The 56669-nt window shown below is 70.1% G+C and carries 51 protein-coding genes (1 of these 51 running past the window's edge); 22 read left to right on the top strand and 29 right to left on the bottom strand.

The window, feature by feature from the left end; all coding sequences use genetic code 11:
• Window positions 1-31: 31 nt before the first annotated feature.
• The 3 genes from ACFSVL_RS41790 to ACFSVL_RS41780 all read right to left on the bottom strand — a co-directional run bounded on the left by ACFSVL_RS41790 (window position 32) and on the right by ACFSVL_RS41780 (window position 2896).
• Entirely contained in the window at window positions 32-1204 is a 1173-nt protein-coding gene (locus ACFSVL_RS41790) for an acetoin utilization protein AcuC (protein ID WP_378312899.1), read from the bottom strand.
• Between the two features lie 57 nt (window positions 1205-1261).
• Window positions 1262-1984 carry a DJ-1/PfpI family protein gene (locus tag ACFSVL_RS41785; RefSeq protein WP_378312897.1) on the bottom strand — a complete coding sequence of 241 codons (723 nt, stop codon included), beginning with the start codon at window positions 1982-1984 and terminating at the stop codon, window positions 1262-1264.
• Window positions 1985-2056: 72 nt separating this feature from the next.
• Window positions 2057-2896: a sulfurtransferase gene (locus ACFSVL_RS41780; RefSeq protein WP_378312895.1), complete on the bottom strand. Its 840-nt coding sequence runs from the start codon at window positions 2894-2896 to the stop codon at window positions 2057-2059.
• Between the two features lie 109 nt (window positions 2897-3005).
• On the opposite strand from ACFSVL_RS41780, the gene ACFSVL_RS41775 reads away from it, so the two are divergent.
• From ACFSVL_RS41775 to galE, 3 genes are all read left to right on the top strand, one after another.
• Window positions 3006-3728, top strand: coding sequence for a metal-dependent transcriptional regulator (locus tag ACFSVL_RS41775; RefSeq protein WP_378312893.1), 723 nt, complete (start codon window positions 3006-3008; stop codon window positions 3726-3728).
• Window positions 3725-4909, top strand: coding sequence for a galactokinase (gene galK / locus ACFSVL_RS41770; RefSeq protein WP_378312891.1), 1185 nt, complete (start codon window positions 3725-3727; stop codon window positions 4907-4909). The genes ACFSVL_RS41775 and galK overlap by 4 nt, the downstream gene beginning before the upstream one ends.
• A 90-nt stretch (window positions 4910-4999) precedes the next feature.
• Complete coding sequence (galE, locus tag ACFSVL_RS41765; protein WP_378312889.1) at window positions 5000-5980, top strand: UDP-glucose 4-epimerase GalE; 981 nt, start codon at window positions 5000-5002, stop codon at window positions 5978-5980.
• Window positions 5981-6067: 87 nt separating this feature from the next.
• Here the strand turns inward: galE and ACFSVL_RS41760 are convergent, their stop codons facing one another.
• Window positions 6068-7177, bottom strand: coding sequence for a DUF4192 domain-containing protein (locus ACFSVL_RS41760; protein ID WP_378312887.1), 1110 nt, complete (start codon window positions 7175-7177; stop codon window positions 6068-6070).
• A gap of 204 nt (window positions 7178-7381) precedes the next feature.
• Entirely contained in the window at window positions 7382-8233 is an 852-nt protein-coding gene (locus ACFSVL_RS41755) for a M23 family metallopeptidase (RefSeq protein WP_378312885.1), read from the bottom strand.
• 90 nt (window positions 8234-8323) lie between these two features.
• Between ACFSVL_RS41755 and ACFSVL_RS41750 the strand changes: the two genes are divergently transcribed.
• Entirely contained in the window at window positions 8324-9469 is a 1146-nt protein-coding gene (locus ACFSVL_RS41750) for a sensor histidine kinase (protein ID WP_378312883.1), read from the top strand.
• Window positions 9466-10107, top strand: coding sequence for a response regulator (locus ACFSVL_RS41745; protein WP_378313204.1), 642 nt, complete (start codon window positions 9466-9468; stop codon window positions 10105-10107). Before ACFSVL_RS41750 ends, ACFSVL_RS41745 begins: the two co-directional genes overlap by 4 nt.
• Here ACFSVL_RS41745 and ACFSVL_RS41740 read toward each other — a convergent pair.
• Window positions 10083-11798: a Xaa-Pro dipeptidyl-peptidase gene (locus ACFSVL_RS41740; protein WP_378312881.1), complete on the bottom strand. Its 1716-nt coding sequence runs from the start codon at window positions 11796-11798 to the stop codon at window positions 10083-10085. The two genes, ACFSVL_RS41745 and ACFSVL_RS41740, sit on opposite strands and share 25 nt — an antisense overlap.
• A 142-nt stretch (window positions 11799-11940) precedes the next feature.
• On the opposite strand from ACFSVL_RS41740, the gene ACFSVL_RS41735 reads away from it, so the two are divergent.
• A complete protein-coding gene (locus ACFSVL_RS41735) occupies window positions 11941-13455 on the top strand; it encodes a DUF4139 domain-containing protein (protein WP_378312880.1) in 1515 nt (504 codons plus the stop codon).
• A 7-nt stretch (window positions 13456-13462) separates the two neighbouring features.
• Here ACFSVL_RS41735 and ACFSVL_RS41730 read toward each other — a convergent pair whose 3' ends face one another.
• Both ACFSVL_RS41730 and pdxR read right to left on the bottom strand, forming a co-directional pair.
• Entirely contained in the window at window positions 13463-13894 is a 432-nt protein-coding gene (locus ACFSVL_RS41730; RefSeq protein ID WP_378312878.1) for a CBS domain-containing protein, read from the bottom strand.
• Between the two features lie 98 nt (window positions 13895-13992).
• A complete protein-coding gene (gene pdxR / locus ACFSVL_RS41725; RefSeq protein ID WP_378312877.1) occupies window positions 13993-15411 on the bottom strand; it encodes a MocR-like pyridoxine biosynthesis transcription factor PdxR in 1419 nt (472 codons plus the stop codon).
• An 81-nt stretch (window positions 15412-15492) separates the two neighbouring features.
• Here pdxR and ACFSVL_RS41720 point away from each other — a divergent pair, with 81 nt between their 5' ends.
• Window positions 15493-16071: a TIGR03086 family metal-binding protein gene (locus ACFSVL_RS41720; protein WP_378312875.1), complete on the top strand. Its 579-nt coding sequence runs from the start codon at window positions 15493-15495 to the stop codon at window positions 16069-16071.
• On the opposite strand, the gene ACFSVL_RS41715 is transcribed toward ACFSVL_RS41720, so the two are convergent.
• A complete protein-coding gene (locus ACFSVL_RS41715) occupies window positions 16064-16972 on the bottom strand; it encodes a neutral zinc metallopeptidase (RefSeq protein ID WP_378312873.1) in 909 nt (302 codons plus the stop codon). The two genes, ACFSVL_RS41720 and ACFSVL_RS41715, sit on opposite strands and share 8 nt — an antisense overlap.
• A gap of 98 nt (window positions 16973-17070) precedes the next feature.
• On the opposite strand from ACFSVL_RS41715, the gene ACFSVL_RS41710 reads away from it, so the two are divergent.
• Window positions 17071-19089: a prolyl oligopeptidase family serine peptidase gene (locus ACFSVL_RS41710; RefSeq protein WP_378313202.1), complete on the top strand. Its 2019-nt coding sequence runs from the start codon at window positions 17071-17073 to the stop codon at window positions 19087-19089.
• A 625-nt stretch (window positions 19090-19714) separates the two neighbouring features.
• On the opposite strand, the gene ACFSVL_RS41705 is transcribed toward ACFSVL_RS41710, so the two are convergent.
• Window positions 19715-20521 carry a S1 family peptidase gene (locus ACFSVL_RS41705; RefSeq protein ID WP_378312871.1) on the bottom strand — a complete coding sequence of 269 codons (807 nt, stop codon included), beginning with the start codon at window positions 20519-20521 and terminating at the stop codon, window positions 19715-19717.
• Between the two features lie 133 nt (window positions 20522-20654).
• Between ACFSVL_RS41705 and ACFSVL_RS41700 the strand changes: the two genes are divergently transcribed.
• The 3 genes from ACFSVL_RS41700 to ACFSVL_RS41690 are packed head-to-tail and all read left to right on the top strand — an operon-like array spanning window position 20655 to window position 22139.
• On the top strand, window positions 20655-21212 hold the full coding sequence (locus tag ACFSVL_RS41700; RefSeq protein ID WP_378312869.1) for a TetR/AcrR family transcriptional regulator: 558 nt from the start codon (window positions 20655-20657) through the stop codon (window positions 21210-21212).
• Window positions 21213-21217: 5 nt separating this feature from the next.
• Window positions 21218-21745 (top strand): DUF4865 family protein, encoded by a 528-nt coding sequence (locus tag ACFSVL_RS41695; protein ID WP_378312867.1) that lies wholly within the window; start codon window positions 21218-21220, stop codon window positions 21743-21745.
• A 10-nt stretch (window positions 21746-21755) separates the two neighbouring features.
• Entirely contained in the window at window positions 21756-22139 is a 384-nt protein-coding gene (locus ACFSVL_RS41690) for a tautomerase family protein (protein ID WP_378312865.1), read from the top strand.
• A gap of 55 nt (window positions 22140-22194) precedes the next feature.
• Here ACFSVL_RS41690 and ACFSVL_RS41685 read toward each other — a convergent pair whose 3' ends face one another.
• From ACFSVL_RS41685 to ACFSVL_RS41675, 3 genes are all read right to left on the bottom strand, one after another.
• On the bottom strand, window positions 22195-25011 hold the full coding sequence (locus ACFSVL_RS41685) for a vitamin B12-dependent ribonucleotide reductase (RefSeq protein WP_378312863.1): 2817 nt from the start codon (window positions 25009-25011) through the stop codon (window positions 22195-22197).
• Between the two features lie 38 nt (window positions 25012-25049).
• The gene (nrdR, locus tag ACFSVL_RS41680) at window positions 25050-25541 is read right to left on the bottom strand and encodes a transcriptional regulator NrdR (protein ID WP_037809784.1); all 492 of its coding nucleotides are present in this window, start codon (window positions 25539-25541) and stop codon (window positions 25050-25052) included.
• Between the two features lie 307 nt (window positions 25542-25848).
• A complete protein-coding gene (locus tag ACFSVL_RS41675; RefSeq protein WP_378312861.1) occupies window positions 25849-26520 on the bottom strand; it encodes a LysM peptidoglycan-binding domain-containing protein in 672 nt (223 codons plus the stop codon).
• 906 nt (window positions 26521-27426) lie between these two features.
• Here ACFSVL_RS41675 and lexA point away from each other — a divergent pair.
• Window positions 27427-28086 carry a transcriptional repressor LexA gene (gene lexA, locus ACFSVL_RS41670; protein WP_067593639.1) on the top strand — a complete coding sequence of 220 codons (660 nt, stop codon included), beginning with the start codon at window positions 27427-27429 and terminating at the stop codon, window positions 28084-28086.
• A gap of 305 nt (window positions 28087-28391) precedes the next feature.
• On the opposite strand, the gene ACFSVL_RS41665 is transcribed toward lexA, so the two are convergent.
• The 3 genes from ACFSVL_RS41665 to ACFSVL_RS41655 are packed head-to-tail and all read right to left on the bottom strand — an operon-like array spanning window position 28392 to window position 31448.
• The gene (locus ACFSVL_RS41665) at window positions 28392-29399 is read right to left on the bottom strand and encodes a hypothetical protein (RefSeq protein ID WP_378312859.1); all 1008 of its coding nucleotides are present in this window, start codon (window positions 29397-29399) and stop codon (window positions 28392-28394) included.
• Window positions 29400-29452: 53 nt separating this feature from the next.
• On the bottom strand, window positions 29453-30898 hold the full coding sequence (hflX, locus tag ACFSVL_RS41660; RefSeq protein ID WP_378312857.1) for a GTPase HflX: 1446 nt from the start codon (window positions 30896-30898) through the stop codon (window positions 29453-29455).
• 43 nt (window positions 30899-30941) lie between these two features.
• Window positions 30942-31448 (bottom strand): ArsR/SmtB family transcription factor, encoded by a 507-nt coding sequence (locus ACFSVL_RS41655; protein ID WP_378312855.1) that lies wholly within the window; start codon window positions 31446-31448, stop codon window positions 30942-30944.
• Window positions 31449-31507: 59 nt separating this feature from the next.
• Here ACFSVL_RS41655 and ACFSVL_RS41650 point away from each other — a divergent pair, with 59 nt between their 5' ends.
• Together ACFSVL_RS41650 and valS are read left to right on the top strand one after the other, a co-directional pair.
• Complete coding sequence (locus ACFSVL_RS41650; protein WP_378312853.1) at window positions 31508-32761, top strand: MFS transporter; 1254 nt, start codon at window positions 31508-31510, stop codon at window positions 32759-32761.
• A gap of 9 nt (window positions 32762-32770) precedes the next feature.
• Entirely contained in the window at window positions 32771-35272 is a 2502-nt protein-coding gene (gene valS, locus ACFSVL_RS41645; protein WP_378312851.1) for a valine--tRNA ligase, read from the top strand.
• Here valS and dapF read toward each other — a convergent pair whose 3' ends face one another.
• Both dapF and miaA read right to left on the bottom strand, forming a co-directional pair.
• On the bottom strand, window positions 35273-36100 hold the full coding sequence (gene dapF, locus ACFSVL_RS41640; protein ID WP_378312849.1) for a diaminopimelate epimerase: 828 nt from the start codon (window positions 36098-36100) through the stop codon (window positions 35273-35275). It abuts the gene before it with no gap.
• Between the two features lie 9 nt (window positions 36101-36109).
• The gene (miaA, locus tag ACFSVL_RS41635) at window positions 36110-37030 is read right to left on the bottom strand and encodes a tRNA (adenosine(37)-N6)-dimethylallyltransferase MiaA (protein WP_378312847.1); all 921 of its coding nucleotides are present in this window, start codon (window positions 37028-37030) and stop codon (window positions 36110-36112) included.
• A gap of 225 nt (window positions 37031-37255) precedes the next feature.
• Between miaA and ACFSVL_RS41630 the strand changes: the two genes are divergently transcribed.
• Window positions 37256-38569 carry a DUF349 domain-containing protein gene (locus ACFSVL_RS41630; RefSeq protein ID WP_378312845.1) on the top strand — a complete coding sequence of 438 codons (1314 nt, stop codon included), beginning with the start codon at window positions 37256-37258 and terminating at the stop codon, window positions 38567-38569.
• A 125-nt stretch (window positions 38570-38694) separates the two neighbouring features.
• On the opposite strand, the gene ACFSVL_RS41625 is transcribed toward ACFSVL_RS41630, so the two are convergent.
• Together ACFSVL_RS41625 and miaB are read right to left on the bottom strand one after the other, a co-directional pair.
• Window positions 38695-39168: an Rv2732c family membrane protein gene (locus ACFSVL_RS41625; protein ID WP_378312843.1), complete on the bottom strand. Its 474-nt coding sequence runs from the start codon at window positions 39166-39168 to the stop codon at window positions 38695-38697.
• A complete protein-coding gene (gene miaB / locus ACFSVL_RS41620) occupies window positions 39165-40646 on the bottom strand; it encodes a tRNA (N6-isopentenyl adenosine(37)-C2)-methylthiotransferase MiaB (protein ID WP_378312841.1) in 1482 nt (493 codons plus the stop codon). The genes ACFSVL_RS41625 and miaB overlap by 4 nt, the downstream gene beginning before the upstream one ends.
• Window positions 40647-40880: 234 nt before the next feature.
• On the opposite strand from miaB, the gene ACFSVL_RS41615 reads away from it, so the two are divergent.
• Both ACFSVL_RS41615 and ACFSVL_RS41610 read left to right on the top strand, forming a co-directional pair.
• Window positions 40881-41582, top strand: coding sequence for a heparin lyase I family protein (locus tag ACFSVL_RS41615; RefSeq protein WP_378312840.1), 702 nt, complete (start codon window positions 40881-40883; stop codon window positions 41580-41582).
• A 19-nt stretch (window positions 41583-41601) separates the two neighbouring features.
• Window positions 41602-42519, top strand: coding sequence for a TAXI family TRAP transporter solute-binding subunit (locus tag ACFSVL_RS41610; RefSeq protein WP_378312838.1), 918 nt, complete (start codon window positions 41602-41604; stop codon window positions 42517-42519).
• Here ACFSVL_RS41610 and ACFSVL_RS41605 read toward each other — a convergent pair.
• Both ACFSVL_RS41605 and ACFSVL_RS41600 read right to left on the bottom strand, forming a co-directional pair.
• Window positions 42516-43904 (bottom strand): sensor histidine kinase, encoded by a 1389-nt coding sequence (locus ACFSVL_RS41605; RefSeq protein ID WP_378312837.1) that lies wholly within the window; start codon window positions 43902-43904, stop codon window positions 42516-42518. The two genes, ACFSVL_RS41610 and ACFSVL_RS41605, sit on opposite strands and share 4 nt — an antisense overlap.
• A 3-nt stretch (window positions 43905-43907) precedes the next feature.
• A complete protein-coding gene (locus ACFSVL_RS41600; protein WP_378312835.1) occupies window positions 43908-44576 on the bottom strand; it encodes a response regulator transcription factor in 669 nt (222 codons plus the stop codon).
• A 280-nt stretch (window positions 44577-44856) separates the two neighbouring features.
• Between ACFSVL_RS41600 and ACFSVL_RS41595 the strand changes: the two genes are divergently transcribed.
• From ACFSVL_RS41595 to ACFSVL_RS41580, 4 genes are all read left to right on the top strand, one after another.
• Complete coding sequence (locus tag ACFSVL_RS41595) at window positions 44857-45585, top strand: amino acid ABC transporter ATP-binding protein (RefSeq protein ID WP_378313200.1); 729 nt, start codon at window positions 44857-44859, stop codon at window positions 45583-45585.
• Window positions 45586-45687: 102 nt separating this feature from the next.
• The gene (locus tag ACFSVL_RS41590) at window positions 45688-46590 is read left to right on the top strand and encodes a glutamate ABC transporter substrate-binding protein (RefSeq protein ID WP_378312833.1); all 903 of its coding nucleotides are present in this window, start codon (window positions 45688-45690) and stop codon (window positions 46588-46590) included.
• An 84-nt stretch (window positions 46591-46674) separates the two neighbouring features.
• Window positions 46675-47322, top strand: a complete 648-nt coding sequence (locus ACFSVL_RS41585; RefSeq protein ID WP_378312831.1) for an amino acid ABC transporter permease — start codon at window positions 46675-46677, stop codon at window positions 47320-47322.
• Entirely contained in the window at window positions 47319-48203 is an 885-nt protein-coding gene (locus tag ACFSVL_RS41580) for an amino acid ABC transporter permease (protein WP_378312829.1), read from the top strand. The genes ACFSVL_RS41585 and ACFSVL_RS41580 overlap by 4 nt, the downstream gene beginning before the upstream one ends.
• Window positions 48204-48264: 61 nt before the next feature.
• Here the strand turns inward: ACFSVL_RS41580 and ACFSVL_RS41575 are convergent, their stop codons facing one another.
• The 7 genes from ACFSVL_RS41575 to ACFSVL_RS41545 form a co-directional block, all read right to left on the bottom strand.
• Complete coding sequence (locus ACFSVL_RS41575; protein ID WP_378312827.1) at window positions 48265-48612, bottom strand: VOC family protein; 348 nt, start codon at window positions 48610-48612, stop codon at window positions 48265-48267.
• Between the two features lie 683 nt (window positions 48613-49295).
• Window positions 49296-50048, bottom strand: coding sequence for a succinate dehydrogenase/fumarate reductase iron-sulfur subunit (locus ACFSVL_RS41570; RefSeq protein WP_182890833.1), 753 nt, complete (start codon window positions 50046-50048; stop codon window positions 49296-49298).
• A complete protein-coding gene (locus ACFSVL_RS41565) occupies window positions 50045-51961 on the bottom strand; it encodes a fumarate reductase/succinate dehydrogenase flavoprotein subunit (RefSeq protein WP_378312825.1) in 1917 nt (638 codons plus the stop codon). The genes ACFSVL_RS41570 and ACFSVL_RS41565 overlap by 4 nt, the downstream gene beginning before the upstream one ends.
• A gap of 58 nt (window positions 51962-52019) precedes the next feature.
• Entirely contained in the window at window positions 52020-52850 is an 831-nt protein-coding gene (locus ACFSVL_RS41560; RefSeq protein ID WP_378312824.1) for a hypothetical protein, read from the bottom strand.
• The gene (locus ACFSVL_RS41555; RefSeq protein WP_378312822.1) at window positions 52847-53134 is read right to left on the bottom strand and encodes a hypothetical protein; all 288 of its coding nucleotides are present in this window, start codon (window positions 53132-53134) and stop codon (window positions 52847-52849) included. Before ACFSVL_RS41555 ends, ACFSVL_RS41560 begins: the two co-directional genes overlap by 4 nt.
• 357 nt (window positions 53135-53491) lie before the next feature.
• Complete coding sequence (locus ACFSVL_RS41550; protein ID WP_378312820.1) at window positions 53492-54769, bottom strand: MFS transporter; 1278 nt, start codon at window positions 54767-54769, stop codon at window positions 53492-53494.
• A gap of 147 nt (window positions 54770-54916) precedes the next feature.
• A complete protein-coding gene (locus ACFSVL_RS41545) occupies window positions 54917-55813 on the bottom strand; it encodes a helix-turn-helix domain-containing protein (protein WP_378312818.1) in 897 nt (298 codons plus the stop codon).
• Window positions 55814-56099: 286 nt separating this feature from the next.
• Between ACFSVL_RS41545 and edd the strand changes: the two genes are divergently transcribed.
• Window positions 56100-56669, top strand: partial view of a phosphogluconate dehydratase gene (gene edd / locus ACFSVL_RS41540; protein WP_378312816.1) — the beginning only. It continues 1371 nt past the right edge of the window; only the first 570 of its 1941 coding nucleotides appear in the window; the start codon lies at window positions 56100-56102; its stop codon lies off the right edge, out of view.

Raw genomic sequence — 56669 nt, 5'->3', positions numbered from 1 at the left:
GAACCGGGATGGCGAGGTTGGTCGGGCATGGTCAGTCCCTCGGATCGTCCGGGTCGAGGCCGTGCAGCGGGAAGACCGCGCGGCGGGTGTCGCGGATCGCGATGTCCACCGGGTCGTCGGCGCCGTCGCCCCAGGGTTTGAAGGCGGTGTCCTTGCCGTCGGTCATCGCGGCGGGGAGGTCGGCGGACGGGGCGGCTCGCTGGACCGTCGAGACCCAGCCGGGCGGCAGCGGCGTCTCCGGCGGGACGTCGCGGTCCAGGACCGTCGCCATCAGGTGCGTCCACGAGCGCGGCACCACGCGGATCAGCTGGTATCCCCCGCCGCCGACGGCGAGCCAGCGGCCGTCCGCGCAGCGTTCGGCGAGGTCGCGCAGCGTGGAGTAGATGGTGCGGTGGCCGTCCACGGACAGGGACAGGTCGGCCATCGGGTCTTCCTCGTGCGAGTCGACCCCGCATTGGGTGACGAGCAGCTGCGGCCGGAATTCCTTCAGCACAGCCGGAACCACCGCGTCGAACGCCCGCAGCCATCCCGGGTCCCGCGTGTGCGGCGGCAGCGGGACGTTCACCGCTGTGCCCGCCGCGTCGCCCTTTCCGACTTCGGCGGAGTAGCCGGTGCCAGGCCAGAGCGTGAACGGGTGCTGGTGCATCGAGACGGTGAGGACACGCGGGTCGTTGTAGAAAGCGGCCTGGACGCCGTCGCCGTGGTGCACGTCGGTGTCGACGTACGCGATGCGGTCGAAGCCGTGGTCGAGCAGCCACGAGATGGCGACCGCGCAGTCGTTGTAGACGCAGAAGCCCGACGCGTGGTCGCGCATCGCGTGGTGCAGCCCGCCCGCGATGTTGACCGCGCGCCGGACCTCGCCGTCGGCGATCTTGCGCGCGGCGAGCAGCGTCGAGCCGACGACCAGCGCGGTCGCGTCGTGCATTCCAGGGAAGACCGGGTTGTCGTCCGTCCCGAGCCCGTGCCCGACGTCCCATCCGACGAGCGGAGCTTCCCGCACCGCCGCCAGGTACTCGGGCGCGTGCACGCGCAGCAGTTCCTCGTCGCCCGCCGCCGTGGGCACGAGCAGCTCGACCCCCTCGAGGACGCCCAGCTCGGTCGCCAGCCGCACGGTGAGGTCGAGCCGGACGGGGTTGAACGGATGTTCCCCGCCCAGGTCGTACTTCAGCAGCGACGGATCCCAGACAACGGCGGGCGACGACATGTCCCGCACTGTACTTCCCCGCCGCGCCCCGAGCCGGGTTCCGCGACGGGGCCGGACTCAGCCGCGAGTCCAGACGACGCCGCGCGCTTCGTACTCGAGCATCTCCTCCAGCCCGGCCGCCGCGTCGGCGCCGAGTTCCCGTTTCACCAGCCACAGAGCCAGGTCCAGGCCGCTCGTGATGCCGCCCGAGGTGACCACGTCGCCGTCGTCGACCACGCGGGCTTTCTTCACTACTCCGCCCTGTTCGACGAGCGTCTTGACGGCGCCGTGGTGCGTCGTGCACGGACGCCCGCGCACCAGCCCGGCAGCGCCGAGCAGAAGCGTGCCAGTGCAGAGCGACGCCAGAGTCAGCCCTTTGCGCCGCGCGCCGGCGAGTGCGTCCGGCAGCACCCCGCGGTCGATCTCCGTCCAGATACCCGGCCCTTGCCGCTTCGCATAACCGCCTCCCGGCACGACGATGATGTCGGCGTCCTGCGGGGACCAGCCGCGTTCGACTTCCACCTTCGTCCCGTATGCCGCGCGCACGACACCCGGTCCGTCCACGCGCACGTACGAAACGTCCGTGCCGCGCTTCGCGTGCATGCCCGCCGCGGAGAACACCTCGTACGGACCGGCGAAGTCCTGCTCCTCCACACCGTCGAACAACACGACCTGCACCCGCAACGGCCGCCGCCCCGCCGCAGCGCCGGGCTCAGCCGATGCCTCGGCCGGCACCGCGGATGACGCCGCCATCGCCGCACCAGCCGCCGCCGACCCGCGCAGGAATGTCCTTCGCTCCATGAACGCCGCCTCTCGCCCGGAAAAACCTTCCGGACGAGAAGTCGGCGAACAGCGCGGAAAGTTCCGGCGAAGTCAGCCGCGTCCGGGCCCCGTGGCCGCCGGACGCTCCGGATCGCGCGACCAATGCGACCACGACCCGGCATACAGCGCGGCCGGCTCCGTCCGTCCCGCGACCTCGAGCGCGAGCACCACCGACGAAGCCGTGACGCCCGAACCGCAGTAGGCGCCCGCCGGAACCCCGTCGGCCAAGCCCAGCGACGCGAACCGCTCGGCCAGCTCGGACGGCGACCGCCAGCGCCCGTCCGCGCCGACGTGCTCGGCCGACGGCGCGCTGACCGCACCCGGGATGTGCCCGGCCCGCGGATCGACCGGCTCGGTCTCGCCGGTGTAGCGGACGTGCGCCCGCGCGTCGAACAGCACGCCTTCGCGGGCGAGCGCCGCCGCATCGTCCGCCGACAGGACGGGCATGCCGCCCGGCCTGACCTCGATGTCGCCCGGCTCCGGCGACGGCACGTCGGCCGTCACTTCCCGCCCCTCGGCCAGCCACGCTGCGTAACCGCCGTCGAGCACCGCCACCTCCGAATGGCCCACCCACCGCAGCAGCCACCAGGCGCGCGCGGCGACCGAACCGTCCGCGTCGTCGTAGACGACGACCGGATGCCCGGCCCGGACCCCGGCTTTCCGCAGCTCACGCTGCAGGACTGCGGGGTCTGGCAGCGGATGGCGGCCGCCCTCGCCGGGCGGCGCGGCCAGCGCGGTGTCGAGGTCGACGAACACCGCTCCGGGCAGGTGTCCCTCCTGGTAGGACTCCGCGGCGGGCGGTCCGCCGAGCCGCCAGCGGACGTCCAGCACGACAGGACGCTCGCGAGCGGGGAACGCGGCGAGCTGGGCGGGCGAGAGCAACGCATCCATGGGCCCATCCTGCAGGTCCGGCGGCTGTTCGCGCATCAGGGCAGGACTTTTCGCCGCGGCCGGGTCGTTACGCCGAGGCGGGCCGTCGCTGTCGGGGCCAACGACTACGATGAGCTACGCGGACGAAGGGGACAGCGTGAACGATCTCATCGACACCACCGAGATGTACCTGCGTACCATCTACGAGCTCGAAGAGGAAGGGGTCGTCCCGTTGCGGGCCCGGATCGCGGAGCGCCTGCAGCAGAGCGGGCCCACCGTGAGCCAGACCGTGGCCAGGATGGAGCGCGACGGGCTGGTCGTCGTCGCGGACGACCGGCATCTGCAGCTCACCGACCACGGCCACGACCTCGCCGTCGCGGTCATGCGCAAGCACCGGCTCGCCGAGCGCCTCCTCGTCGACGTGATCGGCCTCGAGTGGGAGCACGTGCACAACGAGGCGTGCCGCTGGGAGCACGTGATGAGCGAGGCCGTCGAGCGCAAGCTGGTGAAGCTGCTCGACCACCCGACCACGTCGCCGTACGGCAACCCGATCCCCGGCCTCGACAAGCTCGGCGACGGAGACCCCGCGCCGCGCGCCGAGGACGGCCTGGTGCGCCTCGACGAGTTCGCCCGCACGGGCGGCGGCGAGGTGGAGATCCGCCGCATCGCCGAGCACGTGCAGCTCGACGAGTCGCTGCTCACCGAGCTGCGCACGGTCGGGATCGTTCCCGGCGGGTTCGTCACGGTCGGCAAGGCGTCCGGGGGCAGCGCCACCGTCGAGGTCAAGGGCACCGAAAGCACGGCGCAGGTGTCCACCGCGGCGCTGCACGCCGTGCTGGCGCTCGCCAAGTGACGCCGGCGACCGGCGCGGCCCGCGCGTTCCGGGAGGTCCACGGGCGGGCCCCGGCAGGGGTGTGGTCCGCGCCGGGCCGGGTGAACCTGATCGGCGAGCACACCGACTACAACGACGGTTTCGTGCTGCCCTTCGCGCTCCCGCACCGGCTGGCCGCGGCCGCGTCCCCGCGCCGGGACGGCAAGCTCCAGGTCGCCACGCTCGGCGACGACGGGCAGCTGCAGCACTCCGGCCCGCACGACATCGCCGCGCTCGAACCGGGTTCGGTGACGGGCTGGGCCGCGTATCCCGCCGGGGTGGCGTGGGTGCTGCGCGACCAGGGTTTCGCCGACGGCGCCGACCTGGTCGTGGCAGGCGACGTGCCGTCCGGGGCCGGGCTCTCCTCCTCGCACGCGCTGGAATGCGCGGTGTCGCTGGCCTTGCTCGGCGTCGCCGGGGTCGAACTCGACGACGGCGGCGCGGGGACTCCGGAGCGCCCGGAGATCGCGCGCTGGGTGCAGCGGTCGGAAAACGACTACGTCGGGGCCCCCACCGGGCTGCTCGACCAGACGGCGTCGCTGTGCTGCGAAGACTCGCGGGTGCTGTTCCTCGACGTCCGCTCGGGCGAGATGGAGCAGGTGCCGTTCCCGCTCGCCGAGGCCGGCCTCCGGGTGCTGATCATGGACACCCGCACCAAGCACTCCCACGCCGACGGCGGCTACGGCGCGCGGCGGCGCGGCACCGAGCGCGCCGCGGAACTGCTCGGCGTGAAGGCGCTGCGCGACGTGTCCCTCGACGGGCTGGACGAGGCCCTCGCGCGGCTGCCCGAGGATCTGGTTCCGCTGGTGCGCCACGTGGTCACCGAGAACCAGCGGGTGCTCGACGTGGTCGCGTTGCTGCGCGAGAAGAAGCTCGCCGAGATCGGGCCGCACCTCGACGCCTCGCACGTCAGCATGCGCGACGACTACCGGATTTCGACGCCCGAACTCGACCTCGCGGTCGGCTCGGCCCGGTCGGCAGGCGCACTGGGCGCGCGGATGACCGGCGGCGGGTTCGGCGGCTCGGCGATCGCGCTGGTCCGCGACGAGGATCTGGACGGAGTCCGCGCCGCGGTCGAAACCGCCTGCGAGCAGGCCGGGTTCCGCCGCCCGCGGATGTTCACGGCGGTGCCGTCGCGCGGCGCGGGCCGCGACGAGGCCTGATTTCCGGAGCAACCCCCGGAGGGCCCGTCGCGTCGTCTTGAGGGGAGACTGTGCCGCAGAGTCGCCACCCCTCAGCAGAAAGGCCTTGACGTGACGGACCAGCAAAGCCCCCTGAAACTTGTCGTGACGGGCGGCGCGGGGTACGTGGGCAGCGTGTGCGCCGCCCGCCTCATCGAAGCGGGTCACCAGGTCACCGTGGTGGACGACCTGTCGACCGGGCACGCGGACGCGGTGCACCCGCAGGCGCGCTTCGTCGAGGGCGACGCCGCCGAGGTCGCCGCCGACCTGCTCGGCGAAGGGTTCGACGGCGTGCTGCACTTCGCCGCGAAATCGCTGGTGGGCGAATCGATGGCCGACCCGGCGAAGTACTGGGAAGGCAACGTGGTCACCTCGCTGCGGCTGCTGGAGGCGATGAAGCAGCACGGCACGCCACGCCTGGTGTTCTCCTCCACCGCGGCGACCTACGGCGAGCCCGACGTGTCGCCGATCCCGGAAACGGCCCCGACGCAGCCGACCAACACCTACGGCGCGTCGAAGCTCGCCATCGACCACGCGATCACCAGCTTCGCCCGCGCCCACGGCCTGGCCGCGGTCAGCCTGCGGTACTTCAACGTCGCCGGCGCCTACGGCGCGTTCGGCGAACGGCACACCACTGAAACCCATCTCATCCCTCTCGTCCTCCAGGTCGCCACCGGCGACCGCGAACACATCTCCATCTACGGCGACGACTACCCGACGCCCGACCACACGGCCGTCCGCGACTACATCCACGTGGTCGACCTCGCCGACGCCCATCTCCTCGCGCTGCGCCACGCCGTCGCCGGCGAGCACCGCATCTACAACCTCGGCAGCGGCACCGGGTTCTCGGTGCTGGAGGTCGTGGAAGCCTGCCGCCGGGTCACCGGGCACGCGATCCCCGCCGTGGTGGCCCCCCGCCGCGCCGGCGACCCGTCGGTGCTGGTGGCCTCGAGCGACAAGGCCAACGGCGAACTGGGCTGGACGCCCAAGCTGACCGACCTCGACGGGATCGTGTCGGACGCTTGGCAGTTCACCCAGTCGCGTCGTTCCTGAGGGGCTTCCGGCCCGACGCAGCCCGGCCTCGTGAGTGGCTATGCCGGTTAGAACCGGGATTGCCACTCACGACGGCCCCAGCGTCGGTCAGCTCGGCGGCTCCGGTCTTCGGCCACGTCCCTGCCCCGGCTCAGCAGCGCTCCCCGGTTCCGGCGGCGGGTCGAGCCCGAGGTCCACAGCCGTGCCGAAGTCCGCCAGGCCGGTCAGTTTCGCCGGGTCCGTGCCGATGTTCCACACGGCCTGCAGCAGTTGCGCCACCAAGTGCTCAGGATCGGCTTCGACGGCGTTCGCCAAGGCCATCCCGGCGAGCGCGCCTTCCCCGCGCATCAAAGCGGCGTAGCCGAGCAGGATGCCAGCCTCGGCCCGATGCGGCGGGGGCAGTTCGCGGACCAGGGTCAGCCATAGCTCCTCGGCCTCGCGGGTCAGCGACGTCTGCGGTGGGACGGCCAGGGCCAGACAGGCGTCGCGGACGGCGGTGAAGGTCAGCGCGTGCGCGAGTCGGACGGCTTGGTCGTCGTCGGGTGGGCCCGCGCCTCGGCGGTGGCGGAGGAAGGCGTCGCGGAGTTCGGTGACGGCGGCGTCCAGGACATCGCTCTGCGACATATCCGGGCCACGCAGCGGTTCCGGGTCCGAGGCCAGCAGTTCGGCCCGGCGGGTGATCGCTTCCGGGGACCGGGGTTTCAGTACCGCAGCCAGCTCTTCGCGGCTGCGGAAGACTACGAAACCCGCCTCGGTGGTCGCGGCGGCGAGGACGGTTTCCTGCGGATCCGGGAGCACGCCTTGGCAATCCGGGTCCAGGTAGCACGACCATCGGGCGCCAGGGGCGACCTCGGGTGTCCACAAGGCATGGAACAGGCGGAGTTTGTGCTCGGATAGCGCACGGGTCAGCTCGTCGATGAGTTCTGCGTGCGGTGGGCCGTGTTCGTCCGCTGAGCCGCCGACGATGACGGCGGTGACGCCGCTGTGGTCCAGGGCCGCGAAACGCGGGATCAGCGAATCCACTTGCGCCGCTTGGATTTCCCGGGGCGGGAGGTCGGCCCGCACGGTGAGGCCGAGCGTGGTGCCGGGGACGCGGTGGCCCAGCAGCACCAGGGAATCGTCAGGGCGGAAAGCGAGCAGGTACGGGAGCGAGGCGATGAGGTCGGCCGGATTGCTGAGGGTGGCCCGGGTGATGCCGGGCGGCGTCGAGGTGGTCACGCCTCCACTGTGCGCCGCCGATGCGCGAATCGGGACCAGCACGGCAAATCTGTGGACGGCGACAGGCCGTTGTGGACAACCACGGTGCCGGAAGCGCTAACAAGAAAGAATTGTCGGGGGTGTGTGCATCAACGCCGCACAAGGACTGTCCACAGTGGAACAGAGCTGCCGGGGCCGGTCGAAAATCCGGCCCCGGCAACTGGTTCAGCCGCAGTGTTCGAACGGGCTCTCGTATGCCGAGGAGCCGACCGAACCGCCCCACTTGACGCACGTCGAACCGGCGTTCTTCTTCACCGGGCCGGCGTAGTAGGTGAAGTTCCCCGAATCCGTCGCCCTGGTCGAACCCTTCACCTCCAGGAACGCCGACGCCGCGCTGGCGGTCCCGAGCGAGGTCGCCTTCAGGGTCGTCACGCAGTTCTCCTTGGAGGACGCGTTGTACAGCAGGTACGCCGTGCCCGCGGTGCCCAGCGCCTGCTGGTCGATCACCGAGAAGCCCGACCCGCACACCTGCGTCGCCGAGTACGGGTTGCCGCCGCAGCCGTTCTTGCTCGTGAAGTCCTTCTTGCCGAAGTACGGCACCGCGACGCCGTTCAGCACGGCCTTCTGCGTGACGCCGTTGAGGTTCTCCTCGAAGTGCAAGTGCGGGCCGGTCACCCCGCCGGTCGCGCCCGCCTTGCCGATCTCCTTGCCCTGGCCGACGCTCTGGCCGACCGAGACTTCCTGCGCGGACAGGTGCGCGTACCGGGTCCGCCAGCCGCCGCCGTGGTCCAGTTCGATCCAGCGGCCGTAGCTGGTGCTGCCCTCGTTCGCGACGCGCGTGACCTTCCCGGGCGCGGCCGCGAGCACCGGCATGCCGGTGATGCCGGACTTCTGGAAGTCGACCGAGTTCGCCGGATTGTGGCCGCTGAAGGTCGCCGCGGTGACGGTGACGCCGCATTTGAACGGCACCTGGAAGTTCGGCGCCGCCGACGCGCTCGGCTGGGCGGCGAGCGTCAGGCCGCACACGGGCAGGGCCACCGCGGCCGCGGCCGCCGCGAACCGTCTCACTCTGGACATGGGGCGTACCTCCTGGTGGGGGAAATGTCCGACACCCGCCAGCCAAGCCCGAGCCAGTACATTTTCCGTACAAGACGACAGGGAGGGCCCATGGGCATACCGGCGGGCCCGCTCGCCAAGCTCGCCAAGGCGCGGCGGCGGTTCGAGGGCGCCGACTGGGTGCGCTGGGGCGTCCTCGCCGTGCCGGCCCTGTTCGCGATCCCGGACGCGCGGCCCTGGACGTGGCCGCTGATCGCGCTGGTCCTCGTCCTGTCCGTCCCGGCGCTCTGGCTCATCCGGGAGTCGCGGCCGCGCTGGCTGATGCCCGCGACCATGGTCGCCGTCGTCGCGGCGGCCGGCGCCCTCTGGATCCTGCAGCCGAGCAGCTGGACCTCGACGACGATGTTCGGCGCCGTCTTCTACACGCTGCGCGTGTCCGACCGGATCGCGGCGGCGGTCTCGCTCGCGGTGGCGTCGGCGGCGATCCTCGTCTGGTCGATCACCTACGACCTCGACTGGCTGAACGCGCTCGCCCTCTTCGCGGTCCTCGTCGTGATGGTGCTGCTCGCCGCCAACCGCCGGAGCCGCGCGGAGCGGCTGGAGCAGACCGAACTCGCGCTCGCCCGCGCCCAGACCGCCAGCGAGGAGCACGCCCGCGCGGCCGCTCTCGCCGAACGCACGCGCATCGCCCGCGAGCTGCACGACGTCCTCGCGCACTCCCTCGCCGGTCTCGCGCTCAACCTCCAGGGCGCGCGTCTGATGCTCGTACGCGACGGCGCGAGCGAAGAGTCTCTCGCGCAGATAGAACGCGCACAGAAGCTGGCGACAGACGGTCTCGCCGAAGCGCGCAAAGCCGTCGCCGCGCTGCGCGAAGACGCCGTACCCGTCGAGCGCTCGATCTCGGACCTTCTCACCGCGTACAGGCTCGACACCGGCTCTCGCGCCGACCTGACGATCGAAGGTGAACCGCGCGAGCTAGACGCGGCTGTCGGCACCACGGTCGTACGCGCCGTACAGGAAGCCCTCGCCAACTCGCGCAAACACGCGGGCGGTCCCGCTGTCGACGTCACTTTGGCCTTCAAGACCGACGAAGTCGACTTGACGATCTTCGACCACCAGGGCCACCGTCCGCCGGAGCCGCCGTCGCCGGGATACGGTTTGCGAGGCATGGGCGAGCGGGCCGCACTGCTGAACGGGAAGCTCGAATGCGGCCCTGGGGAGGACGGATGGCGGATTCAGCTGACGGTGCCGGCGTGACGCTTCGCGTGGTGCTGGCCGACGACCAGGCAGTAGTGCGCGAAGGGCTCGCCACGCTGCTAGGGCTGTTGCCGGGCATCGAGGTCGTAGGCGCGGCGGCAGACGGCGTACAGGCGCTTGAGCTGGTCGCAGCGCATCAGCCGGACGTACTGCTCGTCGACCTTCGCATGCCGAACCGCGACGGCGTCGAGACGACTGAGCTGGTCCGCGCGCAGCATCCGAAGACCGAGGTCGTCGTGCTCACCACGTACGCCGACGACGATTCCCTGCTCGCCGCGCTCAAAGCCGGTGCGCGCGGGTTCCTCACCAAGGACGCCGATGCCGACGCGATCGTCCGCGCGCTCCGCTCAGCGGCGGCTGGTCAGTCCACTGTGGACGGTACGCTCCAGCAGCGGCTGGTAGCCGCCGCGACGAGCCGTGCCCCAGTGCGCACGAAGGAGCTGGAAGGCCTCACCTCGCGCGAAGTCGAGGTGCTGCGGCTGATCGCGGCCGGCCTGTCGAACACGGAGATCGCGCGCGCCCTCGTCGTCAGCGAAGCGACGGTGAAGACGCACGTCAACCACCTGTTCTCCAAGGCTGGCCTGCGCGACCGCGCCCAAGCCGTCGCCTTCGCCTACCGCGCCGGCATCGCCGAGTAGAGCGTCTTCCTCCCGCCGACGATCGGCAGCGTCACCGTCGTCCCGGTCAGGTCCAGCGACAGCCCCGCGCCGGGCTCCGGCCGCAGCGTGAAGTCGTGGTCGCTGGACGCCAGCACGAACTCCAGCTTGTGCCCGGCGGCGACGATGTAGTCCTTCGGCATCAGCGAAACCTCGATGCGGTACCGCTGACCGGGGGTGATCGGCGACGTGACGTCCGGGCTCTCCCGGTTCTGCGGGTCCGTCCAGCCCCGGCTGATCACGTGGGACGTGCCGTCCGGCGCGCGGTCCAGCAGCACGGCGGTGACGTTCGCGGCGGGCCGGTCGAACGACAGCCGCAAGTCGGCCTTCGCGGCGCCGGAAAGCCGCACTGGCTCCGCGAACGCGGAAGTGCGGTAGCGCAAGCGGTTCCCGGACGACGCCGCGTCGGCGAGCTGTTCGATCTTCTTGCTCGCGTCGTCGGCCAGCGTCTCGACGGTCGGACTGCCCGGCACCGGCTGCCGGTCGAGTGCCCCGGTCGAACGTCCGCCCGGCCACGGGTGCAGCTGGACGTCCGAGGTGCCCGGCGCGGGCCAGTCGGCCTCGTCGATCCACGACTTGTCCTCGCGCTGGATCGTCGCCTTCGGCTCGTGCTCGATGCCGTTGTCGATGCCGTAGAGATAGTGCGACATCCACTTGTTCAGCGTCGTGAGCCAGACGTCGCGGCGCAGCGAGATCGGGTCCGCGTGGCCGGACTGGTGCAGCCAGATCTTGTGCTCGACGCCGTGCTTCTTCAGCGCTTCGTACCAGGTGGCGACCTGCTCGGTCTTCACGTTCCAGTCGTTCAGCCCGTGCACCGCGAGCACCGAGGCGCGCACCTTGCCGACGTCGTTGCGGTAGTTCCGCACGTTCCAGAACTCGCTGTAGTCCCCGGTCAGCCGGTCCTGGTCGGCGGTGAGGCCGTCGAGCACCGGACGGCAGACCTGGCGGTCGGCGCGCGAGTAGACGTATCCGGCGAGCACGTCCGTGTCCTCGCCCTGGTAGCCGCCGGGCGCGACGACCGCGCCCGCGTTGCGGTAGTACCCGTACCAGCTCGAAATGGCGGCGATCGGCACGATCGTCTCAAGCCCTTCGACGCCGGTGCTGGCCACCGCGTTGGGCAGCGTGCCGTTGTACGACACGCCCATCATCCCGGCCTTCCCCGTGCTCCAGCTCGCCGCGACGGGCGCTCCGGCCTGGTTGCGCGCTTCGGCGCGGCCGTTCAGCCAGTCGACCACCGAACGGGCGCCGACGGTCTCGTTCACGTCGCCGGTCGTCGGACAGCCGGTGGACAGCCCGGTGCCGAGCGATTCGCCGTACACGACAGCGAATCCGCGCGCGGTGAAGTAGTTCTGGTAGCTCCACCCGATCGGCGACGCGACGTGCGGGCCTGGCACGTACAGCTCGGTGTCGACCTCGTGGTTCGGGATGTTGTTGCCGCCTGCGAAGTACGGGCTCGCTTCGTACACGACCGGGACCTTCATGCCCTGCTCAGTAGCGCGCGGACGCACCACCTGCGCGTGTACGAGGTCAGCCTTGCCGTCGTGGTCGCTGTCGACGGGCGCGGCGACCCAGACGTCCTCTCGGATGACATCAGCCGGATCGAAGACCGGCTGTGCCTGACCGTCGGTGAAGACCGGCCCCGTCGGCGAAGCCGCTTCAGCGACCGCGGGCACGGACAACGTGGCTACTGCGACGAAAACGGCAGCAACTCGAGCAGCGACTCCCACCAGTACCCCCCAAGCCGGACGAAGCAGGCGAGCAAGCTTTGAGACTTCCGCCAACCGCAAGCTGCGTCAACCGACTAACGTCGGAGCCATGGACGCATCGATCGTCACGGTCACGGTCTATCCGCAGCACGCGCGCGTCACCCGCCGCTGTCAGGTCACTCCCGCGGACGGGTCCCGCATAGAGGTCACGGGCCTCCCCCTGTCGCTCGACGCTGCTTCGGTGCGTGTCAGCGGCGCGGGCGACGCCTTGGTCACCGGCGTCGACGTCACGTACGCACAGCACGCCGAGCCTGCCGATCCAACCCTGCGCGCGCTCGTGGAGCAGCGTCGCGCGGACCAAGCGACTGTCGACGAAGTAGCGGACGACGAGAGCGCGGCGTCGGCGCGCGTCGACCTGTTGACCGGCGTCTCGCGACGCAGCGGAGCGAGCTTCGCGAAGGCGTTGGCCGGAGGCGACGCTGAACCTGGGCGTGTCCAGGAAGTGAGCGAAGCGCTCAGCACGCAGTTGGCCGCAGCGCTCAAGGAACGTCGCGCGCTCACGACGAAGCTGGAACGGCTGCGCGAAGACCTCGCCGCGCTCGAACGGCAGATCGAGACCCGCAGCGCACAGTCCGAACAGGACAGTTCGACCATCGTGGTGGAGCTGGAATCCCCTGCCACCGCCGACATCGAACTGTCCTATGTGGTCCCTGGAGCGCGCTGGGAGCCCGGGTACGACGTACGGGTGCGCGGCACCGACGTCACGGTCACCTCGTACGGCCTCGTCAGTCAGCACACCGGCGAGGACTGGCCGGAGTGCGAGCTGACGCTGTCCACCGCACGCCCGGCGAACACCGTCGTGATCCCAGAACTCCAGCCCTGGTACCTAGATCGGCAGCAGCCTGAGCGGCAGTCGATGGTGCGCGCACCTGCCGCGATGGCGTACGGCGCAGCGGGAGGCGGTCGAGACGGCTTCGCCGCGCACGTCGCCGAAGTGGAGCAGGGCACCACCGCGGTCACCTTCCGCCCGGCCCGCCCCGTCGCGATCCCGTCCGGCGCGCAAGGTCATCGGACGACGCTCGCGCAGCTGGACCTCACCGCGGAACTGGACTACGTGACAGCACCGACGGAGGCCGAAGAGGCCTACTTGCGCGCGAAGGTGGTTAACACCGCCGAACACACGCTTCGCGCCGGACGCGCGGCAGTGTTCCACGAAGCCGAATTCGTCGGCAGCACACAGCTAGAGCTGTGGGCTCCCGGCGAAGAACGCGAACTCGCGCTGGGCGTCGACGACCGCATCCGCGTCGAACGCGAGCTGGTCAAGCGCAGTGCCAGCAAGGCCGCGATCACCGGGCAGCGCCGTCGCGAAGCCGACTACCTGACGACCGTCACCAACCACAGCCCGCGCGAAGCCGTAGTGGCCGTACTCGACCAGGCCCCGGTCTCCCGGGACGACGCGATCACCGTGCGGGACCTGCGGCTCAGCCCGGAGCCGGTCGAGCGCACCGAACTCGGCCAGTTCACCTGGCGGCTCACGATCGCGCCCGGGGCGTCCGCGACGGTCTCCCTCGGCTACCGCGTGGACGTCGCGAAGGGCGTCGAACTCAGCGGCTGGCGCGAGTGAGTGACTCTCAGCCCTGCGCGATGTAGGCCTCGAGCTGCTCCTGGCTCTGTTCCAGCTGCTCCATCCGGATCTTCACCACGTCGCCGATGCTCACGATCCCGGCCAGGCGCCCGTCGTCGAGCACCGGCACGTGCCGGATCCGCCGTTCGGTCATCACCACGCTGAGCTGGTCCACCGGATCGCTCGGGGTGCAGCTGGCGACCATGGTGGTCATGATGTCCGCGACCGGCCCTTCGAGGACCGCGGGCCCGTGGTCGTTGAGCCTGCGCACGACGTCGCGTTCGGACACGATCCCGGCGATCCCGCCCTCGGCGTCGACCACGACCATCGCGCCGACGTTGTGCCGGGCCAGCCCCGCCAGCAGCTCGGCGACCGTGGTACCCGGCGACACAGTGGCGACCGTCGCGCCCTTGCGCTGAAGCACATCCGCAATCCGCATGGCGATGCCCTCTCCTCGGTGAGTCGGGTCACATCAGGTTAGGGCCCCGCCGCCGAGTGCGAAAGTCCAGCGGGATGCGTCCGTTCGTGGTAACGCGTTCAGCCACCAAGCCTCCGGTGCACCCGGCGCAACCGGGCGAGACCCGGCCCGATGCGCTCCGCCGCGATCGCGCCGTAGCCGAACAGCAGCCCGTGCCGCCGCGCGCGCACCGAAAAATCGCCCAGCGAGAACAGCCGGACGCCCGCCCCGGACGCCGCCCGCGCGAAGCCGCGCAAATCCCGGTCCGCCGACGCGCTCAGGTGCAGCCCGGCCGACGCGGGCACCGGGTCCAGCACGTCGCCGAACTCGGCGCGGAGGCCGTCCACGAGCAGGTCGTGCCGGGCGCGGTAGATGCCGCGCATGCGCCGGACGTGCCGGGCGAACCCGCCTTCGGCGAGGAACGCCGCGACCACTGCCTGTTCGATGCCCGGGGAATGCCAGTCGGCGAGGTATTTCGCCTTCACGATCGCCTCCGCCAGCGCGGGCGGCGCGGCGAGGAAACCCAGCCGCAGCGCCGGCGAGAGGACCTTCGAGAACGAGCCCACGTAGACCACCCGGCCGTGGGAATCCAAGCTGTGCAACGGTTCCAGCGGACGTCCGGAGTAGCGGAACTCGGTGTCGTAATCGTCCTCGACCACTACGGCCCCGTTGTCCTCGGCCCAATCCAGCAGCGCCCGCCGGCGCGACGGCGACATCGCGACGCCGAGCGGATACTGGTGCGAAGGCGTCACGTGCACCAGGCGAGTGCCCGGCGGGATCGCGTCGACCACAATGCCTTCGTCGTCCACCGGAACCGGCGCGACGCGCACCCCGAGCGTGCCCAGCAGCAGGCGCGGCGGCGGGTAGCCGGGGTCCTCGACCGCGGCCAGGTCGCCAGGCCGCAGCAGGACGCGCGCGACGAGGTCGATCGTCTGCTGCGCGCCCGCGGTGATCACGAGGTGTTCGGGGCGCACGCGCACGTTCCGGGACACCGCGAGGTGGCGCGCGAGTTCGGTGCGCAGCCGCGGATCGCCTTGCGGTTCGCCGTAAGTCATCAGTTCCGCGCGGGAACTGCGCAACGCCTGGGTCGTCAGCCGGCGCCAGGTGTCGAACGGAAACAACCGCACATCCGGTACTCCGGCACGGAAATCGAACTCCGGCGGGGAGGTGAACGCTTTCGGCGGCGCGGGCACGTCTGTCCACTCTGGACGCGGCTGGACGCCCTCGACATGCCCGGCCGGTTCCGTGGGCCGTGGCGCGGCACCGGCCCGCACGTAGGTGCCAGCTCCGACCCGGCCGGTGAGGAAGCCTTCCGCGGTGAGCCGTTCGTACGCCGCGGTGACGGTGGTGCGCGAAACGGCCAGCTGATGCGCCAGTTCCCGGGTCGGCGGCAAGACGTCGCCGTCGCGGAGCCGCCCGTCCAAGACAGCTTCGCGGATCTGGCGGTAGATCTCGTCGCGATGGCCGCGGGTGCCGGACAGGTCCAGGTGCAGGTCCACGCGTCCAGCCTAGATTGGTCCACCGCAGTTACCTCCGTTTTGGCTCTCTTCCTGGACCGATCTCCGGGTTAGCGTGAGCGCATGACCACGTTCGACCTCGACCGCCAGTCTCTGCTCGTTCTCGACCCGATCGTCTCGAAGGCCACCGCGGCGGACCTCGACCGGCCCACGCCGTGCGCCGGCTGGACGCTCGCCGACCTGCTCCGCCACCAAGTCAGCGAAAACCACGCCTTCGCCGAAGCAGCACGCCACGGCTCCGCGAAGGACTGGGACAGCGGTCAGCTCGGCGAAGACCCGTACGCCGCGTACGCAGCTTCAGTGACCGACTACCTCGCCGCGTACGGCGAAGCCGACATCGCGGAACGACAGATCGCCATCAACACCTTCGGCACCTTCCCCAGCACAGTGGCGGTCGCGATGCACCTCGTCGACACCGTCGCGCACGGCTGGGACCTGGCCAAGACTCTCGACGTCGCCTACAACCCGGTCCCGGCAGCGGTGCATGCCGCGCTGCAGTTCGCGCTCATGATCCCGGCCGACCCGGAGGAACGCGTCAAGCGAGGCACGTTCGCTCCGGTGGTGCCGGTCAGCACCGACGAAAGCGAGCTGGACCAGTTCCTCGGCCTGCTGGGCCGCGACCCGGCTTGGCAGGTCAGCTGACCTTCTCCGCCGGCGCCGACCAGGTGTCACACGCAGCCGGGCCAGCTCCGGTGTAACCGGCCTTCGCCCACACCAGCTGGTTCGCGCGGGTGCCGTGGTCGCCGCTGTCGTCCGCGCGGCCGTAGTCGGCGACAGCGGCGTTCGCGGTCGCGCGGCTGATCGAACCATGGTCCGCCGCGGCGTTGAGGAACAGCGCGCCGAAACAGTTGGCCTGCAGCTCAATCCGGCGTACGACTGCCTTGTCCGCGTCGCTGCTCGGCTCCGGCGAAGTCATCTCCGCGCTCGCGGCGTCGAGGATGCCGCTTTCGCGCTGTACGTGGTGGCCGTACTCGTGCGCGAGCGTCGCGAGGTGCCGCGCGCGGCTCAGCCCCGCGTCCGACAGCATCCACTCGGTGGGCGCGTAGATCGTCGCGTCGCCGCCGCAGTAGTACGCGACCGCTTCGTCGCGAGAAGGCGCGTTGCCGCAGGCGCTGGCTTTCGGCAGCGTGACCGACACCTTGACCGGCAGGTTCGGCTCGTCCGCTTTGTCCAGCGCCGGCTGCCACGCCTGCTTCAGGCAGCCGACGAGCACCGTGTAGAACGTCTTGAGCTGCTCGGCGTCCCGGCTCAGCTCCGGCAGGTCGCACGACACGGGACCGAGCGCGACGCCCTCGGCCAGCAACGGATTGCCGCTGAGCTTGCGCACCGGTTTGGCGTCCTGGCGGTCCGGCATCGTGTCGGCGTCCGGCGCCGCGACCGCGTGCCCGGAAACCTCGTGCGGCACCACCGCCATGAGCGCGAGCGTGACCGCGACGATCGCCACCGCGGCCACGGCGCCCAGCGCTTTGCCCGCCTTCCGGCGCGGCGGAGCCGGCGGCGGCGGTGCTGGCGGAGGCCACGAGCCTCCGGCGAAATACGTCATTCCTCCCCCTCCCGACCAGCATACGGAGACCGCGAGCCGCCCTGGATCACGAAACGGGAACGCCGGGCTCCTGGCCGGATCCGCGACAGGCAGCGAGACTGGACGGCATGACTGTCGAAGATCCGTACCTGTGGCTTGAAGACGTGACGGGCGACGAGGCGCTCGAATGGGTCCGTTCGCGCAACGCGGAGACGCTGGACGTGCTCACCGCGAGCGAGAGGTTCGGGCAGCTGCGGGACTCGATCCGCGAGGTGCTCGACGCGGGCGGGCGGATCCCGTACGTCGCGCGCCGGGGGACGCGCCTCTACAACTTCTGGCAGGACGCCGAGCACCCGCGCGGGCTGTGGCGGCGCACCACGCTGGAGCAGTACCGCACCGCCGAACCGGACTGGGAGATCCTGCTCGACGTCGACGCGCTCGCCGCCGCCGAGGACGAGAACTGGGTCTGGAAGGGCGCCGCGGTGCTGCGTCCGGGGCACCGGCTCGGCCTGGTCCAGCTGTCGCGGGGCGGCGCGGACGCGACCGTCGTCCGCGAGTTCGACCTCGACGCGCACGAGTTCGTGCCGGACGGGTTCACCCTGCCCGAGGCGAAACACCGGATCAGCTGGATCGACGCCGACCGGGTGTACCTCGGGACCGACTTCGGCCCCGGCTCGCTCACCACGTCGGGCTACCCCCGGCTGGCGAAGGAATGGCGGCGCGGCACCCCGCTCGAAGAAGCGAAACTCGTCGCCGAGGGCAAGCCGGACGACGTCGCGATCACGGCGTACCACGATCCGACCGAGGGCTTCGAACGCGACTTCGTGCGCCGCGCGCTCGACTTCTACCGCACCGAATACTTCGAGCGGACCGAAACCGGGCTGACCAAACTGGACCTGCCCGAGGACGTCGAGGTGTCCACGCACCGCGAATGGCTGCTCGTGCACCCGCGCAGCGCGTGGACGGTCGGCGGCGCCGAGCACCCGGCGGGCACGCTGCTCGCGATCCGCTACGACGCGTTCAAGGCGGGCGACCGCGAGTTCACCGCGCTGTTCACGCCGGACGCGCACACGTCGCTTGACTACTACGCCTGGACCCGCCACCATCTGCTGCTCGCGACGCTGCACGATGTCAAGTCGGAGCTGCGCGTGCTGACCCCGGGCCCGGACGGCTGGGCCGAGGCGGAGCTAGGCGGCGCGCCCGAATTCGGCAGCGCGGAGATCGTCGACACCGAACCGGACGTCGACGACGAGTACCTCGTGGACTCGTCCAGCTACATCCAGCCGTCCACGCTCACCCGCGGCGTCGTCGGCGGCGACGTCGAGGTGCTGAAGCAGGCGCCGGCGTTCTTCGACGCGGCCGGGATGGAGGTCAGCCAGTACTTCGCGACGTCCGACGACGGCACGAAGATCCCGTACTTCGTCGTCCGCCCGCCCGGCGCGGAAAACGGCCCGACGCTGCTGTACGGCTACGGCGGCTTCGAGGTGTCGCTGACCCCGTCGTACGGCGGAGTCGTCGGACGCGCGTGGCTGGCGCGCGGCGGCACGTACGTGGTCGCGAACATCCGCGGCGGCGGCGAGTACGGCCCGGAATGGCACATGCAGGCGGTGAAGGAGAACCGGTACAAGGCGTACGAAGACTTCGCGGCCGTCGCGCGCGATCTCGTCGCACGGGGCGTCACGACGAAGGACCGGCTCGGCATCCAGGGCGGCAGCAACGGCGGGCTGCTGATGGGCGTGATGCTCACCAGCTACCCGGAACTGTTCGGCGCGATCGTGTGCCAGGTGCCGCTGCTCGACATGAAGCGCTACCACCTGTTGCCGGCCGGGGCGTCGTGGATGGCCGAATGGGGTGACCCGGACGTTCCGGAAGAGTGGGAGTACATCTCGAAATACTCGCCGTACCAACGGGTTTCGGCCGACGTCGAGTATCCGCCGATCCTCTTCGTCACCTCCACCCGCGACGACCGCGTGCACCCCGGGCATGCCCGCAAGATGGTCGCCCGGATGCGCGAGCAGGGCCACCGCGTGGAGTACTTCGAGAACATCGAAGGCGGCCACGGAGCGGCGGCGGACAACGAACAACTCGCGTTCCGTTCCGCGGTCGCGTACGAATTCCTCTGGTCGAAGCTGTCCTAGACGAGCCCCCGGGGCCGCGCCCGCACGCGCGGCCCCGGGCGCACCGACGGTCCTCTATGGACCTCCGCGAGGGCCCTTCGAACCGCGCCCAGGCGTCGGTGACGAACGCGAGCCACGGCACGCCCAGCCGACGCAAGGCACGTCCGTGACCGACGAGGACGCCGCCGGTTTCCAGAATCGCTCTGGCCCGCCATCGCACGGTGGCCGCGATTTTCCAGCGCCGCAACCGATCCACGTGATAGCCGAGCCGGCGTTCCAGCCCCGCGAACACCCGCGCGGCCACCTCGGCGGTCAGCGGATCACGAGTGCCGTCCCGCAACGCGCGGTAGTAGCCGAGCGCGAGCACGTCGGCGATCAGCTGGGTCATGACGTCGCTTTTCCCTGGCGGGCTCGCGGTTTCGAGCAACCGGGCGACCAGCCGCTGGTCCTCGTCCGGCGCGTGCTGGAACCGCCGGACGCTGCGCGCCACCACCGGATCCAGCCGCGCCCCGCTCCCCCACGCCGGCTGCGGCCGGACCTTCCGCCGCCGCGCCTCCGCCTCGAACACCGCACTCCACTCCACGGCGGTCATGCTGCCGCCCGGATGTGCCGCTGGCGCGGGGAGAATGTGGAGATTCAGTGGACGTTAGCCGCGTGGCGTTTTGATCGTCCGCCGGATCCACTCTGCGTATGCGGGCACGCTGCTGTACAGCCCCGGCCCGCCCGCGCAGGCCGGACGCGCGGTCCCCGGCCCCGAGGTGACCCCGATCAGCTCCCACCGCCCGCCCGGCCCGCGCCGGATCTGCGGACCGCCCGAATCGCCGATGCACGCCATCGCTTCCGGCCTCGGACTGACCGTGCACAACCGCGTCCGGCCCGCGTATCCCGGACCGCATTCGGACTCCGCCCCGCGCCGAACGTCCAGCTCCTGCAACCGTTCCGCGAACCGGGCCTGTTTGAAATCGTACGTGTCGACGGTGGTGCCGAACCCCAGAAGCCGCGTCGGCGAACCCGGCGCACCCGGTTGCGAAGCCAGCCGGATCGGTTTCTCGGCAACCGGGCGATCGAGCTTGATCAACGCGACGTCGTTGCGGTTGAAGGGAACGGATTCGCTCTGCAGCGCATAGCCCGGATGCGTGAACGTTCGCGCGATCCGGCGAACCGTCCCGCCGGAATGCTGCCGCTCGCTGCCGATCCGGACAGTGCCGTCCGGAGTCACGAGCGCGGAATCCACGCAGTGCGCCGCGGTGAGCACCCACTGCGGGTCGATCAGCGAAGCGCCGCACACCCCGCGGTCGCCGGTCTGGTTGACCCGCTCTGAGATCGACGCCATGAACGGGTAACGCTGCGTCGAATCGCCGCCCTTCACGATCGCCTCGGCAGTGCCGGTCGAGAACAGGAGCGCACAGGCCGCCGTCACGGCGACCACCCGGCGGCCAGCAGACTTGATCACGGAGAAATCCTTTCCTTCGGCTCCCTGAAAGCCTGCCGGGCCAAGATCGTCCGGACACTGCGGACAGCCGGTCTCTCCGCGGTAGGGCCTGCACCCACTTGTCTCTGTACCTACTAGTATGTACGGTGAGGTCGTGTCCACGAAAGACCAGCTCATCGCGAGCACTCAGGACCTGCTGTGGGAGCGGGGGTACGTCGGCACCAGCCCGAAGGCGATCCAGCAGCACGCCGGGGCCGGACAGGGCAGCATGTACCACCACTTCGCCGGCAAGGCCGACCTGGCACTCGCCGCGATCCGGCAGAACGCCGACGATCTGCGCACCTCCACCGAAGCTCTGCTCGCCCAGGGCACGACCGCGGTCGAACGAGTCTCCGCGTACCTGCGGCGCGAGCGGGACGTCCTGCGCGGCTGCCCGGTCGGCAGGCTGGCGCTGGACCCCGAGGTCGTCGCGAACCCGGAATTGCGTGCGCCGCTGGAAGAAACGTTCGACTGGCTGCGCGGACGGCTCGCCGAGGTGCTCGCCGAAGGCACTGCGAACGGCGAACTCCCGGCGGACCTCGACCCAGCCACGACAGCGACCGCGCTCGTCGCCGTGGTGCAAGGCGGCTACGTGCTGGCCCGGTCGTCCGGCACGGTCGAGCCGTTCGACCAAGCCATCCGCGGCGCCCTCGCACTCCTCGAACGGCAGTGACGTCGATGTACGCGATGCAATACGAGATCGACCTGCCCGCCGGATACGACATCCAGCACCGAGTCGCGACCCGAGGCCACCGCACCGACGCGTTCCCCGGGCTAGGGCTCAAGGCGTATTTGGTCCGCGCCAACCACTACGCGCCGTTCTACCTGTGGACGGACACCGCCGGAATGAGCCGTTTCCTGTGGGGCGGCGGCGGATTCGACGGCATAGTCCAGGATTTCGGCCGTCCGCCAGTGCAGCACTGGACCGGCGCGAGCTGCCTGGCCGGCCCGGCGCGAGCGACCGCACCGGAGTTCGCGACCAAACTCGTGCGGCCGGCGGAAAACTCTGGCCACATCGAACGCGAACTCGGCGAACTAGCGCAGCTGTCCCGAAATCCCGGCGTGCACACCACCGCGCTGGCCATCGACCCGAAGCGCTGGGAAATCGTGCGCTTCACCCTCTGGAGCACCACCCCGGACGAGGACACCGACGTCCGCTACCGGGTGCTTCACCTGTCCAGCCCGAACATCGACCACCTGAGCTGAAAGGCCTCTCATGCCGCTCGTCCGCATCGACGTGCTGTCCGAACCCAACGCCGACCGACTCCCGGCCATCGGCGACGCCGTGCACCAGGCGATGACCGAGACCATCAACGTCCCGGCCGACGACCGCTTCCAGATCCTGAACAGCCACGCCGCCGACCGCCTGCGCTACGACCCCAGCTACCTCGGCGTCCACCGCGACGACGACATCGTGTACATCGCCATCACCATGCGCGCCGGCCGCACGGACGAACAGAAAACCGCGCTGTACCGGCGAGCGACCGAACTCATCGCCGACGCGACCGGAATCGAACCGCGGAACGTGTTCTTCACCCTGACCGAAAACCACGAGGCGGACTGGTCGCTCGGCGAGGGAGTCGCGCAGATGCTGCAGTGAAAAACGCCCTGATGGGGCGTCTGCCCGTCGGCAAACGCCCCATCAGGAAGGTGAATCAGCTGCAGCCGGACGTCGCGCCGCAGCCCTCGCAGGCGTAGCACGAACCGGCGGGCCGCATCTTGGTTCCGCAGGTCATGCAGAGCGGGGCGTCCGCGGCCTTGCCGAGGTGGAGTTCCATCAGCTCGGCCGTGCTGTGCGCGTCGCGCTCCGAAGTGTCCTTTGCGGACTCTTCCGAGCGGGCGGGCGACGCGTCCACGCTGCTGCGCAGCACTTCGACGTCCATGCTCTGGCCGCCGTAGTTCGCCTCGACCTCGGCCGAACGTTCGTCGGCGGTGAAAATGCCCAGCTGGGCCCGCTTTTCGTACGGCAGGTAGTCGAGCGCGAGGCGGCGGAACAGGTAGTCCATGACGCTCGTGGCGATCCGGATGTCCGGGTCGTCGGTCATGCCGGCCGGTTCGAAGCGCAGGTTGGAGAACTTCGAAACGTAGAACTCGAGCGGGATCCCGTGCTGCAGGCCGACCGAGATCGACATCGAGAAGGCGTCCATCACGCCGGACAGCGTGGAGCCCTGCTTGCCGAGCTTCACGAAGATCTCGCCGAGACCGTCGTCCGGGTACGAGCCCGCGTGCAGGTAGCCCTCGGCACCGCCGACGGTGAACGACACCGTCTGGCTCGGGCGCTTCTTCGGCAGGCGGCGGCGCACCGGGCGGTACTCCACAACCTTCTCCGGCTCAGCCTCGGCCGCGGCTTCCTTCTTCTTCGCCGTGGACAGCGGCTGGCCGACCTTGCAGTTGTCGCGGTAGATCGCGAGCGCCTTGAGGCCGAGTTTCCAGCCCTGGAAGTAAATCTCCTCGACGTCCTCGACGGTCGCCGACTCCGGCATGTTGACCGTCTTCGAGATCGCGCCCGAGATGAACGGCTGCACCGCAGCCATCATCCGCACGTGGCCCATCGGCGCGATCGACCGGTCGCCGACCGCGCAGTCGAACACCTCGTAGTGCTCGGGGCGAAGGCCCGGCGCGTCGACCACGTGGCCGTGCTGCGCGACGTACTCGACGATCGCCTCGACCTGCTCGGCCTGGTACCCCAGCACCTTCAGCGCGCGCGGCACCGTCTGGTTCACGATCTGCATGGACCCGCCGCCGACGAGCTTCTTGAACTTCACCAGCGAGAAGTCCGGCTCGATGCCCGTGGTGTCGCAGTCCATCATGAAACCGATGGTGCCGGTGGGCGCGAGCACCGAGGCCTGCGCGTTGCGCCAGCCGTTGCGGACGCCCAGCTCGATGCCCTGCTGCCATTCCTGCGACGCGAGCGCGCGGACGGCGGCGTCGTTGCCGTGATAGGTGCGGACCAGCTCGTTCGCCGCGGCGTGCTTGCGCATGACGCGCTGGTGCGCCTCGGCGTTGCGGGCGTAGCCCTCGTACGGCCCGACGACGCCGGCCAGTTCGGCCGAACGACGGTAGGACACGCCGGTCATCAGAGATGTGATCGCGGCGGCGAGCGCGCGGCCGCCCTCGGAGTCGTACGCGTGGCCCAGCGCCATCAGCAGCGCGCCGAGGTTGGCGTAGCCGATGCCGAGCTGGCGGAACTTGCGCGTGGTGTCGGCGATCGGCTCGGTCGGGAAGTCGGCGAAGCAGATCGAGATGTCCATCGCGGTGATGACGAACTCGACGGCCTTCGCGAACAGCGGCGCGTCGAACGTGCCCTCTTCCGAGACGAACTTCAGCAGGTTGAGCGACGCGAGGTTGCAGCTCGAGTTGTCGAGGTGCATGTACTCGCTGCACGGGTTGGACGCGGTGATCCGGCCCGATTCGGGGCAGGTGTGCCAGTCGTTGATGGTGCTGTCGTACTGGATGCCCGGGTCGGCGCACTCCCACGCCGCCTGCGCCATGCTGCGGAACAGCTTCTTCCCGTCGGTGCGGTCGATGACCTCGCCGGTGAGCCGGGCGCGCAGGCCGAAGTCGGTGCCGTTCTCGACGGAGTGCATGAACTCGTCGGACACGCGGACCGAGTTGTTCGCGTTCTGGTACTGCACCGAGGAGATGTCGGAGCCGGAGAGGTCCATGTCGAACCCGGCGTCGCGGAGGACCTTGATCTTCTCCTCTTCGCGCGCCTTGGTCTGGATGAACTCCTCGATGTCCGGGTGGTCGACGTCGAGCACGACCATCTTCGCCGCGCGCCGGGTGGCTCCGCCGGACTTGATGGTGCCCGCGGACGCGTCGGCCCCGCGCATGAACGAGACCGGCCCGGAGGCGGTGCCGCCGGAGGTGAGCAGTTCCTTCGAGGAGCGGATGCGGGAGAGGTTGAGGCCCGCGCCGGAGCCGCCCTTGAAGATCAGGCCTTCCTCGCGGTACCAGTTGAGGATCGACTCCATCGTGTCGTCGACGGCGAGGATGAAGCAGGCGGACACCTGCTGCTTCGAGGACGTGCCGACGTTGAACCACACCGGGGAGTTGAAGCTGAAGACCTGGTGCAGCAGCATCCAGGTGAGCTCGTGCTCGAAGATCTCGAGGTCGGACGGGCCGGCGAAGTAGTCGTGCTCGGCGGCGGCCTTCACGTAGGTGCGCACCACGCGGTCGATGAGCTGCTTGAGGCTGCTCTCGCGCCGCGGGCTGCCGACCGCGCCGCGGAAGTACTTGCTGGTGACGATGTTGGTGGCGTTGACCGACCAGAACTCGGGGAATTCGACCCCGCGCTGCTCGAAGTTGACGCTGCCGTCGCGCCAGTTCGTCATGACGACGTCGCGGGTCTCCCACGCGACCTCGTCGTAAGGGTGGGTCCCCTCGGTGGTGAAGACCCGCCGGACGGTGAGGCCCTTGTTCGGCTTCTTGTTCTGTCCGGCCGCGGCGCCGGTTCCCACGGTTTCGGTCATGCGGTCCTGTCCCTCGCTCCCCGCGACCCGGTGACGGCTCAGTCGTCGCCGGCGCGCTCGCCTTCCTGGTCCTCCGCAGTTCCCGCCATGGCTTTCCGCAGGTCGGAGATCTCCTTCTCGAAGTCCTCGACCGAGGAGAAGGAGCGGTAGACGCTGGCGAACCGGAGATACGCGACGCCGTCCAGTTCCCGCAGCGGCCCGAGGATGGCGAGGCCGACCTCGTGGCTGGGGATCTCGGCCAGCCCGGCGGAACGGATCGACTCCTCCACGCGCTGCGCGAGCTTCTGCAGCGCGTCGTCGTCGACCGGCCGGCCCTGGCAGGCCCGCCGCACGCCGTTGACCACCTTGTCCCGGCTGAACTGCTCGGTGGCGCCGGACCGTTTGACCACGGCCAGCACCATCGTCTCCGACGTGGTGAAACGCCGTCCGCACTCGGCGCACGAACGCCTTCGCCGGATCGCCTGTCCCTCGTCCACCTCTCGGGAGTCGACGACCCGAGAGTCCGCATGCCGGCAGAACGGGCACCTCATCCGCCGATCACCTTCCCCTCCGCGCCGGTCGATTCCTGTCCCAACCGGCCCCTGCCGCCACGCTACGGCCTGGACCGCGGTCACCGCGCGCGACCCCGCGCCTGGTGATCGACTTGTGGACATCCGGTGGGCAACTGCCGGCCGGCTGTGGACAACTGCCGCCAGTCTACCCCTACCTGTGGACCAACTACAGCGGTGTAACTACTAGATATAGGGGTAGACCTTAGATCGCCTCCGGGGCGGGCGCAAGGAACCCGAGAGGGTGAAAGCCAGGTTGCGCAAGATGCGTCCGGGTGGTTTGCGGAATTCATGACCCGGCGGCGTCCGATCCCCCGGCCGAAGCTTCGCCCGGACCTGCGCCCGGAACACTGCCCGAACCATTGCCGGACCAGGCGACCGGGACGGTGAGCGGCATGCCGGGAAGCAGCGCGGTGTCGTCGAGGTCGTTGAGCTCCTTGATGCGTTCGACGACCGCGCTCTGGTCGGCGTTCGGCGCGAAGCGGGCGGCGAGCGCGCCGAGCGAGTCGCCGGGCTGCACGGAGACGGACGCGGTCCGCGACGGCACCGGTCCGCTGGCCGTTCCCGCGCCGAAGGCGCCGAGCCCGGTCACGATGAGGCAGGCCGCGAAGGCGATCGCGAACAGCCACGGCCACCGCACCGACGGCCGGGTCGCGGTCTGGCAGGCCACGCCTCCCCGGCGCCCGGCGACGACCCGCGCCCGGGACGGCGGCCGCAACGGCTCGCCCCGCCGCTCGCGCGCGGTGCGACCGGGGTTGGCCGGGACGGCGGCGGGGATGTGCCGGACGGCAGTGCGGCCTCGCGCCTCGCGGGGCTTACGAGCGGGGGCTTCTTCGGTCTCGACGGCGGAGGGGGCCGACGTCTGGAACCCGGCCCGCTCAGCAGACCGGACAGGAACCGCTTCAGCCTCGACGGCCGACGGAGTCGACGTCTGGAACCCGGCCCGCTCGGCAGACCGCACCGCCGCGCGGCCACGCACCTCGCGGGCAGGGACCGCTTCAGTCTCGGCAGCGGAAGGAGCCGAGGTCTGGAACCCCGCCCGCTCAACGGACCGGACAGCCGCGCTGGATCGCGGCTCGGCAACCGAGCCCGTCGCGCCACCGTCGCCGCGCCAGGCACCGGTCCGGGCGCGAAGCTCCACCACCTCGCCGGAACCGGCCGTCGAGCCGGAACCGGCGCCGGAATCGGTCCCGGTCCCCTCCGGAACACCATCCTTTCGGGTGGCTTCGAGCCGCCCCGCGCGACGCCGCGAACGGCGTGCCGGGCCGCCCCCCGGGCCCCCGGTCCCGGATTCCCGCCGGGACGGGATCGCCCCTTCGGGCTCGGCGCCGCCCTCGGCGGGGCGGACGGCGGGGACGGGCCGAAGCGGGCGGACGAGCCCTCGATCTGCCAGGATCGACATGCCGGAACCTCCTCGTGACCTGCGGATCCGTCCGGTCCGAGCCCTGTCACCTGCGGTGCAGCGGTCCAGATCGAACAGGCGTTCTATCGAACGTCCGTGCGAAGGTCTACCACCCCGCACCGACAAAATCGAGAGGACACGGCGTGTCGATCGAACAGATGTTTGAAATCGCCGCGTGCGGTGGCTAACGTCGGTGACCAGGACATCTGCCGGACCGGCTCCGGCGGGTGCCGCTGGTCGGGCGGCCGCCGAAAACGCGGGAGCCCGGACCGGCGCACGCGGACACGCGCGGGACGCCGCCACGGCGACCGCGGGACGGCTGGAGGCGACGCAGCGTTGGAGAAGGACACGGTGAAGGGCACCGCGGCGAAGGGGGCCAAGACGGCCTCGCGAGGCAAGGCGTCCGCACAAGCCGCACAATCCGCGCGCGAGTCCGGCCACGAGAGCACGGGGAAGGTGAGCGCCATGCCGGAGGTGTACGACGTGGACGAGACGCTGACCGTCCGCCAGCAGCAGGTGCTCGACGTCATCCGCACGTGGGTGAGCCGCTTCGGCTACCCGCCGAGCGTGCGCGAGATCGGCGAGGCGGTGGGGCTCACGTCCACGTCGTCGGTGTCGCATCAGCTGCGCGCGCTGCAGCGCAAGGGCTACCTGCGCCGCGACGCGAACCGGCCGCGCGCGGTGGGCGTGCTCGCGTCCACCGACGACAATCCGATGGGCATCGAGATGGACCAGCAGCCGTCCGTGCCGAAGGCGGCGTACGTGCCGCTGGTCGGGCGGATCGCGGCGGGCGGTCCGGTGCTCGCCGAGCAGGCCGTCGAGGACGTTTTCCCGCTGCCGCGCGAGATCGTCGGCGAGGGCGAGCTGTTCCTGCTGAGCGTCACCGGCGATTCGATGGTCGACGCCGCCATCACCGACGGCGACTGGGTCGTCGTCCGGCAGCAGCCCGCCGCGGAGAACGGGGACATCGTCGCCGCGATGATCGACGGCGAGGCCACGGTGAAGACGTTCAAGCGCAAGGACGGGCACGTCTGGCTGATGCCGCACAACGACGCGTACGAGCCCATTCCCGGCGACGACGCGTCGATCCTGGGCAAGGTCGTGGCGGTGCTGCGCCGCCTCTGAGCGTCGGCTCGTGAGTGGCGATGCCGGTGAGAACCGGCGTTGCCATTCACGAGACCTGAGCCCGGACCACGCCGGACCCGCACGCCTCGGTTGCGACGCGCTCGCCCGTGGGTGCTGCGGGTGGAGCCGGGTCAGGCACGGCGCGCGAATGCAGGCGAGTCAGGCACGGCCGCGGGGACGCAGGCGAGTCAGGCAAGCCCCGCGGATGCAAACGGTTCAGGCGCAGTAGCGGGGATGCGAGCGGGCCAGGAGCGGCAGCGAGGATGCGGACCGGGGCAGGCACGGCCGCAGGGATACGAGCCGGGTCAGGCGCGGCGGCGTTTCCGGGACAGCAGGAACCAGGCCGCCAGCACGACGGCCGCGGCGATGCCGACGGTCGGGACGACCGGGAAACCGTCGGCGTCTTCCGCAGCCGGCTGAGGTGTGGCAGCACCTCCGGGCTTGGGCGCGGGCGCTTGCGGAGTCACCAAGGCTGTCGCGTTTTTGATCGCACGCACCGGTTCGCCGACGCCTTCGCTCGCGGACAACAGCGTCCCGTCCGGTTCGAAAGCGATGGCCTCGCCCTGCTTCTCGTTCGGCAGCGGAATGCGCACCGGTTCTCGTTGCAGCGCGGCCGCGACGTCGCCGTCCGGGACCGCGTACAGGTACGCGTCCGTGTAAGTGCGCAGGGCGATGACCTTGCCGTCCGCGCTGGTCGCGCCTCCGGTGATCAGCGCCGAGCCGAACGAGCCGACCGGGCCGCCGGGGGTGTCAGTGCTGTGGACGCGCAGCGTGCCGACCTGCTCCAGTTTCGTCGGGCCGGGAGCGGCCAGCGGAGCTGAGGGTTTGTAGACCTTGGAGGTGCCCAGCAGGTCCTTGGTCACCAGGAACGGCGTGCCGGACTGGTCCAGGATCAGGGCTTCGGTGTCGCGCGGGCCGTCCGGATAGGTCAGCCGGTGCACCGCCACCGGGCCGCCGGACGGCTTGAGCTCCAGCAGGGCGACGGTTTCCCGTTTGGCCCGGTTGTCGCCGGTGTCGGAGAGCCACAGGGTGCCGTCCCGGCCCCGGGCGAGGTCTTCGACGTCGTACGGGTCCGTCGGATCGGTCAGGACCTTCTGCACCTGGCATTTCCGGTCCATGACGAAGACCTGCACCTTGGTGCCGCCGTCGTTGATGGCGTACCAATGCTCGCCGTCGGAGACCAGGCCGGACAGCTCGTTGACGCGCTTGTCCGTGACCTTGCACAGCGTGTCCAGAGCAGGAGCAGGAGCCGCCGCGGCCGGGATCGCTCCCGCGAGCATCAGGACAGCCGTCAGTGCCAGGACGACCCGCACCAGTTCACCTCCGTAGTGCACGGCCCGCGCGGGCCGTGCACTACGAAAGACGTTCAGAGCGCCGAGGCGTTGGTTTCGAACGCCCGGAGCGACGCGGCGAGGTCGGCCCGGACCCGCACCTTCAGGCGCGTGCCGTCGGCGACGTGCTCCTCTTCCAGCACCTCGCCTTCCGCGTGCGCCCGGGACACGAGTTCGCCCCGCGAGTACGGGACCAGCGCGTCGAGCACCGTTTCCGCCCGCGGCAGCCGCTCGGCCAGCACCTCGGCCAGGTCGGCCACGCCCGAACCGGTGCGCGCGGAGATCTGCACCGAACCGGGCAGCGCGTGCCGCAGCCGGGCCAGGGTGACGTCGTCGGCCGCGTCGGCCTTGTTGATCACCAGCAGCTCCGGCGGGAGCGGTTCCTTGCGGCTGCGGGTGATCTCGGCGAGCACCTCGCGCACCGCGTTGACCTGGTCCTCGGGCGCCGGGTCGGAACCGTCGACCACGTGCACGAGCAGGTCGGCGTCGGCCGCCTCCTCCAGCGTCGAGCGGAACGCGTCCACCAGCTGGTGCGGCAGGTGCCGCACGAACCCGACGGTGTCGGTGAGGGTGAACGTGCGCCCGTCGGCCGTCTGCGCCCGGCGCGTGGTCGGGTCGAGGGTGGCGAACAGCGCGTCCTCCACCAGCACCCCGGCCCCGGTCAGGGCGTTGAGCAGGCTCGACTTGCCGGCGTTGGTGTAGCCGACGATCGCCACGCTCGGCACCTCGTTGGCCACGCGCTTGCCGCGCTTGGTCTCGCGGATGGTGTCCATCGCGGCGATCTCCCGGCGCAGCTTCGCCACGCGCTTGCTGATCCGCCGCCGGTCCGTCTCCAGCTTCGTTTCACCAGGTCCGCGCAGGCCCACGCCGCCGTTCGCGCCGCCCGCGCGGCCACCGGCCTGCCGGGACAGCGCCGAACCCCACCCGCGCAGCCGCGGGACGAGGTACTGCAGCTGGGCCAGCTCGACCTGCGCCTTGCCCTCCTTGGAGCGGGCGTGCTGGGCGAAGATGTCGAGGATCAGGGCGGTCCGGTCGATCACCTTGACCTTGACCTTCTCCTCCAGCTGGCGCAGCTGGCCAGGCGAAAGCTCGCCGTCGCAGATCACCGTGTCGGCGCCGGTCGCCACGACGATGTCGCGCAGCTCGCGCACCTTGCCGGAGCCGATGTAGGTCGCCGGGTCGGGCTTCTGCCGCCGCTGGACGATGCCTTCGAGCACTTCCGAGCCCGCCGTCTCGGCCAGTCGCGCCAGTTCGGCCAGCGACGCCTCGGACTGCTGGGCGGTGCCTTCAGTCCACACGCCGACCAGCACAACGCGCTCCAGCCGAAGCTGCCGGTACTCGACCTCGGTGATGTCCTCGAGCTCGGTGGACAGGCCCGCGACCCGGCGCAGTGACGCCCGGTCCTCGAGCTCCATCTCCCCGACCGAGGGGTCGTAGGGGTCGTTGTCGTCGTAAAAGTCTTCGTGTGTCTGTTCTGTCATCGTGCCTCCATGGTCCCACGTTTCGGCGTGGGAGCCGAGCGGATTACCTGCTGGGATAAACCGAGACGTACACGGCCGTGCGTTTCGCGGCCGGATTCCGGGGCCTGGCCTCGAATTCTTCGAGCAGCTCGTCGAGCCGCCGCTTGAACTCCGCGACCTCGCCCGCATCCACCTGGACCACGAGCCGGGTCGTCTCCGTCCCGGCCAGGTCGGCCTCCGCCATTTCCGCCAGATAGGCCTCGAGCATGGCCTCGTTGACCACCACGGCGTCCGCGCCGTCGTTGTCCAGCTGCCACGAAAGCCCGGTGGACAGGTACGGGATCTCCTTCGCCCCGCGCGCGCCCCGCCGCGGCTCCTGCGGAACGAGAAAACCGGTGTCGACCAGCCGTCGCACGTGGTGCAGCGTGGTCGCCGGGTCGCGGCCGAGCCGCGCCGCCAGCTCCTTGTTCGTCATCGCCTCGAAGGAGGTCAACCGGATGATGCGCAGCCGTATTCCGGACGCGAGCGCGGCCGCCTCGGCTTCGGTGGAAGGACGTCGGTGCAACGGCATGCCCCGCAGCCTAAACAAAGTGATTGACTCTTTCCAATCACTGGACAACACTCCATCGGGTGCGTCGCGATTCGCTGTTCTTCCACGCCGACTTCCGCCGGCTGTGGGCCGGGGACACGGCGAGCCAGCTGGGGATGTTCGTCGGGGTCACGGCTATTCCGCTGCTCGCCGCCGTCACGCTGGCCGCCACCCCGTTCGAGATGGGCCTGCTGACCATGGCCGAGACGCTCGGCTTCCTGGTCCTCGGCCTGCCCGCAGGCGTGTGGGTGGACCGGATGCGCAAACGGCCGCTCATGCTCGCCGCCGACCTGGTCCGCGGGGTGCTGCTGCTCAGCGTCCCGTTCGCCTGGTGGGCCGGGGTGCTCACGATGACGCAGGTGCTGGTGGTCGTGCTGTTCGTCGGCTTCGCGACGGTCTTCTTCGACGTCTCCTACCAGGCGTATCTGCCCGCGCTGGTCGGCCGCGAGAAGCTGCTGGAGGGCAACGCGAAGCTGCAGGGCGTGCAGTCGTCGGCGCAGATCGCCGGGCCGAGCCTCGCCGGCCTGCTCGTGCAATTCGTCGGCGCGGCGGCGACGGTCCTGGTCACCGGGCTCGGCTACCTCACGTCGGCGCTGTGCCTGTGGCGCATCCGCACCGTCGAAACCCGCCCGGAACGCGCTGAGCACGACCGGCTGGTGCCGCAGATGCTGGAAGGCCTGCGGTTCGTCGCCGCCGACCGGCCGCTGCGCGCGATCGTCGCCTGCACCGCCACGTCGAACCTTTTCGCCGGCGTGGTGCAGGCCGTCGAGGTGTTGTTCCTGACCCGCACCGCCGGGCTGAAACCGGCAGAAGTCGGCGGCCTGCTCGCGGCGAGCGGCATCGGCGGCATCGCGGCCGCGCTCTGCGCCGGGCCGATCATCCGGAGGATCGGGCAGGCCCGGTCGATCTGGCTGGTCCCGGTGCTGTTCTGGCCGGGCGAGGTGCTGGTCCTGTTCGCCGCGCCGGACTGGCGGATCGTGCTCGCCGGGCTGGGGATGGCGTCGTTCGGGTTCGGCGTGATCCTCTACAACATCGCGCAGGTCTCCTACCGCCAGGCGATCACGCCGGACCGGCTGCTGGGCCGGATGAACGCGAGCGTCCGCTTCGTCGTGTGGGGAGCGCTGCCGCTCGGCGGGCTGCTGGGCGGCGGGCTCGGCGAATGGCTCGGGCTCACCGGGGCGCTGTGGATCGGGACCGCCGGGCCGGTCGCGGGCGCGCTGTGGGTGATCTGCTCGCCGCTGCGGCGCATGCGGGACCTGCCCACGGGCGCGGAAATCGCTGTACCCGCCCCGTAAAGTGCGGGCATGAACGAGAAGATCCCGCACAAAGTCGGCGTCGACGGCCTTGCCGCCAAATGGGTACCGGTGTGGGAACGCGAAGGCGTATACCGGTTCGACCGCGCGCGCCCGGACGTCTACTCGATCGACACGCCGCCGCTGACCGCGAGCGGTTCGCTGCACATCGGGCACGTCTTCTCCTACACGCACACCGACGTTCTCGCGCGCTACCAACGGATGCGCGGGCGTTCGGTGTTCTACCCGGTCGGCTGGGACGACAACGGCCTGCCCACCGAACGCCGGGTGCAGAACCATTTCGGCGTGCGCTGCGAGCCGTCGCTGCCCTACGACCCGTCCTTCACTCCGCCGGAAAAGCCCGGCAAGAACGCGATTCCGGTGTCGCGGCGCAATTTTGTCGAGCTGTGCCGTCAGCTGACCGAAACCGACGAGAAGGTCTTCGAGGAGGTCTGGCGGAGCATCGGGCTTTCGGTGGACTGGACGCTGGCGTACCAGACGATCGACCCGGCGACCACGGAGATCTCGCAGCGCGCGTTCCTGCGCAACCTCGCGCGCGGCGAGGCGTACCAATCCGAAGCTCCGACGCTGTGGGACGTCACTTTCCGCACCGCGGTCGCCCAGGCGGAGCTGGAAGACCGCGAACGTCCGGGCGCGTATCACGATCTCGTCTTCACCGCCGACGACGGCGCTGAAGTGCTGATCTCTACGACGCGTCCCGAATTGCTGCCCGCGTGCGTCGCGCTCGTCGCGCATCCGGACGACGAGCGCTACCAAGGTCTTTTCGGGAAAACCGTGCGCACGCCGGTGTTCGGCGTCGAGGTGCCGGTGCACGCGCACCATCTCGCCGATCCGGAAAAGGGCACCGGCATCGCGATGGTGTGCACCTTCGGCGACACCACCGACGTCACCTGGTGGCGGGCGCTGCAGCTGGAAACGCGTCCGGTGCTGGGCCGCGACGGCCGGTTCCGCGCCGAACCGCCGCACGGCGTTCCGGCGGACACATACGAGCCGCTGGCGGGCAAGACTGTCCACACTGGACGCCAGATCCTGGTGGATCTCCTGCGCGAGGCGGGCGCGCTGCGCGGCGAGCCGAGGTCGATCACGCATCCGGTGAAGTTCTACGAAAAGGGCGACAAGCCACTGGAAATCGTCACCAGCCGTCAGTGGTACCTGCGCAACGGCGGCCGCGACGACGCCCTGCGCGCGAAACTGCTGGACCGCGGCGAGGAGCTGAACTGGGTCCCGCCGCACATGCAGGTCCGCTACCGCAGCTGGGTCGAGGGCCTGACCAGCGACTGGCTGGTCAGCAGGCAGCGGTTCTTCGGCGTGCCGATCCCGGTCTGGTACCCGCTGGGCGCCGACGGCGAGCCGGACCACGACGCGGTGCTGACGCCCGGCGACGCGAGCCTCCCGGTGGACCCGAGCACCGACGTGCCGCCGGGCTACACCGAGGAGCAGCGCGGCGTGCCGGGCGGGTTCGTCGCGGAGGCGGACGTGATGGACACCTGGGCGACGTCGTCGCTGACGCCGCAGATCGCCGGCCGCTGGAGCCTCGACGACGACCTGTTCCGCCGCGTGTTCCCGTTCTCGCTGCGGCCGCAGGCGCACGAGATCATCCGCACCTGGCTGTTCTCCACCGCGGTGCGCGCCGAACTGGAGGAGGGCGTGCTGCCGTGGCGGGACGCGGTGATCTCCGGCTGGGTGCTGGACCCGGACCGCAAGAAGATGTCGAAGTCGGTCGGCAACGTCGTCACCCCGGCGGACCTGCTGGACCGGCACGGGTCCGACGCGGTCCGATACTGGGCGGCGAGTGCCCGGCCGGGCGTGGACACGGCGGTGGACGAAGGCCAGATGAAGGTCGGGCGGCGGCTGGCGACGAAGCTGCTGAACGTGAGCCGGTTCGTGCTCGGCCTCGGGACCCCTGCGGCCGAGTCGGTCGCCACGGAGCCGCTGGACCGGTCCGTGCTCGCCGCGCTGGCGAAGGTGATCGAGGAGGCCACGGCCGCCTTCGAGGCGCTCGACCAGGCGCGTGCGCTGCAGGTGACGGAGACGTTCTTCTGGATGTTCTGCGACGACTACGTGGAGCTGGTGAAGGGCCGCGCGTACGGCGACCTCGGCGCGGAGGCGGCGGAATCGGCCCAGGTGGCGCTGCGGACGGTGCTGTCGGCGCTGGTGCGGATGTTCGCGCCGGTGCTGCCGTTCTCCGCCGAAGAGATCTGGTCGTGGTGGCAGGAAGGCTCCGTGCACCAGGCGTCCTGGCCGGCCGCGCCGGACAGCGACGGCGATGCCGCGTTGCTGCCGCTGGCCGGTTCGGTGATCGCCGCCGTGCGCCGGGCCAAGACCGACGCGAAGGTGTCGATGCGGACCGCCGTCGAGACGCTGTCGGTCACCGCTCCGGCGGACGTGCTCGAAGGCTTCGCCGGAATCGCCGAGGACGTGCGGATCGCCGGGGTGGTGCGCACCGTGGCCACCCAGGAGGGCGAACTTTCGGTGGCGGTGACGATCAGCTGATCAAGCGCCCGCGGCGAGCCACCAGGCCTCGTCCAGCTCGCCGCGGGCCACGATCTCGGCCGGTCCGGTCAGCGTGGACTCGCCGCGCCCGACCGTGACCGACACCCGGCCGCCCGGGATGTCCACAGTGGACTCGCCGGTGTCCTTGCCCGCGAGGTGCAGCGCGGCGGCCACCGCGGCGACCGTGCCGGTGCCGCAGGCGCGCGTCTCCCCCACGCCGCGCTCGTGGACGCGCATCCGCAGCGCGCCCTCGTCGAGTGTGTTGACGAACTCCAGGTTGACCCCGGACGGGAACACGTCGTGGTCGAAATCGGGCTGGTCGCGCAGGTCGAGGCCGGCGATGTCGGTGTCGGTGACCGACACCAGGTGCGGGTTGCCGACGTTCACCGCGACCCCGGAGAACGGCTGCCCGGCCACTACGGTGACCGACGTGCCGGTGATCGCCGCCGGGCCCATCTGCACAGTGACCGAGCGGTCCGGGTGCACGACGACCGGCCGGTCGCCCGCACGGGTGCCGATGACGAACTCGCCGTCCTCGGCCAGCCCGGCGTCGACCAGGTAGCGCGCGAAAACGCGAGTGCCGTTGCCGCACATCTCGGCGATCGAGCCGTCGGCGTTGCGGTAGTCCATGAACCACTCGCCGGCCGACTCTTCGCCGATCGCCTTCGCCCGGACGACGCGCAGCACGCCGTCCGCGCCGATGCCCCGCTGCCGGTCGCACAGCGCGGCGACCCGCTCCGCCGTGAGGTCCAGGCGGCCGGCCGCGTCAGGCAGCAGCACGAAGTCGTTCTGCGTGCCGTGGCCCTTGAGGAATTCGATGCCGCCCATGCGTCCAGGCTACTGGTCGAGCGCGGCGAGGACCCGCGCGGCCAGGTCCGCCGATCCGCCGTCGAACCACTGGATCCGCTTGTCCCGGCGGAACCACGAACGCTGCCGTCGCACGAAGCGGCGGGTGGCCTGCGCGGTCGCCGCCGCTGCCGCCGCGAAGTCGCCTTCGCCGTCCAGCTCGGCAAGCACCTGCTGGTAGCCAAGCGCCCGCGAAGCGGTTTTCCCCTCCCGCAAACCACGGCCGAGCAACGCGCGCACCTCGTCCACGAGACCGGCCTCGAACATCCGCTCCACCCGCAGGTCGACGCGCTCGTCCAGCTCGGCGACCTCGCGGTCGACCCCGATCAGGACGGTGTCCCAGCGCGCCGGACCGGGCTTCGGCAGGTTCGCGGAGAACGGCTCGCCGGTGATCTCGATGACCTCCAGCGCCCGCACGATCCGCCGGGTGTTCGTGGGCAGGATCGCCGCGGCGGCGACCGGGTCGCGCTCCCCCAGCCGGGTGTAGAGCGCGGCGGTGCCGAGTTCCGCGGCCTCGTCGTCGAGCCGGGCGCGCACCGCGGGGTCGGTGCCGGGGAAACGGAGGTCGTCCAGGACCGCTTGCACGTACAGCCCCGAGCCGCCGGTCAGCACCGGAACCCGGCCGGCTTCGAGAATCCGCTCGATCGTGCTGCGGGCGTCACGCTGATAGGCGGCGACCGACGCGGTCTCGGTTACTTCGAGTACGTCCAGCAGGTGGTGCGGGACCCCTCGCCGCTCCTCCGGAGTGGCCTTGGCGGTGCCGATGTCCATGCCCCGGTAGAGCTGGAGCGCGTCGGCGTTCACCACCTCGCCGTCCAGCGCCAGCGCCAGCTCGACGGCCAGCGCCGTCTTCCCGGTGGCGGTAGGGCCGACGACGGCCACCGGACGGGGCCGTTGAGCAGGGCTGATCACGCCGCAGAACGCTACCCGGCCGGGGATGGACGCGGGCACGGAGCGTCAAGGAGAAGTAGGATCAACGCTTTCAGGCGGCTCATCCAGTACCACGGCGCGCGCTGAGCTGCTTGAATGCCGCTGGGGCCCCATGCCCCCGGCAGAGCACGACAACAGCGTAACCCGGCCCCGCTCACGCGGCGGGGCGCCCGCAGCCGCGGGCGTACAGGCGATAAGGAGCCTGCGATGGCCCAGGAGAACACGTCCCCCGGCACCCCGGCACCGCACCCGGTGCCGCACGCGCACGGCGCCGGCCATGCCGCGCCTCCGGTGCCGCCCGCCGAGCCCGCCCCCGCCACCTGGGGCCGGGTCGACGGGGAAGGCACCGTTTACGTCTTCACCGCCGACGGCGAACGCGAGGTCGGGGTCTGGCAGGCAGGCACGCCCGAGGAAGGCCTGCTGCACTACGCACGCCGCTTCGACGACGTGCGCACCGAGGTCGAACTGCTCGAAACGCGCCTGAACTCCGGGGCGGGCGACCCGAAGCACGCGCTCTCGAGCGCCACCCAGATCCGCGACGGGCTCGGCGAGGCGGCCGTGGTCGGCGACCTCAAGGCGCTGGCCGCGCGGCTCGAGTTCGTGATCGGGCTGGCGGAGAAGGCGCTGGTCCACGTCAAGCACGAACGCGAGGAAGCCCGGGCCGCGGCGGTCGCGCGCAAGCAGGCGCTGGCCGACGAGGCGGAGAAGATCGCCGCCGACTCCACCCAGTGGAAGGCCGCGGGCGACCGGCTGCGCGCGATCCTCGACGAGTGGAAGACGGTCAAGGGCGTCGACCGCAAGACCGACGACGAGCTGTGGAAGCGGTTCTCGAAGGCCCGCGAGGCGTTCAACCGCCGCCGCGGCTCGCACTTCGCGGAGCTGGACAAGCAGCGGGCGAGCGCGAAGCAGCGCAAGGAAGAGCTGATCGCCGAGGCCGAATCGCTGTCCGACTCGGACGACTGGGGAGCCACCGCGGGCCGGTACAAGGACCTGATGGCCGAGTGGAAGGCCGCCGGCCGCGCCCCGAAGGACAGCGACGAGGCGCTGTGGCAGCGATTCCGCGCGGCGCAGGACGCGTTCTTCGCCCGCCGCTCGGCGGTGTTCTCCGAACGCGACGCGGAGTTCGCCGGCAACGCCCAGCGCAAGGAAGAACTGCTGGTCGAGGCCGAGAAGATCGACGTGGCGGCCAACCTCGACGCGGCCAAGTCGGCGCTGCGCCGGATCCAGGAGCAGTGGGACGAGATCGGCAAGGTCCCGCGCGAGCGCATCCGCGAGCTGGACGGACGGCTCAAGGCGGTCCAGGACGCGGTGAAGTCCGCCGAGGACAGCCGCTGGCGCCGCACCGACCCGGAGGCGCAGGCCCGCGCCGCGCAGTTCCGGGAGCGGGTCGAGCAGTTCGAATCGCAGGCCGAGAAGGCCCGTGCCGCCGGGGACGAGCGGCGGGCCAAGAAGGCGGACGAGCAGGCCGCCCAGTGGCGGGAATGGATGGAGGCCGCGGAAGCCGCGGTCGCGGATCGCTGATTCACGGGAAAGGGCCGGTACCGCTGGGTACCGGCCCTTTTCGCTGCCTGCCAAACGTCCGTGAGGGGAACCCTGAGGGAATCTGATTCCCTCAGGGTTCCCCTCACGGACCTTGCCGAAAGCGGTCAGTTCCGCGAGAAAGCGGTCCGCATCCACAGCGTCGCCAGGATGATCGTCGCGATCCACGCCACGATCATCCCGATTCCCGGGCCGCCGCCCGTCGCTCCGCTGGCGTGCGAGGACTGCTGCGACCAGATCGCCAGCAGGCCGTCGACCGAGGCGAACCAGCCGCCCGCGGCGCAGCACCACGCGACCCACCAGCGGCGCGACACCAGCGCGACCGCGCCGACGAACACGCCGACCCCGGTGGACGTCACGGCGAACAGCTGCGGGACCCCGCCCGCCTCGCCGGCCAGCGTCTCCCAGCCCGCGCGGCCCTGTGCCCACGGCAGGACCTGGGCCACGAGCAGCACGAACATCAGCACCGAGATGGTGAAGCCGCGCCTGCCCAGCTCGACCGTCCGCGCGGCCCGGCGGCCCGCGTCGTCGATCTCGTCGCTCAGCCGCCGGTCGACCTCGGCCGGGGTTCCCTCGCTCATCCTGCACACCCACTCACCGGGGCCGGCTGCGCCGCCGGGGCGCCGAAGCCCGGCAGTCCCAGGGTGACCCCGCTCGTCTTGGGCCGAAGACCGGCTTCGGCGTTGTCGCCCGCTCGCGTGCGGCGATGCGTCAGGAGATCGCCGTCGGCGACCAGGTGGTGCGGCGCGCCGTAGCTGATCACCGTCTCCACGACGTCGCCCGGCCGGACCGAGCGGTCGACGGCCGAGCCGGAAGGCGTGAAGTGCACCAGCCGTCCGTCGCGGGCACGGCCGCTCATCCGGTGCGTCTCCGCGTCCTTGCGGCCCTCGCCCGCCGCGACCAGCAGCTCGACCCGGCGGCCGACCAGCTTGCGGTTCTCTTCCCAGGAGATCTCGTTCTGCAGCTCGACCAGCCGGTCGTAGCGCTCCTGCACGACCTCCTTCGGCAGCTGCTCGGCCATCTCCGCGGCGGGCGTGCCGGGACGCTTCGAGTACTGGAAGGTGAAAGCGCTGGAGAACCGCGCGGCGCGGACGACGTCGAGCGTCGCCTGGAAGTCTTCCTCGGTCTCGCCGGGGAAGCCGACGATGATGTCCGTGGTGATGGCGGCGTCCGGCATCTTGGCGCGCACCTCGTCGAGGATGTTCAGGAACCGCGCCGACCGGTACGACCGGCGCATCTCGCGCAGCACCCGGTCCGAACCGGACTGCAGCGGCATGTGCAGCTGGTGGCAGACGTTCGGCGTCTCGGCCATCGCGTCGATGACGTCCGAGGTGAACGCGGCCGGATGCGGCGAGGTGAACCGCACGCGCTCCAGCCCGTCGATGCCGCCGGTCGCGCGCAGCAGCTTGCCGAACGCGAGCCGGTCACCGAACTCGACGCCGTAGGAGTTCACGTTCTGGCCCAGCAGGGTCACCTCGAGCACGCCCTCGGCGACCAGCGCTTCGACCTCGGCGAGGATCTCCCCGGGACGGCGGTCGCGCTCCTTGCCGCGCAGCGACGGCACGATGCAGAACGTGCAGGTGTTGTTGCAGCCGACCGAAACCGACACCCAGCTCGCGTAGGACGACTCGCGGCGCGCGGGCAGCGTGGACGGGAACGTCTCGAGCGATTCGAGGATCTCGACCTCGGCCTCGGCGTTGTGCCGCGCGCGCTCCAGCAGCGCCGGCAGCGAACCGATGTTGTGCGTCCCGAAGACGACGTCGACCCACGGCGCGCGCTTGACGATGTCGCCGCGGTCCTTCTGCGCGAGGCAGCCGCCGACGGCGATCTGCATGTCCGGATTGGCGACCTTGTCCGGCCGGAGGTGGCCGAGGGTGCCGTAGAGCTTGTTGTCCGCGTTCTCCCGCACGGCGCAGGTGTTGAACACGACCAGATCCGGCTTCGACGGCCCCGCGGCGGGGACGTAGCCGGCTTCCTCGAGCTGCCCGGCGAGCCGTTCGGAGTCGTGCACGTTCATCTGGCAGCCGAACGTGCGGATCTGGTACGTTTTCGCGTTCATCGTGCTCCAGCCTAAACCCCGTCTCCGGCGCCGGACCCGGCACCCGCCCGCGGGGGCGTTATGCGACGGGCTGCTCCCGGAATTCCGATAATCGGGAAATGTGCCGTTGACCGGGAACAGAAATGCGCCGGTCCGGCCGTCCGGGAACAATTCCCGCTATTGTTTTCCGCGCACTCCCGAAGATATGCTCACCGCCATTGTTCCGAATCGAACCGCCGCCGCCCAGGAGGAAAAGTGCGCAAGGTTTTCGCCTGCTCAGCGGCAGTGGTCGCGAGCGCTCTCGCCATGGTCTCGCCGGTGGCCGCGGCCCCGGCTCCCCTCTCCGTCACCTGGCAGGCCGATCCCGCCGACGGCGCCGGGGCGTTCAACTCGGTCCAGTGCGCGGACGGCCACTTCAAGACCGCGAACGACGCCGCGAAGGGCAAGGTGTGGGTCGCCGAGCAGCTCGCCAAGGAGGAACGCTGCGAGGCGGTCGGCCCGGACCTCGCCGCGGGCAAGACCTTCTACCTCGGCTGGTCGTCGAAGTACCGCATCACCGACTCCACGAGCCGCTACGTCTTCCAGCTGAAATGCAGCCCGAGCAGCGGCACCGCGAACCATCCGATCGTCCTCAAGATCTCCGGCGGCAAACTCCAGCTGGAGGAGTGGACGACCGACCACACGAGCGTGAAGCTGTGGAGCGCGCCGGTCTCGAACGACGAATGGCACGACATCGCGTTCCGGGTCTTCACCGACCGCACGAAGGGCACGATCCAGTTCTGGTTCGACGGCAAACGGCAGACGTTCTCCGACGGGTCCACCACCTACACCGGCACCACCATCGACGGCACGCGGAACTACCTGAAGTGGGGCGTCTACCACGAGGCCGACGAGACGGCGACGCAGTGGCTCAGCAAGATCCGGATGGGCGACAGCCTCACCGACGTCACCGGCTGACCTCTGGCACCATCGGCCCATGCGATGGAGGCTGACCGCGGCGCTGGCAGTGCTCGTGGTGCTGCTGAGCGGGTGCGGGCCGAGCTTCGCGAACCTGCACCTGCGCGTCGCGGCCGGGTCGGTGGGCGGCGTCTACCACGACCTGGCCGGGCCGCTGGCGTCCGCGTGGGCGGGCGAACTCGGCATCGAGACCCCCGGGGTGCTCGCCACCCAGGGGTCGCGCGACAACCTCAACCGGGTGCTCTCCGGGGGCGCGGACGTCGCGTTCGTCGCCGCGGACCTGGCCGCGGACGCGGCGGCCGCGCACCCCGGCAAGCTCGCCGCGCTCGCCCGCATCCACGACGACTACCTGCACATCGTCGTCCGCGCGGACTCGCCCTACACGTCGGTGCCGATGCTGCGCGGGCGGCACATCGCGGTCGGCTCGCCGGAGTCGGGCGTCGAGTACATCGCCGACCGGGTGCTGCAGGTCGCGGGGCTGAAAAGCTCGGCCACGGTCCAGCAGCTCAGCCTTGAGGAGTCGCTCACCGCGCTGGCCGACCGCAAGATCGACGCGCTGTTCTGGTCCGGCGGCCTGCCGACGCCGCTCATCACCGAGTACCACCGCAAGGTCGGCCTGCGGCTGCTCGACATGTCCGCGCTGATGCCGGGCATGCAGCGGTTCAGCCCGGTGTACGGCACCGCGACCATCCCGGGCAGCACCTACAACCAGCACGGCCCGGTCATCACGCTCGTGGTGCCGAACTTCCTGGTCGTGCCCACGTCGATGTCCGCCGACGTCGCCGAAGCGCTCACCAAGGGCCTGTACGACGCCCGCCCGGCGCTCGCGGCGGTCAACCGGGCCGCGCTGTCGATCGACGTGCATCCGGGGATCGAGACCGGGCCGCTGCCGCTGCATCCCGGGGCGCTGGCCTACTACCGCGCGGAGAAGGTCTAGCCGGCGACCGGGAAGTCCATCGCGATCCGCAACCCGCCGCCGTCCGGCAGGGACAGCCGCAGGTCGCCGCCGGAATGCCGGACGATCTCCGTCACGATCGCCAGCCCCAGCCCCGACCCGGGCACGTTCTGATGCGCCGTGCTCCGCCAGAACCGGTCGGCCGCCCGCTCCAGCTCCTCCTCGCGCAGGCCGGGCCCGTGGTCGCGGACCGAAACCGTCACCCGGCCGTCCGCGACGCCCGCGGCGACCTCGACCGAGGTCCCGGAAGGGCTGAACTTGAGCGCGTTGTCCAGCAGCGCGTCGAGCACGACCTCCAGCCCGCGCGGCGGCACGAGCACCCGCGCCCCGCCGACGTCCACCGCGCTCTCCAGTTCGACCTCGCGCGCCGCCCCGACCACCGACCAATCCGCGACCCGGTCGGCGATCACCTCGGCGAGGTCTTCGGACACCAGCTCCCCGCCCGCGGATTCGGCGCGAGCCATCGACAGCAGCTCGTCGAGGATCTGGTTCAGCCGCTTGGCGTCCACCTGCGCCGCTTCGAGGTCGGCCGCCGCGGTTTCGTCGGTCACCTGGCCGTCGAGATTGCCCAGCCGGATCTTCAGCGCGGTCAGCGGATTGCGCAGCTGATGCGAGGCGTCGGCGACGAACGCGCGCTGCGCGGCCAGCGCTTCCGACACACTCGCCGCCATCCGGTCGAACGACCGGCCCAGCTGCCGCAGCTCCGGCGGCCCGCCGCTCTCCCCCACCGGCTCCGCCTCGCGCCCGCTGACCACGGACGCGACCAGCGCGCCGGTCGCCTCGTCCAGCCGCCGGACCGGGCGCAGCGTCCAGCGCACCACCGGCAGCGCGACGAGCAGCGCGAGCCCGAACGCGACCAGCGCGCCCGCGGCCAGCAGCAGCCACTGCCACAGCAGCTGGGTGCGCACGTGGTCGGTCGCGGACTGCGTCACCACCGCGCCGCGCACCTCGCCGTCGATGAGGATCGGCTCGGCCAGCACCAGCGGTTTCGTCGCCCACGGCATCAGCAGCGGCCCGGGCTCCGGCGGACGGGCGGCGAGCGCCTCGTTCACCGGCACCTCGATCGCGGACCGGTCGACGCGCCCGGTGCCGAGCGAACTCAGCACCGGTTCGCCGTCCTGGTTCACCACGACCACCTTCACCCCGTACACCTCGGTGTACCGGCGCAGTTCGGGCTCCAGCCTGCCGAGCTGGTTGTCGAGCAGCGGGCGCTGGGCGAGTGAGGCGAAGCGCGAGGTGTCGGTGAGCCGGTCGAGGAACAGCTTCTGCTGAAGGCTGCCCGCGATGCTCAGCGCGAGCGGGATGCCGAGGCCGAAGACGAGCAGCGCGACGAGCGTGACGACGATGCCCTGCAGCCGGACGCGCACCGGTCAGTCCCGTCCGCTGCCCAGCCGGTAGCCGACGCCGCGGACGGTCTCGATCAGCGCCGGACGGCCGAGCTTGGTGCGCAGGGTCGCGACGTGCACGTCCAGCGAACGGCTCTCCGCCGCGCCGCGGTGCCCCCACACCTCGTTCAGCACCTGCTCACGCGAGCACACCGCCCCGCCCGCGGCGGCGACCAGCGCGAGCACCTGGAACTCCTTGCGGGACAACGCGATCGGCTCGCCCGCGACCAGCACCTCGTACCGGGCGAGGTCGATCCGGACGTCGCCGACCTCGACCACCGGCACCGTCTGCGCGGTCCGTTCGCCACGCCGCCGGCGCACCGCCTCGACGCGCGCGAGCAGTTCCTCCACGTCGTAGGGCTTGACCAGGTAGTCGTCGGCCCCGGCGCGCAAGCCGTGCACCCGGTCGTTCACCTCGCCGCGCGCGGACACGACGATCACCGCGACGTCGCTGACCGCCCGGATCTGCCGGCAGAGCACCACGCCGTCGACGTCGGGAAGGCCGAGGTCCAGCAGGATGACGTCGACGTCGTGGACGCGGTCGAGCACCCCGGCCCCGGACGGCAGCCGCTGCATGACGAGGCCGCGGCGGACCAGCGCGGGGACGAGCGCGCCCGCGACCCGGTCGTCGTCTTCCACCAGCAGCACGCGCACGCTTCAGCCTCCCCGGTGATCCGGACCACGGTAGCCGGACTCTAGGGCGCCACGCCCCGCCGACACGGTGCGTGGCGGCGGCCACAGGCCCGACTAGGCTGAAAGCCGCCACGACGGCCGCATCCGATACGTAGTTGAAACCCTAAGTATTGCTCAAGCCGTCTTTACAAGAGATGTCCCGGTAGTAGGTTTCCGCAAGCGTTGCGGAACCCCGGTTCCGCGGACGCCGCTGACCAACGGAGCTCTGGAGGCCACGATGACCACCGAGGTGGCGACGCCGATGATCAAGGCGGCCGCCGTGAACAAGTACTTCGGCGATCTGCACGTGCTGCGCGAGATCACCCTCGAGGTGCCGCGCGGCCAGGTCGTCGTCGTGCTCGGGCCCTCCGGGTCGGGCAAGTCGACGCTGTGCCGCGCGATCAACCGGCTCGAGCCGATCAACTCCGGCGAGATCGCCGTGGACGGCGTGCCGCTGCCCGCCGAGGGCAAGGCGCTCGCCGCGCTGCGCGCCGACGTCGGCATGGTCTTCCAGCAGTTCAACCTGTTCGCGCACAAGACGATCCTCGAGAACGTCATGCTCGCGCCGGTCAAGGTGCGCAAGACGGCGCAGGCCGAGGCGCGCAAAACCGCGATGCAGCTGCTCGAGCGCGTCGGCATCGCGAACCAGGCCGACAAGTACCCGGCCCAGCTGTCCGGCGGCCAGCAGCAGCGCGTCGCGATCGCCCGCGCGCTCGCGATGAAGCCCAAGGTGATGCTGTTCGACGAGCCGACCTCGGCGCTGGACCCGGAAATGGTCCAGGAGGTGCTGGACGTGATGACCGGGCTGGCGAAGGACGGCATGACGATGCTCGTGGTCACGCACGAGATGGGCTTCGCCCGCCGCGCGGCCGACCGCGTCCTCTTCATGGCCGACGGCGAGATCGTCGAGGACACGACGCCGGAGGAGTTCTTCACCAAGCCGAAGTCCGACCGTGCCAAGGACTTCCTCGGCAAGATCCTGACCCACTGACCCGTTCGGGGGAATCCCCCGGCGCCCCGCGTCCGAGGTGGCTGTAATCGGCCGTACCCGGACCGGTACCGACGTTCCCGGACAGATATTGGAGAGACAGACATGAGGATCCGCACCCTCGCGGCCGCTCTGCTCGCCGGCGGGCTGCTGCTCACGGCCTGCGGCAAGGAAGGCACCCCGGCCGGCTCCGGCGGCGACAACGCCAGCGCCGCGCCGCTGCCTACCTACGAGGTCGCCAAGGACGTCAAGCTCGACGGCTCGGCGGTGTTCACGAAGGTCAAGTCCGCGGGCACGATCACCATCGGCGTCAAGGACGACCAGCCCGAGCTGGGCCAGAAGGACCCGAAGACCGGCAAGTTCCAGGGCTTCGACATCGAGATCGCCCGGATGGTCGCGGCGGGCCTCGGCTTCAGCGAGGACAAGATCAAGTACACGACGGTCGACTCGGCCGCCCGCGAGCAGGCCATCTCCAACGGCCAGGTCGACCTCTACGTCGGCACCTACACCATCAGCGACAAGCGCAAGAAGCTCGTGTCGTTCGCCGGCCCGTACTTCCAGGCCGGGCAGGACCTGCTGGTGCGCGCCGACGACACCTCGATCACCGGGCCGGAGACGCTGAAGGGCAAGAAGGTCTGCTCGGTCACCGGGTCGACCCCGATCCAGCGCGTGCGCGAGAAGCAGCTCACCGACCAGATCGTCGAGTTCCAGAAGTACTCGCAGTGCGTGGACAAGCTGAACACCAAGGAGGTCGACGCGGTCACCACCGACGACGCGATCCTCAAGGGCTACGCCGCGCAGGACAAGGACACCTTCAAGGTCGTCGGCAAGCCGTTCTCGAAGGAGCCCTACGGCATCGGCCTGAACAAGGACGACAAGGTGCTGCGCGGCAAGATCGACGACCTGCTGCAGGCCTCGATCGACAACGGCACCTGGAAGAAGATCTACGACGCCACCCTCGGCAAGTCCGGCGCGCCCGCGACGCCGCCGGCCATCGAGCGGTACTGATCTGATCCGGCGGCCGGTGGGCGAGGTTTTCGCCCACCGGCCGCGGCACACCCACCATCGGCACACGGACGCGGGGAAGGCTCCATGGACGTCCTGCTCGACAATCTGGACCTCTTCGGTCCGTTCTTTCTCACCACGATCGAACTGTTCCTGATCGCGGGGGCCTGCAGCCTGGTGCTGGGCACGATCCTCGCGATGCTGCGGGTGAGCCCGGTCCCGCTGCTGCGCGCGATCGGCACGACGTACGTCACCCTCTTGCGCAACACGCCGCTGACGCTGGTCTTCGCGTTCCTCGTGTTCGCGTACCCGCTGCTCGACATCGTCAAGATCGACTACTTCCCGACCGCCGCGGTGGCGCTGACGATCTACACGTCGGCGTTCATCTGCGAGGTCGTGCGCTCCGGCATCAACACGGTGCCGATCGGCCAGGCCGAGGCGGGCCGCGCGCTGGGCCTGTCGTCCGGGCAGATCCTCGGCGGCATCGTCCTCCCGCAGGCGCTGCGCTCGGTGGTGCCGCCGCTCGTCAGCATGCTCATCGCGCTGCTGAAGAACACGACGATCGCCAGCGGGTTCTCGGTCGCCGAGGCGGGCGCGATCCGGCAGTACGTGTCCGAGCGCGGCGACGACCAGATGGTCGCGCTCCTGTGGGTGGCGCTCGGCTTCATCATCCTCGTGTCGGTGTTGTCGCTGGTGCAGCGCAGCCTGGAGAAGCGCTGGAGCGTGGCCCGATGAGCACGGTTCTTTTCGACACCCCCGGCCCGAAAGCGCGCGTGCGGCACCGGCTTTACGCGGTGCTCGGCGCCCTCGTCGTGGCGGCGCTGATCGCGTTCGTCATCTACCGCTTCGTCGACACCGGCCAGTTCACCGGCCGCAAGTGGGAGTGGCTGCAGTACTCCCAGGTGCAGAGCGACCTCGCGAACGCCATCCTGGCGACGGTGAAGGCCTTCGCGCTCGGCGCGGTGCTGGCCATCGCGTTCGGCGCGGTGTTCGCCGCCGGACGGCTTTCCGAGCACGCGTGGGTGCGCGGGATCTGCACGTTCGTCGTGGAGTTCTTCCGCGCGATCCCGCTGCTGATCCTGATGTTCCTGTTCTACTACGGCCTCCCGACCCTCGGCGTGGACACGTCGCCGCTGTTCGCGGTGGTGCTCGGCCTGACGCTGTACAACGGCTCGGTGCTGGCGGAGGTGTTCCGCGCGGGCATCCTGTCCCTGCCGAAGGGCCAGAGCGAAGCCGCGTACGCGCTCGGCATGCGCAAGACCCAGGTGATGTTCACGGTCCTGCTGCCGCAGGCGTTGCGCGCGATGCTGCCGACGATCATCAGCCAGCTGGTGGTGCTGCTCAAGGACACCGCGCTCGGTTTCCTCGTGACGTACCCGGAGCTGCTGTACTACGCCCGCTACATCGGCGGCCAGGGCGACTTCGGCCGCCCGATCGTCCCGTCGACCCTCGTGGCGGCGGCGATCTACATCGCGATGTGCCTGCTGCTGACCGCGCTCGCGACGTACCTGGAGCGGCGCAACCGCCGCAGCAAGAAGCACATCGACACGGACGCCAAGGAGGCTGTGGAGATGACCACTGCGGCGACCGGCGGCCTGCGCGGTGGGCCTTTCTGACGGTTTCTTTTCTCGAAGCCCCCGGCGCTGCTTTCCTTGCGGCGCTGGGGGTTTCTTGTTTTCAGCCGTGCGCTAACGGATGCCGCGGCTGATACAGCGGAAGGACGCTGCCGCTGGGCAGGCGGATCGATGCTCGTGTGCCCCAGGATGCTGTGGTGATCTCACCGTCCACTTCGGCTCCTTTCTCGGTCAGCTGCCGGACGGTGTCGTCTAGGTCGTCGCACATCAGGTAGAACTCCTGGTGCGGTTCTCCGCCGGTCGGGTGCACGGCGATTTCTGTTGGGGGCAAACGGAAAATGAGCCAGCCTTCGCCGGCGTCGACGTGGCCTAGCTCCAGTACGTCCCGGAGGAACTCCCGGTCTGCTGCGGCGTTCTTGCTGTAGAGGATCACGTGGGTGCCGGTGATCATGGGCTCTTCCTTTCTGCGACTTCTTGCGTGGCAACGGAAATCGTCTCTTGACTCGAGCCGATCGAGTGATGCCGGGTGGTTGTGGGCGGTGCTAACGTTGATGTCATCAAAGCAAGTCCTGTGGCATGAGCCCGCGAGCGTTCTCGCAGCGGCCGCGCAGGTTCCTTGATCACTCCCGTGCGCTGGTCCGCGCCTTGGTCGGCTTCGACCTCGCCGGCGCGTGGGGAGATCGAGCCGCCCGAACCTGCCCGAACCGGCCGGAACACGGAACCCTCAGCGAGCCGCCCCGTGGCCAGGCACCTGGCCCGGTATCTGGCCCGGCTGTTGTCGAGTCCATGCCACCACGCCCATCGTCTCCAAGGAAGGAGGAACCGCCTATCGCCCAACCACAACTGAATACGCCCGCAGCCCGCGAACGTACGCGCCCTGAGGCCCGCGAGCAAACCGGCTCGGGCCAGGGTGGACACGCCCGAGCCGGGGTGAAGAGGTCCGCGGCCCGCGCGAGGACGCCCACGCCCGCGAGCGAACAGGCCCAAGCCAGGGTGAGCAGGTCCGCGGCCCGCTCCCCGCGAGCGAACCAGCCCAGGCGACCGCGAACCGGCCCACCGCCCGCGTGAACGACCCCCGCCGTGCACGCGACCGGTCCGCCACTGCGCGAAACCCGCCCCACGGCGGGGAATCGCTCACCGGTTACGGCGGAACAGCTTGTCCCCGAGCCAGACGATCGGGTCGTACTTGCGGTCGGCGACGCGTTCCTTCATCGGGATCAGCGCGTTGTCGGTGATGTGGATGCCTTCCGGGCACACCTCGGTGCAGCATTTGGTGATGTTGCAGAACCCGAGCCCGTGCTCGTCCTGGGCGGCGTCGCGGCGGTCGGCGACGTCCAGCGGATGCATCTCCAGTTCGGCGATCCGCATGAGGTAGCGAGGGCCGGCGAAGCTCTCCTTGTTCTCCTCGTGGTCGCGCACGACGTGGCAGGTGTTCTGGCACAGGTAGCACTCGATGCACTTGCGGAATTCCTGCGAGCGCTCGACGTCCACCTGCTGCATCCGGTACTCGCCGGGCTTGAGCCCCTCCGGCGGCGTGAAGGACGGGATCTCGCGAGCCTTCGTGTAGTTGAACGACACGTCGGTGACGAGGTCGCGGATCACCGGGAAGGTGCGCATCGGCGTAACGGTCACGACCTCGGCCTCGGTGAACGTCGACATGCGCGTCATGCACAGCAGCCGCGGTTTGCCGTTGATCTCCGCCGAGCAGGAACCGCATTTGCCCGCCTTGCAGTTCCAGCGCACGGCGAGGTCGGCGGCCTGGGTGGCCTGCAGCCGGTGGATGATGTCGAGCACGACCTCGCCCTCGTTCACCTCGACGGTGAAGTCCTGCAGGTCTCCGCCGGTCGCGTCGCCTCGCCACACGCGGAACTTCGCCTGGTAGCTCACGCGGTCCTCCCGGGGTGGGTCTCCAGCTCGCCGTCGGTGAAGTACTTGCCCAGCTCGTCGAGTTCGAACAGCTCCAGCAGGTCCTGGCGCATCGGCACCTGTTCCTTCACGACCACGTCGACGTCCGGCACCAGCGGGTTGTCGCCCGGTTGCGCGGAGCAGACGAGCAGCCGGTGCCGCCATTCCGCGTCCATCGACGGATAGTCGTCGCGGGTGTGGCCGCCGCGGCTTTCCGTGCGGGTCAGCGCCGCGCGGGCGACGCATTCGCTCACCAGCAGCATGTTCCGCAGGTCGAGCGCGAGGTGCCAGCCGGGGTTGAACTGCCGGTGGCCCTCCACCTCCACCTGCCCCACGCGACGGCGGATGTCCGCGAGCTTTTCCAGCGCCTTCCGGATTTCCCCGGCCTTGCGGATGATGCCGACCAGGTCGTTCATCGACTGCTGCAGTTCGGTGTGCAGCGTGTACGGATTCTCCGGCGTGCCCTCGGCGGGCGGGTCGAACGGTTCGAGCGCCATCGCGGCCGCGGCGTCCACATCGGACTGCGCGATCGCCGGCCGCTCCTTGAGACCGTCCACATAGGACGCCGCGCCGAGCCCGGCCCGCCTGCCGAACACGAGCAGGTCCGACAGCGAGTTGCCGCCGAGCCGGTTCGACCCGTGCATGCCGCCGGAGCACTCGCCCGCCGCGAACAGCCCGGGCACGCTCGCCGCGCCGGTGTCCGGGTCGACCTCGACCCCGCCCATCACGTAGTGGCAGGTGGGGCCGACCTCCATCGCCTCCTTGGTGATGTCGACGTCGGCGAGTTCCTTGAACTGGTGGTACATCGACGGCAGCCGCCGCTGGATCTCCTCGGCGGGCAGCCGGCTCGCGATGTCGAGGAACACGCCGCCGTGCGGGGACCCGCGCCCCTCCTTGACCTCGGAGTTGATCGCCCGCGCCACCTCGTCGCGCGGCAGCAGGTCCGGCGTGCGGCGGTTGTTCTCCTGGTCGGTGTACCAGCGGTCGGCCTCGCCCTCGCTGTCCGCGTACTGGCCTTTGAACACCTCGGGCACGTACTCGAACATGAACCGCTTGTCCTCGGAGTTCTTGAGCACCCCGCCGTCGCCGCGCACGCCCTCGGTGACGAGGATGCCCTTCACGCTCGGCGGCCAGACCATCCCGGTCGGGTGGAACTGCACGAACTCCATGTTGATCAGCTTCGCCCCGGCGCGAAGGGCCAGCGCGTGCCCGTCGCCGGTGTACTCCCACGAATTCGACGTCACCTTGAACGACTTGCCGATGCCGCCCGTCGCGAGCACCACCGCGGGCGACTCGAACAGCACGAACCGCCCGCTCTCGCGCCAGTAGCCGAACGCACCGGCGACCGCGCCGTTGTCCAGCAGCAACTCGGTGACCGTGCATTCGGCGAAGACCTTGATCCGGGCCTCGTAGTCGCCGTACTGCTTGAAATCCTCCTGCTGCAACGAAACGATCTTCTGCTGCATCGTGCGGATCAGCTCGAGTCCCGTGCGGTCCCCGACATGCGCGAGCCGCGGATAGGTGTGCCCGCCGAAGTTGCGCTGGCTGATCCGCCCGTCCGCGGTGCGGTCGAAGAGCGCCCCGTACGTCTCCAGCTCCCAGACCCGGTCCGGTGCTTCCCTGGCGTGCAGCTCGGCCATCCGCCAGTTGTTGAGAAACTTCCCGCCGCGCATGGTGTCGCGGAAGTGCACCTGCCAGTTGTCGTTCGAGTTCGCGTTGCCCATCGACGCCGCACAGCCGCCCTCGGCCATCACCGTGTGCGCTTTGCCGAAAAGGGATTTGCACACCACTGCGACGCTGAAACCGCGTTCGCGCGCTTCGATCACCGCGCGCAGACCGGCGCCGCCGGCACCGATCACCACCACGTCGTAGCTGTGCCGTTCGACCTCGGTCATGGAATAAGCCACCTCACGAGCTGGGGAGAACTGCCTTGCACTGCTGGATTTCCGGGGCTCAGCCCACGAATCGCAGGTCCGCGATCGCACCGCTGGCGACGAGCATCACGTAGAAGTCGGTCAGCACGAGCGTGCCGAGCGTCGTCCACGCGAGGGTCATGTGCCGGGTGTTGAGCTTCGTGACCTGCGTCCAGATCCAGTACCGGACGGGATGTTTCGAGAAATGCTTGAGCCGCCCTCCGGTGACGTGCCGGCACGAGTGGCAGGAGAGCGTGTACGCCCACAGCAGCACGACGTTCAGCACCAGAATCACGTTGCCGAGCCCGAAACCGAACCCGGAGGGACTCTGGAAGGCGACGACGGCGTCATAGGTGTTGACGAGCGAGACGACGCACGCGACGTAGAAGAAGTACCGGTGCACGTTCTGCACGATCAGCGGCAGCCGCGTCTCGCCGGTGTAGCGCGCGTGCGGTTCGGCGACCGCACAGGCAGGCGGGGAGAACCACACCGAACGGTAGTAGGCCTTGCGGTAGTAGTAGCAGGTCAACCGGAACCCGAGCAGGAACGGCAGCACGAGCACGCCGAGCGGCAACCAGGACGGCATCTCGCCGAACCAGTGGCCGAAGTGGCTGGATCCGTCGACGCAGGAAGTGGACACGCAGGGCGAGTAGAACGGCGTCAGATAGTGGTATTCGGGCACCCAGTACGCGGTGCGCACGAACGCCCGGACGGTCGCGTAAACGACGAAGGTGGCCAGCCCCAGCACAGTGAGCAGGGGCGACAGCCACCACCGGTCGGTACGCAGTGTCCGGGCGGCGAGCCGCGCCCGCCCCGGCGCTCGAACGCCGGTGGGGGCGCGGCTGACGTCGTTGTCAGCGGGGGCGCTCACCGCTGGTCGCGCTTGTAGCCACCGACACCTTCGTCGTCGGCGCCGCTCCACAGCGCCGGGTCGTAGGGAGTATCCGGAACAGGCACGCGTTCGACAGGTTTCGCCTGCGCGGGCACAGCGGGCGGGTGCCCGTCCAGATCGGAGCTGTCGATGTCGAGCCGCTCAACGTCGTTGGCCAGCCGGCGCACCGCGGACGCGTCGCCGTAGCGCGATCGCAATGCGCCCACGCACTGCCGCAACTGGCCGATGGTGCGCCGAAGTTCGGCGATCTCTGTGGTGGACATCGGAAGCCTCCCTGATGGTGGGGCCGGCAGTTCGGGTGACGATCAACGTCGCCAAGTACGACTCTGCCTCGCGCGGTGCACTGTGACAAGTAGCACATTTACCAGAGCGGGGCATGTTGTACCTGTTGACCTGGGGATTTCTCGCTAGATAGGGGCCGAAAGTGGGGTCCAGGACGTCACCAGGACGTCAGCCGCACAACTCAAGCCGCCGACGCCCGCTTGCGACTCAGCTCCGAGGCGCGCACAGCCTCTGCGTGAAAGCAGAGAGTTCCCTGATGCTCACCCCATGTGACAGCAGACCACGCATCCACGCCGCTGTCGCCATTTGCAGACACTGCCCCGCCAGGGCTTCTACTGCTACCCCGAGCCGCTCCGGCCTCGGGCGAGCGTCCCGTCAGAGACTCCACTCTCGCGCTGCGCCTTTCGCACCACCGGCCCGGCGCATGCCGACGCGAACGCCATCAGTCCGGCCAGCAGGAACCATCCGCTGCCTCCCGTCCCGGTGATCAGCCCGATCACCAGCACCGGCCCGAACACCTCGCGCAGTGTCGTGCCGATGGAGAACTTCCCGAGGTACGCGCCTCGCGCCTCGGCCGGGGCCAAGCTGAACGACAGTCCCCAGATCGCCGCCGAATTCCACAGTTCGCTTGCCGTCAGCAGCAGGACACCGATCAGCAACGCGATGCTGGCCCACACCGCGGGGAAATCGTGCGCCAGCCAGAACACCGGGCACGCCGCCGCCATCGTCCACCCGGCCAGCCGCAGCAACCGGGTCGCGCCCGTGATCGTCTTGGCGCCCCGGCTCGCCCTGACCTGAAGCAGAACTATCAGGAGCGTGTTGACCGCATGGAGCCACGCGGCCATGGGTTTCGGGGCCGCTGTCTGCCCGATCACCCACAGCGGCAGGCCGACGGTCAGCACGGTGTCGCCGAGGTTCACGATTCCGCACAGCAGACCCGTGAACACATACGAAATGCTGGGCGGAGCCTTCGGAAAGTCTTTTTTCTTCCGCAGTCGCGGTGCCGGGCGAGTCCGGGGAACAAACAGGTACAAGGAATAGCCGAACAGACTCACGCCGGCGATCGCGAAAAGAAGGATCTGATACGCCGAACGCGTGTCATAGCGAACGGCGATGCTGGCGAGCATCGCACCGACGGCGATTCCTCCGTTGAGCACGCTCCGCAGGTAGGCCAAGGTGCGGACAAGATCGTCGCCGTCGACCGCGCCGCCGATCAGCGCGTTCCGGCACACCTTGCCCGCCTGTTCGCTGACCCCGAGGAGGCACACGACGGGAAGGAACATCGCGAAGGAATCGACAACCGTGCTGAGCAGCAGTGCCACCACCTGAAGACCACCCACGACCATGGTGATCTCGCGCGGACCCCACCTGTCGGCGAGCCGGCCGAACAGGATGTTCCCGCCGACCGCCAGCAAACCGGCGAGCGACAGCCCCACTCCGACCTGGCCGGTCGACAGGCCCGCGCCACGGGTGAAGAACAGCACGCTTCCGGCGGTGTAGCCGCCGAAGCCCAAGCTCGTGACCAGCGCGGCGACCGCGAGCATCCGGGCCGGCCCGGGCGGTGGGAGCAGCGAGCCCGCCAATCTCGCCTTCCGCCCGGTGCCCTGACCGCTCACCGGTGAGCCGGACCTCGTCCGGTTGACGTTAGAGCCGTTTCCCCACCCCCATTTTCGCCATGTGGAAAATTAGTCACCTAAACCAACCTTGTCAATACCGTTATACAGCGGCTGAATCGACGCTGAATTCAAGCGGCAATGCGCCACCTATTCGACTGGATCCTCGCCCTCCAGAAGCCTCGTCAGGCCGGCCTCGTCAGCCAGCCGCTCAGCTTTCACCTCCTCCTCGAACCCGGCAACCGCGGCCGACAGCTGGCGCAGCGAGTCCGCCGGCGACAACGCGCACTCGGCCAACCGCTCGATGGTTTCCGCGTACGAAGCAGCCTGGTGCCCGACGAGAAAGACGCCGACGCGCTGGTGCGGGCAGTACACGACTTCCGACGTGTCCCGCCGCCGGTACTGGCTGAACGCGCCCTCTGTCACGGCCCGGCTTGGCACGAGCCGGATCTTCACCGTCCGGGAAGTCTCCGCCAGGCCCTTGAGGTATCGCACCTGCCGCAGCATCACCTCGGCATCGCCGAAGTGGTTGCGCAGCGCCTCGGATCCGACATACACCCGCACCTCGACCGTCTCCGCGCCGAACAGGATCCGGTTGCGGTCCAAGCGATTCTCGACGATCTGTTCCAGGACGTCCTTGTCCCGCAAGCCCGGGCCGAACGCCAGCCGCACGTAGTCGGGGATCTGCAGCAGGTCCGGGATCAGCAGCGGAGCCCACACGGTCACCGACGCCGCGGCTCGTTCGTGCCCGGCCAGCGCCGCGTCCGTGCGCGGACCCCGCGTGAACCAGCTCGACCCCGCCAGTTCGCGCGCCAGCGCCATGATCCGCGCCTTTCTCTCGCCGACCACCCCGAGCGCGCCCAGCACCCCGGCCACGTCCTCCAGCGTCGGAACCCGCTGGCCCAGCTCCCAGCTCGACAGCAGCGCCGGGTCCACCCCGACCCACCGCCCCAGTTCGCACAAGCCGAAGCACGCCTCGATCCGGGCGTGGCGCAACGCCAGGCCCAGCACGCGCTCCCGCGGAGCGGGCATCTCCGAATCACGCATCAACCGTCACCTCCGGCCGGGGATCGTGCCTGTCACCAACCGCGAACACCCATTCGCTCTAGCTGACCCGCGTCATCAGTTGCAGACGAGACCGCGGCAGCTTGCACCGGGCCTCGTCCGCCGCCGGTGCGCTCCACCAGGCAACACCTCCCGCCGCCGGCACCCCGTAGGGGGTTTCTGAATCGATTTTGTTTCTAATGGGTTTTCGGGTTACCGTGTGCACCGTCACGTTCCCGCGACGCCAGCGCCGCCGTCTCGCGAACCCGTCACGAGCCGGGAGCTTGAGATGAGCAGCAGCCCGAACCCGACCGCCGCGGTGCACCGTGTTCTCGCCGACGTCACCGACCGGATCGCCGAGCGCAGTGCGGACACGCGGGCGGCGTACCTCGCCCGCAGCGCGGCCGCTTTCGAGGAGGGGCCGGTCCGCCGCGGCCTCGCCTGCAGCAACCTCGCGCACGGTTTCGCCGCCATGGACGGCGTCGACAAGCAGGCGCTTCGGCAGTTGCGCGCGCCCGGCGTCGCGATCGTGTCCTCCTACAACGACATGCTCTCCGCGCACCAGCCGATGCAGGAGTATCCGGCATGGCTGAAGAAATCGGTCCGCGCGGCCGGGGGTGTCGCGCAGTTTGCCGGCGGGGTGCCCGCGATGTGCGACGGCATCACGCAAGGCCGGCCGGGCATGGAGTTGTCGCTGTTCAGCCGCGAAGTGATCGCGATGGCGACGGCGATCGCGCTGTCCCACGACATGTTCGACGCGGCGTTGCTGCTAGGTGTGTGCGACAAGATCGTGCCGGGGCTGCTGATCGGCGCGCTGTCGTTCGGGCATCTGCCCGCGGTGCTCGTGCCCGCCGGGCCG

The sequence above is a fragment of the Amycolatopsis silviterrae genome (genome assembly GCF_042684085.1).
Classification (GTDB): Bacteria; Actinomycetota; Actinomycetes; order Mycobacteriales; family Pseudonocardiaceae; genus Amycolatopsis; species Amycolatopsis silviterrae.
This window is presented reverse-complemented; position numbering and strand designations above follow the sequence as displayed.

Excerpts from the sequence above, each read along its gene's own strand:
- nrdR (WP_037809784.1), bottom strand. The coding sequence starts at position 25,541 with ATGAGGTGCCCGTTCTGCCGGCATGCGGACTCTCGGGTCGTCGACTCC.
- ACFSVL_RS41610 (WP_378312838.1), top strand. The coding sequence starts at position 41,602 with ATGCGATGGAGGCTGACCGCGGCGCTGGCAGTGCTCGTGGTGCTGCTG.
- ACFSVL_RS41720 (WP_378312875.1), top strand. The coding sequence starts at position 15,493 with ATGACCACGTTCGACCTCGACCGCCAGTCTCTGCTCGTTCTCGACCCG.
- ACFSVL_RS41545 (WP_378312818.1), bottom strand. The coding sequence starts at position 55,813 with ATGCGTGATTCGGAGATGCCCGCTCCGCGGGAGCGCGTGCTGGGCCTG.
- ACFSVL_RS41750 (WP_378312883.1), top strand. The coding sequence starts at position 8,324 with ATGGGCATACCGGCGGGCCCGCTCGCCAAGCTCGCCAAGGCGCGGCGG.
- lexA (WP_067593639.1), top strand. The coding sequence starts at position 27,427 with ATGCCGGAGGTGTACGACGTGGACGAGACGCTGACCGTCCGCCAGCAG.
- ACFSVL_RS41775 (WP_378312893.1), top strand. The coding sequence starts at position 3,006 with ATGAGCTACGCGGACGAAGGGGACAGCGTGAACGATCTCATCGACACC.
- ACFSVL_RS41555 (WP_378312822.1), bottom strand. The coding sequence starts at position 53,134 with ATGTCCACCACAGAGATCGCCGAACTTCGGCGCACCATCGGCCAGTTG.
- ACFSVL_RS41585 (WP_378312831.1), top strand. The coding sequence starts at position 46,675 with ATGGACGTCCTGCTCGACAATCTGGACCTCTTCGGTCCGTTCTTTCTC.
- ACFSVL_RS41790 (WP_378312899.1), bottom strand. The coding sequence starts at position 1,204 with ATGTCGTCGCCCGCCGTTGTCTGGGATCCGTCGCTGCTGAAGTACGAC.
- ACFSVL_RS41695 (WP_378312867.1), top strand. The coding sequence starts at position 21,218 with ATGTACGCGATGCAATACGAGATCGACCTGCCCGCCGGATACGACATC.
- ACFSVL_RS41780 (WP_378312895.1), bottom strand. The coding sequence starts at position 2,896 with ATGGATGCGTTGCTCTCGCCCGCCCAGCTCGCCGCGTTCCCCGCTCGC.
- ACFSVL_RS41755 (WP_378312885.1), bottom strand. The coding sequence starts at position 8,233 with ATGTCCAGAGTGAGACGGTTCGCGGCGGCCGCGGCCGCGGTGGCCCTG.
- ACFSVL_RS41655 (WP_378312855.1), bottom strand. The coding sequence starts at position 31,448 with ATGCCGTTGCACCGACGTCCTTCCACCGAAGCCGAGGCGGCCGCGCTC.
- valS (WP_378312851.1), top strand. The coding sequence starts at position 32,771 with ATGAACGAGAAGATCCCGCACAAAGTCGGCGTCGACGGCCTTGCCGCC.
- miaB (WP_378312841.1), bottom strand. The coding sequence starts at position 40,646 with ATGAACGCGAAAACGTACCAGATCCGCACGTTCGGCTGCCAGATGAAC.
- ACFSVL_RS41595 (WP_378313200.1), top strand. The coding sequence starts at position 44,857 with ATGATCAAGGCGGCCGCCGTGAACAAGTACTTCGGCGATCTGCACGTG.
- ACFSVL_RS41580 (WP_378312829.1), top strand. The coding sequence starts at position 47,319 with ATGAGCACGGTTCTTTTCGACACCCCCGGCCCGAAAGCGCGCGTGCGG.
- ACFSVL_RS41685 (WP_378312863.1), bottom strand. The coding sequence starts at position 25,011 with ATGACCGAAACCGTGGGAACCGGCGCCGCGGCCGGACAGAACAAGAAG.
- dapF (WP_378312849.1), bottom strand. The coding sequence starts at position 36,100 with ATGGGCGGCATCGAATTCCTCAAGGGCCACGGCACGCAGAACGACTTC.
- ACFSVL_RS41575 (WP_378312827.1), bottom strand. The coding sequence starts at position 48,612 with ATGATCACCGGCACCCACGTGATCCTCTACAGCAAGAACGCCGCAGCA.
- ACFSVL_RS41625 (WP_378312843.1), bottom strand. The coding sequence starts at position 39,168 with ATGAGCGAGGGAACCCCGGCCGAGGTCGACCGGCGGCTGAGCGACGAG.
- ACFSVL_RS41730 (WP_378312878.1), bottom strand. The coding sequence starts at position 13,894 with ATGCGGATTGCGGATGTGCTTCAGCGCAAGGGCGCGACGGTCGCCACT.
- hflX (WP_378312857.1), bottom strand. The coding sequence starts at position 30,898 with ATGACAGAACAGACACACGAAGACTTTTACGACGACAACGACCCCTAC.
- ACFSVL_RS41715 (WP_378312873.1), bottom strand. The coding sequence starts at position 16,972 with ATGACGTATTTCGCCGGAGGCTCGTGGCCTCCGCCAGCACCGCCGCCG.
- ACFSVL_RS41690 (WP_378312865.1), top strand. The coding sequence starts at position 21,756 with ATGCCGCTCGTCCGCATCGACGTGCTGTCCGAACCCAACGCCGACCGA.
- ACFSVL_RS41630 (WP_378312845.1), top strand. The coding sequence starts at position 37,256 with ATGGCCCAGGAGAACACGTCCCCCGGCACCCCGGCACCGCACCCGGTG.
- ACFSVL_RS41735 (WP_378312880.1), top strand. The coding sequence starts at position 11,941 with ATGGACGCATCGATCGTCACGGTCACGGTCTATCCGCAGCACGCGCGC.
- ACFSVL_RS41785 (WP_378312897.1), bottom strand. The coding sequence starts at position 1,984 with ATGGAGCGAAGGACATTCCTGCGCGGGTCGGCGGCGGCTGGTGCGGCG.
- ACFSVL_RS41590 (WP_378312833.1), top strand. The coding sequence starts at position 45,688 with ATGAGGATCCGCACCCTCGCGGCCGCTCTGCTCGCCGGCGGGCTGCTG.
- ACFSVL_RS41565 (WP_378312825.1), bottom strand. The coding sequence starts at position 51,961 with ATGACCGAGGTCGAACGGCACAGCTACGACGTGGTGGTGATCGGTGCC.